This is a genomic window from Rhizobacter fulvus, assembly GCF_964020785.1.
The window spans coordinates 5,124,359-5,182,029 of the sequence record NZ_OZ224516.1 but is presented as its reverse complement, the minus strand read 5'-3'; the positions used below and the strand labels follow the sequence as shown (position 1 = coordinate 5,182,029).

At 68.7% G+C, this 57,671-nt stretch carries 45 protein-coding genes (2 of these 45 running past the window's edge); 35 read left to right on the top strand and 10 right to left on the bottom strand.

Annotation, left to right across the window (positions count from 1 at the left end; all coding sequences use genetic code 11):
• The 5 genes from ACWH49_RS24540 to ACWH49_RS24520 all read left to right on the top strand — a co-directional run.
• Window positions 1-611 carry the 3' portion of a gamma-glutamyl-gamma-aminobutyrate hydrolase family protein gene (locus ACWH49_RS24540; RefSeq protein ID WP_448173815.1) on the top strand. Its footprint begins 190 nt before the window's first position, so only the last 611 of its 801 coding nucleotides appear in the window; its start codon lies off the left edge, out of view; the stop codon is at window positions 609-611.
• 27 nt (window positions 612-638) lie between these two features.
• Window positions 639-2,009 (top strand): aldehyde dehydrogenase family protein, encoded by a 1,371-nt coding sequence (locus tag ACWH49_RS24535; protein ID WP_448173814.1) that lies wholly within the window; start codon window positions 639-641, stop codon window positions 2,007-2,009.
• On the top strand, window positions 2,010-2,675 hold the full coding sequence (locus ACWH49_RS24530) for an HAD family hydrolase (protein WP_448173813.1): 666 nt from the start codon (window positions 2,010-2,012) through the stop codon (window positions 2,673-2,675). It abuts the gene before it with no gap.
• A gap of 178 nt (window positions 2,676-2,853) precedes the next feature.
• Entirely contained in the window at window positions 2,854-3,672 is an 819-nt protein-coding gene (locus ACWH49_RS24525) for a TIGR00266 family protein (RefSeq protein WP_448173812.1), read from the top strand.
• Window positions 3,673-3,680: 8 nt separating this feature from the next.
• Window positions 3,681-4,604: a phosphotransferase gene (locus ACWH49_RS24520; RefSeq protein ID WP_448173811.1), complete on the top strand. Its 924-nt coding sequence runs from the start codon at window positions 3,681-3,683 to the stop codon at window positions 4,602-4,604.
• An 8-nt stretch (window positions 4,605-4,612) separates the two neighbouring features.
• Here the strand turns inward: ACWH49_RS24520 and ACWH49_RS24515 are convergent, their stop codons facing one another.
• Complete coding sequence (locus ACWH49_RS24515) at window positions 4,613-4,882, bottom strand: hypothetical protein (protein ID WP_448173810.1); 270 nt, start codon at window positions 4,880-4,882, stop codon at window positions 4,613-4,615.
• Window positions 4,883-5,022: 140 nt separating this feature from the next.
• Here ACWH49_RS24515 and ACWH49_RS24510 point away from each other — a divergent pair, with 140 nt between their 5' ends.
• From ACWH49_RS24510 to ntrC, 9 genes are all read left to right on the top strand, one after another.
• The gene (locus ACWH49_RS24510; RefSeq protein ID WP_448173809.1) at window positions 5,023-6,183 is read left to right on the top strand and encodes a glycosyltransferase; all 1,161 of its coding nucleotides are present in this window, start codon (window positions 5,023-5,025) and stop codon (window positions 6,181-6,183) included.
• Window positions 6,184-6,265: 82 nt separating this feature from the next.
• Window positions 6,266-7,084, top strand: a complete 819-nt coding sequence (locus tag ACWH49_RS24505; protein ID WP_448173808.1) for a creatininase family protein — start codon at window positions 6,266-6,268, stop codon at window positions 7,082-7,084.
• A 41-nt stretch (window positions 7,085-7,125) separates the two neighbouring features.
• Window positions 7,126-8,424 carry a YVTN family beta-propeller repeat protein gene (locus ACWH49_RS24500; protein WP_448173807.1) on the top strand — a complete coding sequence of 433 codons (1,299 nt, stop codon included), beginning with the start codon at window positions 7,126-7,128 and terminating at the stop codon, window positions 8,422-8,424.
• A 14-nt stretch (window positions 8,425-8,438) separates the two neighbouring features.
• A complete protein-coding gene (locus ACWH49_RS24495) occupies window positions 8,439-9,371 on the top strand; it encodes an EI24 domain-containing protein (RefSeq protein ID WP_448173806.1) in 933 nt (310 codons plus the stop codon).
• Entirely contained in the window at window positions 9,368-10,162 is a 795-nt protein-coding gene (locus ACWH49_RS24490; protein ID WP_448173805.1) for a competence/damage-inducible protein A, read from the top strand. The genes ACWH49_RS24495 and ACWH49_RS24490 overlap by 4 nt, the downstream gene beginning before the upstream one ends.
• A 242-nt stretch (window positions 10,163-10,404) precedes the next feature.
• Window positions 10,405-11,820: a type I glutamate--ammonia ligase gene (gene glnA / locus ACWH49_RS24485; protein WP_056470598.1), complete on the top strand. Its 1,416-nt coding sequence runs from the start codon at window positions 10,405-10,407 to the stop codon at window positions 11,818-11,820.
• A gap of 144 nt (window positions 11,821-11,964) precedes the next feature.
• The gene (locus ACWH49_RS24480) at window positions 11,965-12,465 is read left to right on the top strand and encodes a hypothetical protein (protein WP_448173804.1); all 501 of its coding nucleotides are present in this window, start codon (window positions 11,965-11,967) and stop codon (window positions 12,463-12,465) included.
• 112 nt (window positions 12,466-12,577) lie between these two features.
• Window positions 12,578-13,600 (top strand): nitrogen regulation protein NR(II), encoded by a 1,023-nt coding sequence (gene glnL, locus ACWH49_RS24475; protein WP_448174394.1) that lies wholly within the window; start codon window positions 12,578-12,580, stop codon window positions 13,598-13,600.
• Between the two features lie 58 nt (window positions 13,601-13,658).
• Window positions 13,659-15,176 (top strand): nitrogen regulation protein NR(I), encoded by a 1,518-nt coding sequence (gene ntrC, locus ACWH49_RS24470; protein ID WP_448173803.1) that lies wholly within the window; start codon window positions 13,659-13,661, stop codon window positions 15,174-15,176.
• A 6-nt stretch (window positions 15,177-15,182) separates the two neighbouring features.
• Here the strand turns inward: ntrC and ACWH49_RS24465 are convergent, their stop codons facing one another.
• Window positions 15,183-15,965 carry an exodeoxyribonuclease III gene (locus tag ACWH49_RS24465; RefSeq protein WP_448173802.1) on the bottom strand — a complete coding sequence of 261 codons (783 nt, stop codon included), beginning with the start codon at window positions 15,963-15,965 and terminating at the stop codon, window positions 15,183-15,185.
• Window positions 15,966-15,987: 22 nt separating this feature from the next.
• Entirely contained in the window at window positions 15,988-16,563 is a 576-nt protein-coding gene (locus ACWH49_RS24460; protein ID WP_448173801.1) for a DUF4337 domain-containing protein, read from the bottom strand.
• Window positions 16,564-16,762: 199 nt separating this feature from the next.
• On the opposite strand from ACWH49_RS24460, the gene ACWH49_RS24455 reads away from it, so the two are divergent.
• From ACWH49_RS24455 to ACWH49_RS24440, 4 genes are read left to right on the top strand one after another with little or no spacing between them, the layout of a single operon-like run.
• Complete coding sequence (locus ACWH49_RS24455) at window positions 16,763-20,086, top strand: DUF6603 domain-containing protein (protein WP_448173800.1); 3,324 nt, start codon at window positions 16,763-16,765, stop codon at window positions 20,084-20,086.
• Between the two features lie 25 nt (window positions 20,087-20,111).
• Window positions 20,112-23,771 carry a hypothetical protein gene (locus tag ACWH49_RS24450; RefSeq protein WP_448173799.1) on the top strand — a complete coding sequence of 1,220 codons (3,660 nt, stop codon included), beginning with the start codon at window positions 20,112-20,114 and terminating at the stop codon, window positions 23,769-23,771.
• Window positions 23,772-23,800: 29 nt separating this feature from the next.
• Window positions 23,801-28,768, top strand: coding sequence for a hypothetical protein (locus tag ACWH49_RS24445; protein ID WP_448173798.1), 4,968 nt, complete (start codon window positions 23,801-23,803; stop codon window positions 28,766-28,768).
• Window positions 28,769-28,799: 31 nt separating this feature from the next.
• Complete coding sequence (locus ACWH49_RS24440) at window positions 28,800-30,764, top strand: hypothetical protein (protein ID WP_448173797.1); 1,965 nt, start codon at window positions 28,800-28,802, stop codon at window positions 30,762-30,764.
• A gap of 3 nt (window positions 30,765-30,767) precedes the next feature.
• On the opposite strand, the gene ACWH49_RS24435 is transcribed toward ACWH49_RS24440, so the two are convergent.
• Both ACWH49_RS24435 and ACWH49_RS24430 read right to left on the bottom strand, forming a co-directional pair.
• Window positions 30,768-31,280 carry a dihydrofolate reductase gene (locus ACWH49_RS24435; RefSeq protein ID WP_448173796.1) on the bottom strand — a complete coding sequence of 171 codons (513 nt, stop codon included), beginning with the start codon at window positions 31,278-31,280 and terminating at the stop codon, window positions 30,768-30,770.
• 34 nt (window positions 31,281-31,314) lie between these two features.
• Window positions 31,315-31,986, bottom strand: coding sequence for a GntR family transcriptional regulator (locus tag ACWH49_RS24430; RefSeq protein WP_448173795.1), 672 nt, complete (start codon window positions 31,984-31,986; stop codon window positions 31,315-31,317).
• Between the two features lie 101 nt (window positions 31,987-32,087).
• On the opposite strand from ACWH49_RS24430, the gene scpA reads away from it, so the two are divergent.
• From scpA to ACWH49_RS24395, 7 genes are all read left to right on the top strand, one after another.
• Window positions 32,088-34,244 (top strand): methylmalonyl-CoA mutase, encoded by a 2,157-nt coding sequence (gene scpA, locus ACWH49_RS24425; RefSeq protein WP_448173794.1) that lies wholly within the window; start codon window positions 32,088-32,090, stop codon window positions 34,242-34,244.
• A 7-nt stretch (window positions 34,245-34,251) separates the two neighbouring features.
• Window positions 34,252-35,247: a methylmalonyl Co-A mutase-associated GTPase MeaB gene (gene meaB / locus ACWH49_RS24420; protein WP_448173793.1), complete on the top strand. Its 996-nt coding sequence runs from the start codon at window positions 34,252-34,254 to the stop codon at window positions 35,245-35,247.
• 8 nt (window positions 35,248-35,255) lie between these two features.
• Window positions 35,256-36,788 carry an acyl-CoA carboxylase subunit beta gene (locus ACWH49_RS24415; protein ID WP_448173792.1) on the top strand — a complete coding sequence of 511 codons (1,533 nt, stop codon included), beginning with the start codon at window positions 35,256-35,258 and terminating at the stop codon, window positions 36,786-36,788.
• 20 nt (window positions 36,789-36,808) lie between these two features.
• Entirely contained in the window at window positions 36,809-38,839 is a 2,031-nt protein-coding gene (locus ACWH49_RS24410) for an acetyl-CoA carboxylase biotin carboxylase subunit (protein ID WP_448173791.1), read from the top strand.
• Entirely contained in the window at window positions 38,836-39,312 is a 477-nt protein-coding gene (locus ACWH49_RS24405) for a VOC family protein (RefSeq protein WP_448173790.1), read from the top strand. Before ACWH49_RS24410 ends, ACWH49_RS24405 begins: the two co-directional genes overlap by 4 nt.
• A complete protein-coding gene (gene def / locus ACWH49_RS24400) occupies window positions 39,309-39,851 on the top strand; it encodes a peptide deformylase (RefSeq protein WP_448173789.1) in 543 nt (180 codons plus the stop codon). Before ACWH49_RS24405 ends, def begins: the two co-directional genes overlap by 4 nt.
• Window positions 39,852-39,967: 116 nt before the next feature.
• A complete protein-coding gene (locus ACWH49_RS24395; protein ID WP_448173788.1) occupies window positions 39,968-42,244 on the top strand; it encodes a DUF6600 domain-containing protein in 2,277 nt (758 codons plus the stop codon).
• A gap of 15 nt (window positions 42,245-42,259) precedes the next feature.
• Here the strand turns inward: ACWH49_RS24395 and ACWH49_RS24390 are convergent, their stop codons facing one another.
• Window positions 42,260-42,946: an arylesterase gene (locus tag ACWH49_RS24390; protein WP_448173787.1), complete on the bottom strand. Its 687-nt coding sequence runs from the start codon at window positions 42,944-42,946 to the stop codon at window positions 42,260-42,262.
• Between ACWH49_RS24390 and ACWH49_RS24385 the strand changes: the two genes are divergently transcribed.
• Window positions 42,945-43,628 carry an ABC transporter ATP-binding protein gene (locus ACWH49_RS24385; protein ID WP_448173786.1) on the top strand — a complete coding sequence of 228 codons (684 nt, stop codon included), beginning with the start codon at window positions 42,945-42,947 and terminating at the stop codon, window positions 43,626-43,628. The genes ACWH49_RS24390 and ACWH49_RS24385 overlap by 2 nt on opposite strands.
• 64 nt (window positions 43,629-43,692) lie before the next feature.
• Here ACWH49_RS24385 and ACWH49_RS24380 read toward each other — a convergent pair whose 3' ends face one another.
• The 4 genes from ACWH49_RS24380 to ACWH49_RS24365 all read right to left on the bottom strand — a co-directional run bounded on the left by ACWH49_RS24380 (window position 43,693) and on the right by ACWH49_RS24365 (window position 47,017).
• Window positions 43,693-44,499: a peptidylprolyl isomerase gene (locus tag ACWH49_RS24380; protein ID WP_448174393.1), complete on the bottom strand. Its 807-nt coding sequence runs from the start codon at window positions 44,497-44,499 to the stop codon at window positions 43,693-43,695.
• A 26-nt stretch (window positions 44,500-44,525) separates the two neighbouring features.
• Window positions 44,526-44,792 carry a BolA family protein gene (locus ACWH49_RS24375; RefSeq protein WP_448173785.1) on the bottom strand — a complete coding sequence of 89 codons (267 nt, stop codon included), beginning with the start codon at window positions 44,790-44,792 and terminating at the stop codon, window positions 44,526-44,528.
• Complete coding sequence (locus ACWH49_RS24370) at window positions 44,789-45,451, bottom strand: septation protein A (protein WP_056470541.1); 663 nt, start codon at window positions 45,449-45,451, stop codon at window positions 44,789-44,791. The genes ACWH49_RS24375 and ACWH49_RS24370 overlap by 4 nt, the downstream gene beginning before the upstream one ends.
• A gap of 66 nt (window positions 45,452-45,517) precedes the next feature.
• Complete coding sequence (locus ACWH49_RS24365; RefSeq protein ID WP_448173784.1) at window positions 45,518-47,017, bottom strand: protein adenylyltransferase SelO; 1,500 nt, start codon at window positions 47,015-47,017, stop codon at window positions 45,518-45,520.
• Between the two features lie 195 nt (window positions 47,018-47,212).
• Here ACWH49_RS24365 and ACWH49_RS24360 point away from each other — a divergent pair, with 195 nt between their 5' ends.
• The 9 genes from ACWH49_RS24360 to ACWH49_RS24320 form a co-directional block, all read left to right on the top strand.
• Complete coding sequence (locus tag ACWH49_RS24360; RefSeq protein ID WP_448173783.1) at window positions 47,213-48,490, top strand: branched-chain amino acid ABC transporter substrate-binding protein; 1,278 nt, start codon at window positions 47,213-47,215, stop codon at window positions 48,488-48,490.
• Between the two features lie 124 nt (window positions 48,491-48,614).
• Window positions 48,615-49,649: a branched-chain amino acid ABC transporter permease gene (locus ACWH49_RS24355; RefSeq protein ID WP_448173782.1), complete on the top strand. Its 1,035-nt coding sequence runs from the start codon at window positions 48,615-48,617 to the stop codon at window positions 49,647-49,649.
• 3 nt (window positions 49,650-49,652) lie between these two features.
• The gene (locus ACWH49_RS24350) at window positions 49,653-50,945 is read left to right on the top strand and encodes a branched-chain amino acid ABC transporter permease (protein WP_448173781.1); all 1,293 of its coding nucleotides are present in this window, start codon (window positions 49,653-49,655) and stop codon (window positions 50,943-50,945) included.
• Complete coding sequence (locus ACWH49_RS24345) at window positions 50,942-51,721, top strand: ABC transporter ATP-binding protein (RefSeq protein WP_448173780.1); 780 nt, start codon at window positions 50,942-50,944, stop codon at window positions 51,719-51,721. Before ACWH49_RS24350 ends, ACWH49_RS24345 begins: the two co-directional genes overlap by 4 nt.
• A 1-nt stretch (window position 51,722) precedes the next feature.
• The gene (locus tag ACWH49_RS24340; protein ID WP_448173779.1) at window positions 51,723-52,418 is read left to right on the top strand and encodes an ABC transporter ATP-binding protein; all 696 of its coding nucleotides are present in this window, start codon (window positions 51,723-51,725) and stop codon (window positions 52,416-52,418) included.
• A 124-nt stretch (window positions 52,419-52,542) separates the two neighbouring features.
• On the top strand, window positions 52,543-54,636 hold the full coding sequence (locus ACWH49_RS24335; protein WP_448173778.1) for a 3-hydroxyacyl-CoA dehydrogenase NAD-binding domain-containing protein: 2,094 nt from the start codon (window positions 52,543-52,545) through the stop codon (window positions 54,634-54,636).
• A 28-nt stretch (window positions 54,637-54,664) separates the two neighbouring features.
• Complete coding sequence (locus tag ACWH49_RS24330; protein WP_448173777.1) at window positions 54,665-56,140, top strand: M20 family peptidase; 1,476 nt, start codon at window positions 54,665-54,667, stop codon at window positions 56,138-56,140.
• A 15-nt stretch (window positions 56,141-56,155) separates the two neighbouring features.
• Window positions 56,156-56,746 carry an HD domain-containing protein gene (locus ACWH49_RS24325; RefSeq protein ID WP_448173776.1) on the top strand — a complete coding sequence of 197 codons (591 nt, stop codon included), beginning with the start codon at window positions 56,156-56,158 and terminating at the stop codon, window positions 56,744-56,746.
• A 16-nt stretch (window positions 56,747-56,762) separates the two neighbouring features.
• Window positions 56,763-57,671, top strand: partial view of an acetyl-CoA C-acyltransferase gene (locus tag ACWH49_RS24320; protein ID WP_448173775.1) — the 5' portion only. 267 nt of this gene lie beyond the right edge of the window; only the first 909 of its 1,176 coding nucleotides appear in the window; its start codon is at window positions 56,763-56,765; the stop codon falls past the right edge of the window.

Sequence of the window (57,671 nt, the reverse complement as noted above, 5' to 3'; positions counted from 1 at the left end):
GCGAGATGAGCCTGAGCTCGTATGCCGAGCACCTCGACGGCCTGGTGCTGCAGGGCGGCGCCGACGTGGCGCCCGAGAGCTACGGCGAGACCCCGCTGACGCCCGAATGGTCCGGCGACCGGGTGCGCGACCGCTACGAGATCGACCTGTTCAATGCGTTCGTCGCCGCCGGCAAGCCGGTGATCGGCATCTGCCGCGGCTGCCAGCTGATCAACGTGGCGCTCGGCGGCACGCTGTTCCAGGACATCCCGACGCAGGTCACCCAGGCGATCTCGCACCGCGACGCCGACCTGTACGAGCGCGCGCTGCACGACGTGAACCTGATCCAGGGCACCAGGCTCGCGCAGATGTACCCGGGCGTGAAGCAGGCCAAGATCAACTCGATCCACCACCAGGCGGTGAAGGACCTGGGCCGCGACCTGGTCGTCGAGGCGCTCGGCGTGCCCGACGGCATCGTCGAGGCGATCCGCTGGCGCGGGCCGAGCTACGTGTTCGGCATGCAATGGCACCCCGAGTTCCTGGCGCTCACGCCGCTGGACAAGACCCAGCTCGACGGCAGCCCGATCCTGCAGGATTTCCTCGCGACCGCGCGTGCGTGCCGCGAGGCCTGACCTCTCACCTTCTCGACGAGCCCACCCATGCTGAAGATCCACAACCCCGCGACCGGCGCGCCGCTGGCCGAAGTGCCCGAAGCCACGCCCGCCATCGTCTGCGAGCGGGCCGCGGCAGCGCGTGCCGCCCAACCGGCCTGGGCCGCACTCGGGCTGCGCGAGCGCATGGAGATCCTGCAGCGCTTCCGCGTCGCGGTGGCGTCCGAGGTGGAAGCCCTGGCCGCCACGTTGACCGCCGAGGTGGGCAAGCCGATCCGGCAGTCGCGCAACGAGGTCAACGGTCTGCTGCCGCGCATCGACTTCTTCCTCGCGCAGGCCGAGGCGTCGATCGGCGCGCAGCAGCTGCACGACGACGGCAGCACGCGCGAGGTGCTGGGCTTCGATCCGCTCGGCGTCGTCGTCAACATCTCGGCCTGGAACTACCCGTACTTCGTCGGCGGCAACGTCTTCGTGCCGGCGCTGCTGGCCGGCAACGCGGTGCTCTACAAGCCGTCCGAATTCTCGACGCTGACGGGCCTGCACATCGCTCGGCTGCTGCACGAATCGGGCGTGCCGCTCGACGTGTTCGTGCCGCTGGTCGGCGGCGGTGCGGTCGGTGCGGCCCTGCTCGAGCAGCGGATCGACGGCGTGTTCTTCACCGGCTCGCACGCGACCGGCCGGCGCATCGCCGCAGCGGTCGGGCCGCGCTTCATCAAGCTGCAGCTCGAGCTCGGCGGCAAGGACCCGACCTACGTGGCGGACGACGCGGACGTGAAGGCCGCCGCCGAATCGCTGGCCGACGGCGCGATGTACAACACGGGCCAGAGTTGCTGCTCGGTCGAGCGCATCTACGTGCACGAGCGCATCCACGACGCGTTCGTGGCGGCTTTCGTCGACACGGTCAATGGCTTCGTGATCGGCGATCCGGCCAGCGAGGACACCTACATCGGCGCGATCGCGCGTGCGCCGCAGATCGCGGTGCTCGAGGCGCAGGTGGCCGACGCCCGCGCGAAGGGCGCCGAACTGCTGACCGGCGGCCGCCGCCTGACCGACCGCCCCGGCAACTGGTTCGAGCCCACGGTACTGAGCCGCGTCGACCACACGATGGACGTGATGCGCGAGGAGAGCTTTGGCCCGATCATCGGCATCCAGAAGGTCAGCGGCGACGCCGAGGCGCTCGCGCTGATGAACGACACGCGCTACGGTTTGACGGCCGGGGTGTTCACGAAGGACGAAGCGCGCGCCACCGCGATCCTGTCCAAGGTCAACGCCGGCACGGTCTACTGGAACTGCTGCGATCGGGTGAGCCCGCGCCTGCCGTGGTCCGGTCACGGCGATTCGGGCGTGGGCCTCACGCTGTCGACGCTCGGTCTGCAGACCTTCACGCGACCCCGCGCCTGGCACCTGCGGCGCCCCTGAATGCGGCTGGCGCTGTTCGACCTGGACCATACGCTGCTGTCCGGCGACAGCGACGTGCTCTGGTGCGAGTTCCTGATGGACCAGGGCGTGCTCGACCGCGCCGAGTTTGCGCCGCGCAATGCCGAGATGGCGCGGTGCTACGCCGAGGCCAACGTCAGCGCGCAGGACTTCTGCGAGTTCTACGTGTCCACGCTGGCGGGCCGCTCGCCGGCCGAGTGGCGTCCGTGGTGCGACCGGTTTCTCGTCGAGGTGATCGCCCCGCGCATTCCGCCCGCGGCCCATGCGCTGGTGGCGGCGCATCGCGCGCGCGGCGACCGGCTGGTGCTGACGACCGCCACCAACCGCGTGCTGACCGGCATGACTGCGCATCATCTGCGGATCGATGATCTGCTGGCGACCGAGGTCGAACTGGTCGACGGTCGGTGTTCCGGCCGCACCGCCGGCGTGCTGAACATGCGGGAGGGCAAGGTCGAACGCCTGCTTGCGTGGCTCGCGGAACAGGCGCTGCCGGACTCGCTGATGCGCGAGGCGGTCTTCTACAGCGACTCGGCGAACGACCTGCCGCTGCTGAGCGCGGTCGCCGAACCGATCGTCGTCGATCCGGACGCCGCACTGCACCGCCACGCCGCCGCGGCCGGCTGGCCCGTACTGCGTCTGGCCCGCTGAAAGCGGCGCGCCTGGCCTCTGACAACCTCCGTTACCTCGCCTCGCGGCGTTGCGCTACCGTGCCCACGGGACACGGATGGTGCGGTCTTTGCATGCCTTCGGCGCGACAGCCGTTATGCTGCGCCCCGGTCTGGCGAGTGCCAGGGACAAGAATAGCGAGCGACAGGAGGAGGAAGAGATGGCAATGGACGTGGTCGACTACGAGATCCGTGGCGCCGAGATGCAGTTCGTCGAGGTCGAGCTCGACCCGGGCGAAGCGGCCGTCGGCGAAGCCGGCAGCATGATGTTCATGGACGCCGGCATCGGCATGGACACGGTGTTCGGCGATGGCTCGGGCGGCGGCGGTGGGGGCCTGTTCGGCAAGCTGCTCGGGGCCGGCAAGCGCCTGGTCACCGGCGAGTCGCTGTTCACCACGGTCTACACCAACCAGAGCCAGGGCAAGCTGCGGGTGGCATTCGCTGCACCGTACCCGGGCAAGATCCTGCCGATGGACCTGACCGCGCTCGGCGGCACGCTGATCTGCCAGAAGGACGCCTTCCTGTGCGCGGCCCGCGGCGTGTCGCTCGGCATCTACTTCCAGCAGAAGCTGTCGGTCGGCTTCTTCGGCGGCGAGGGCTTCATCATGCAGAAGCTCGAGGGCAACGGCCTGGCCTTCGTGCACGCCGGCGGCACGGTGGTGAAGCGCGAACTGCGGGCGGGCCAGACCCTGCTCGTCGACACCGGCTGCCTGGTCGCGATGACACCGAACGTGAATTTCGAGATCCAGTACGTCGGCAAGATCAAGACCGCGCTGTTCGGCGGCGAGGGCCTGTTCTTCGCCAAGGTGACCGGCCCCGGCACCGTGTGGCTGCAGAGCCTGCCGTTCTCGCGGCTCGCGTCGCGCGTGTTCGCCGCTGCGCCGCAGCGCGGGGGGTCGCGTGAAGAGGGCTCCGTGTTGGGCGGCCTGGCGGTCGGCGGGCTGCTCGGCAGCGTGCTGGGCGGCGGCGACGACGACTAGGTCCGCGCGTGCCCGAGGTCAGTCTCTCCCCACAACTTCCTGCCGACGTTCTGGCGACCCTCGATCAGCTGCTGCGCGACCGCGGCGGCCTGGGTCAGGTGAGCGCGGTCGCGTTGCGCCGCCTGGTCGAGGACCATTGCGACAAGTTCATCGTGTTCAGCCGCGGCGGGCAGCCGATCGCGTTCGTCGTGCTGTCGCCGCCGGAATTTCCGCGCGCGGCCGCGCAGGCCGCGGCCTGCGCGTTCGAGGCCAGCCGACGCCTCGGCGGCGAGCTGGGCGCGACCGTGTTGACGCCGTTGCATGTCGGCGAGTCGGACGGCGCGAGCTACACCGTCACGGCGTTCTGCCGGCCGCTCAGCACGAACCGCTGGGTCTCGCGCTGGCAGCGCTGGCGGCTGGCGGCACCGGTGTTCGATTGGCTGCACGCCGTGACCCGGCGCACCGCCTCACCCGTCGACGACGCACAGTCGGACGCATTGTTCGCACAGCCGCTCGAGGCGCTGGCCGCGAACCAGACGGTCGACGCCAGCGTGCGTGACGCCGCCGCGGCGGCCCGCGAGGCGCTGGCGACGGGCCGTTGGCGCCCGCGCACCGTGCTGGCCCACAACGACCTCTGGGCGGGCAACCTGTTGCGTCGCCCGCATCCGGGAAGCGGGACGCCCTTCTACGTGATCGACTGGGCCGGCGCACGCACCGAAGGCCATGGCATGTACGACCTGGTGCGGGTCGCGATGTCGCTGGGCGTGTCGCCGGCGGGGGCCAGGCGCACGGTCGCGGCACACTGCGATGCCCTGGGATGCGATCCCTCGATGGCCAATCACCACCTTGCGAGCGCGCTCGGGCACCTCAGCCTGAACCTGGGAGAGTGGCCGGCCGCGCAGTTCGCGCAGACCGCCGCGGTGTGCCACCGGTTTCTCATCGCGGCGCGGTGAGGGCGCCGTCAGACCGCGCTGTGAGCCCGGCCGGTACCGCGCAACGGCAGCGTCGTGCGCGGGTTCGCGCCGCTGGTCGGCGGCGAGAGGCGCTGGATGCGGTGTGCGACCATCGCCTGGTCGATCGCCAGATTCTCGAACTCGTGCTGCAGACGCTGCGCGGCGAAATCGCCACCGACGCGGCAAGCCGTCGTGTACCGGGCCTGCAGTCGATCCAGCGCCGCTTCAACGCGGCGAAGGCGGCTATGCAGGGCGAAAAGCTGGAGTTGGCGAAGCACGATGATCTCCGAAGGAGTAACTTTCTGATACACGGTCGTAGCGTAGCCGATCTTGCGTGTTTGTCACCGGTTGTATCTGCGTCATACGACACGGTGATGAAAATTCTTCCGGCGAATCCACCGGTTCGAGGGGTGGCGCCATGAGCTATCGCCTTGCGTTGCTCACATCGATCCCCGTCGTGCGCCGCGGCGCCGAGTCGATGACGCTGGACTTGTGGGCGCGGGATCTGCAAGCCCAGGTCGAGGCGGTGACCGAGCTCGTGCTGCTGGCGCCGGTGATGGGCACGTGGCCACAGCCCGAGGTGTCGCTTCAACCCTTGCCCGAAGGCATCCGCGTGGTCGACCCGGCGCAGTTGTCGGACCGTGATCTTCAGGCGTTGCTGGATCGCTGCGATGTCGTCCAGGTCCCCGGGAACTTCGGCTGGCGCGCCTCCGCGCCGGCACGACGCCTGATGCGGGCAGCGCGCCAGGCGGGCAAGGCGGCGATCGTCGGCATCTCGAGCGACCGTGCCCGCACCGAGCTGATGAATGCGGCGCGTGCCGGTCTGCTGCGCCGCTGGCGCGCCTGGGCGCGCAGCGTGAGCATCCGCGTCAGCCAACGCTACCTGGCGGACCGGGCCAGCGGCGTGTTCCTCGTCGGCGAGGGCCTGCGCCGGCTGATCGGCTCGGGCCAGGGTCGGGTCCTGGTCGGTACGGCCAGCTGGATCCGCCAGTCCGACATCGCGCCCGCGCGGCCCGAACCACCGTCGGACCACCTCTGGCGACTGTGCGTGGCGGCCCGGCTGGAGCGGATGAAGGGCATCCACCAGGCAATCGAGGTGCTCGCGCCGCTGGCTGCGCGCCTGCCGGGCGTGCCGCTCGAACTCGACATCGCCGGCGTCGGACCGGAAGAGGCGGCGTTGCGCGCACAAGCGGCAGCGACGCCGATCGACGTGCCCATCCGCTTCGTCGGTGCGCTGCCGTATCCCGACGAATTCTTCGCGTTCCTGCGGCAGGTCGACGTGGTGCTGCTGACCAACCTGAATGACGAGCAGCCGCGCTTGATCTTCGACGCGATCAGCCAGGGTTGCCTGCCGGTCTGCCCCGATTCCTTGCCCTACCGCAGCCTCGGCCTGCCGCCCGAACTGCTGTACCGGCGCGGCGACGTCGACGCGCTGGCGCACTGCCTGACCGCGTTGTTGAATTCGGCGGATCGGCCCGCACTGCGCCGGCGCCTGGTCGCGGTCGCTCAGGGGGCGACGATCGAGGCCATGCACCGGGTCCGACGCGACTGGGTGCGCGACCAGGTCCTCGAGCCTTAGGCGCGCCTCTTACACTTCCGGGTTGCCCACCCGATACGCCGCGATGTTGCCTGTCCCGACCCGTCTCCTGCCCCGCCGAGGGATGCCTTTCGGCCGGGCGGTGCTCGCCTGCCTGGTCGTGCTGGCGGTCGCGAGCCACGGCGCGTCGGCCGCACCGCCCCCCACCAGCCCGTACCTCGAGGAACTGACCTGGACCGAACTGCGCGATCGCGTGCATGCCGGTGCGACGACCGTGCTCGTCCCGATCGGCGGCACCGAACAGAGCGGCCCGCAGCTGGCGCTCGGCAAACACAACCAGCGGGCGAAGGTCATCGCCGGGCGGATCGCGCAGCGCCTGGGCAATGCCGTGGTCGCGCCGACGCTCGCCTACGTGCCCGAGGGCGCCATCACGCCGCCCGCCGCACACATGCGCTTCACCGGCACGATCTCGATCCCCGAGCCGGTGTTCGAGGCGGTGCTCGAAGCGACGGCGCGCAGCTTCCGCCAGCACGGCTTTCGCGATGTCGTGCTGCTGGGTGACCACGGCGGCTACCAGAAGAGCCTGGAGCGCGTGGCGGCCAAGCTGAACCGCGAATGGGCGGGGCAGCCGGGGTGTCGGGTGCTGGCGCTGGTCGACTACTATCGCGTGACCCAGACCGATTTCGTCGATGCGCTGAAGACCAAAGGCCTTCGCAGCGACGAGATCGGCAGCCATGCGGGCCTGGCGGACACCGCGCTGATGCTGGCGATCGACCCCACGATGGTCCGGACCGACGCTTTCGACCAGGCCGCGACGGCGGGGCCCCGCGACGGCGTTCACGGTGACCCGCGGCGCGCGACGGCCGAGCTCGGTCGCCTCGGGGTCGAGCGCCAGATCGACCGCTCGGTGCAGGTCATCCGCGACGCCACCCGGGCGCGTTGAATCCTCTCGACACTTCACAATTCTCGACACGGAATGCCCAGATGAAATTTGCATTGAAGGAAGCTGCGGCCTGGACCGTCGGCCTGTTCGCGGTGATGGGTGTGCTGGTGGCAAGCCAGGTGCAGGGCGCAGGCCCCGAGGCTGCGGCCGTGAAGCCTGCCGCAGCCGCGGCGCTCGTGCCGTTGCCCGGCATGCCGGCGGTCGTCGATGCGCGCAACCTCTACAGCGAGACGGCCGCCGGCAAGGTCGGCGCCGCGCTGGCCGACGATCCGGATCGGATCTACGTGCCCAACCTGCGCTCGAACGATGTCTACGTGGTCGACCCGAAGGCGATGAAGGTCGTCGATCGCTTCAAGGTCGGCATCGGGCCGCAGCACATCGTGCCGTCCTACGACCTGCGCACGCTGTGGGTCACCAACAATGCCGAGGGCCGCACCGACGGCAGCCTGACCCCGATCGACCCGCGCACCGGCAAGCCGGGCAAGCCGGTCAATGTCGACGACCCGTACAACATGTACTTCACGCCGGACGGCAAGTCGGCCATCGTCGTCGCCGAGGCGCGCAAGCGGCTCGACTTCCGCGACCCGAAGACGATGGCGATGCAGTTCTCGATCGACACCCCCGGATGCCCCGGGATCAACCATGCCGACTTCGCGATCGACGGGCGCACGGTCATCTTCACCTGCGAGTTCTCCGGCACGCTGGTGAAGGTCGACCTGGTCGAGCGCAAGGTGCTCGGCTACCTGCGTCTGGACATGCCGGCCACGCGCTTCAAGGAGACCAAGGGCGCGCCGCGCGTCGAGGCGGGCAAGCCCTGGGAGCCGGGCGAGACCGAGATCTGCACCGTTTCGAAGGGCATGCCGCAGGACATCCGCAGTTCACCGGACGGCAAGCGCGTCTACATCGCCGACATGCATGCCGACGGCGTGCACATCGTCGACGTCGAATCGTTCAAGAAGGTCGGCTTCATCGCCACCGGCATCGGCGCGCACGGCCTGTACCCGAGCCGCGACGGCAAGAGCCTGTACGTGGCGAACCGCGGCTCGCACGCGATCCGCGGGCCCAAGCTCGGCGACGGCGGCGTCACAGTGATCGACTTCGCGACCGAGAAGGTGGTCGCGCGCTGGGGCGTGCCCGGCGGCGGCAGCCCGGACATGGGCAACGTCAGCGCCGACGGCAAGTACCTCTGGCTCGCCGCCCGTTACGACGACGTGATCTACCGCTTCGACACCGCGACCGGGGCGGTCCAGCAGATCAAGGTCGGCGCCGAGCCGCACGGGCTGACCGTGTGGCCGCAACCGGGCCGCTATTCGCTGGGCCACACCGGCAACATGCGCTGACGCCTGAACCGCCCGTGAAGCTTCTGTTCGATTCGTTCTGGCGCGCGGCGGCGTATTGCCTGCACCCGCGGGTCATCGTCCTGTCGCTGCTGCCGCTGGTGCTGATGGCCGGCCTGGCGCTCGGCCTCGGCTACTTCTTCTGGGAATCGGCGATCGACGCGGTGCGCGCGACCTTCGAGTCCTGGGCCCTCCTGAAGACGATGATCGGGTGGCTCGAGGGCTGGGGCCTGGCCGGACTGAAGGCCGTGCTCGCGCCGATGGTCGTGGTGTTCCTGACCACGCCGGTGATCGTTGTCCTGTCGCTGCTGCTGGTGGCCGCGTTCATGACGCCGGCGATGCTGACGCTGGTCGCGAACCGGCGCTTCCCGCTGCTGGAGCGCAAGCACGGCGGCTCGTTCGTCGGCAGCACGTTCGGCGCGTTGTGGGCCACCGTGGCGGCGCTGATCGCGCTGGTGGTGTCGATCCCGCTGTGGTTCGTGCCGCCGCTGGTGCTGATCCTGCCCCCGCTGATCTGGGGCTGGCTCACCTACCGCGTGATGACCTACGACGTGCTGGCCGAACACGCCAGCGCCGACGAACGCCGCGAGCTTGTGCGTCGCCACCGCAGCACGCTGCTGGGCATGGGCGTGATGACCGGCTACCTTGGCGCGGCGCCGTCGGTGGTGTGGGCCTCGGGCGCGATCGCGATCGTGTTCGCGCCGGTGCTGGTGCCGGTGGCGATCTGGATCTACACGCTGGTGTTCGCGTTCTCCGCGCTGTGGTTCGCCCACTTCACGCTGGCCGCGTTGCAGGCGCTGCGCCGGGAACGCGAGCCGGTCGAGGTGCTGCCGCCGGTGCGCGGCGGTGGGCCGCGGGACCTCGAAGTCATCGAAGATGCGCGCTTGATCCCGCAGGCCCCAACCGACAGCGCCGGCGCGCCCCCGAACCCACCCTGGAACCGCACATGAACTTCGGCGTGATCATCATCGGTGACGAAATCCTCTCGGGCAAACGCGCCGACAAGCACCTGCCCAAGGTGATCGAGCTGCTCGGTGCGCGCGGCCTGGCGCTGAGCTGGGCGCGCTACGTCGGCGACGATCCGGCCCGGATCACCGCCGACCTGCGCCACGCGTTCGCGAGTGGCGACGTGGTGTTCTCGTGCGGCGGCATCGGCGCCACGCCCGACGACCATACCCGCCAGTGCGCGGCCGCGGCGCTGGGTCGACCGCTCGCGCTGCATCCGCAGGCACGCGACCTGATCCTCGAACGCATGCGCGATACCGCGAGGGAGCAGGGCATCCCGTTCGAGCCGGACCGGCACGACAACGTGCACCGGCTCAACATGGGCGTGTTCCCGGAAGGCGCGCAGCTCATCCCGAACCCGTACAACAAGATCGCCGGCTTCAGCGTCGGCCACGTGCACTTCGTGCCGGGCTTTCCGGTGATGGCCTGGCCGATGATCGAGTGGGTGCTCGATCACCAGTACGCGGGGCTGCAGGGGCAGGGGAGTCAGCGCGAGAAATCGGTGATCGTGTTCGGCGCGATGGAGGCCACGCTCACCCCGCTGATGGAGCGCATCGAGGCCGCCTTCGATGGCGTGAAGGTGTTCAGCCTGCCGAGCGTCGATCACCCCGAATACGGTCGCCACATCGAACTCGGCGTGAAGGGCCAGGCCGATCGGCTCGACGCGGCATACCGCGTGCTGCTTGCCGGACTGGCCGAGCACGGCGCGACGCTGGGCCCAGAGTTGGTGCGGTAGCCGCTCCTATTTTGGTGCGTTCGCACGCACCAAAGTTGCGCGACTCCGCGTGCATCGTTCTGCGGCCTCCGCCCCTCGTGGTCCGGGGCGTTGAGAGGCTCGTGGGGGCCTGTCGCGGGCATGCTTTCTGCTACATTCCTGTGCGCGTTTTTTGGGCCTGTGACCGGGCCTTTTGAAGGCCGAGTACGCAGTCCCGATCGCCCCGATCACCTACCGAAAACAATTCCACCCAGGAGTTCCAGATGGCCAGCAAGACCGTTGCCGACGTGATGAAGATGGTGAAAGAGAACGAGGTCAAGTTCGTTGACTTCCGTTTCACCGACACCCGCGGCAAAGAGCAACACGTCAGCGTGCCGGTGTCGCACTTCGACGAAGACAAGTTCACGTCGGGCCACGCCTTCGACGGCTCCTCGATCGCCGGCTGGAAGGGCATCGAAGCGTCGGACATGCAGCTGATGCCCGACCCGAACACCGCCAACATCGACCCGTTCTTCGAAGAGCCGACGCTGATCCTGACCTGCGACGTGGTCGAACCGGGCGATGGCAAGCCCTACGAGCGCGACCCCCGTTCGCTGGCGAAGCGCGCCGAGGCGTACATGAAGGCGTCGGGCCTGGGCGACACCGCCTTCTTCGGCCCCGAGCCCGAATTCTTCGTGTTCGACAGCGTGCGCTGGGGCAACGACATGTCGGGCTGCTTCGCCGAGATCGACTCCGAAGAAGCCTCGTGGAACACGAAGAAGGTCTACGAGCACGGCAACTCCGGCTACCGGCCGGCGGTCAAGGGCGGCTACTTCCCGACCCCGCCGATCGACAGCATGCAGGACATGCGCTCGGAGATGTGCCTGGTGCTCGAATCGCTGGGCATCCCCTGCGAAGTGCACCACCACGAAGTCGCGCAGGCGCAGATGGAGATCGGCACCAAGTTCAGCACGCTGCTGCAGCGCGCCGACTGGGTCCAGCTGCAGAAGTACGTGATCCAGAACGTCGCCCACAGCTACGGCAAGACCGCGACCTTCATGCCCAAGCCGATCGTCGGCGACAACGGCTCGGGCATGCACGTGCACCAGTCGGTCTGGAAGGACGGCAAGAACCTGTTCGCCGGTGACGGCTATGCCGGCCTGAGCGAATTCGCGCTGTTCTACATCGGCGGCATCATCAAGCACGCGCGCGCGCTGAACGCCATCACCAACCCGGGCACCAACTCGTACAAGCGGCTGGTCCCGGGCTTCGAAGCGCCGGTCAAGCTCGCATACTCGTCGAAGAACCGCTCGGCCTCGATCCGCATCCCGCACGTCGCGAACCCGAAGGGCCGCCGCGTCGAAGCACGCTTCCCGGATCCGCTGATGAATCCGTACCTGGGATTCGCGGCGCTGCTGATGGCCGGCCTCGACGGCGTCGAGAACAAGATCCACCCGGGCGAAGCCGCGACGAAGGACCTCTACCACCTGCCGCCGGAAGAGGACAAGATGATCCCGACGGTGTGCCACAGCCTCGACCAGGCACTCGAGTATTTGGACAAGGACCGCGCGTTCCTGACCAAGGGCGGTGTCTTCACCGACGCCTACCTCGACGCCTACATCGACCTGAAGATGCAGGAAGTGACGCGCTTCCGCATGGCCACGCACCCGGTCGAGTTCGACATGTACTACACGCTGTAAGGCGCGGGCCGACTCGGCCGATGACAAAGGGACGGCACGGGCCGTCCCTTTTGCTTGGGAGCGGAACAAGCTGCGCGACAATCGACTCTGGTCCTGTCGGCGCCGCCTCGCTGCGCCGCGTTGCCAGCCCAGGAGACCGCACGCATGAAGTTCACCGCCCCGTTGTTCACCGCCGCACTGATGGTCATGCTGACCGCCGCGCGACCGGCTCTCGCCGCCGATGCGAACGTGACCTACAAGTGCCCGGGCAACAACTACAGCAACACCATCAGCGCCAAGGAGGCCAAGGACAAGGGCTGCAAGGTGCTCGAGAACGCGCCGGTCACGGTGATCCAGAGCGTCAAGCCGCGCGCGCCGACGGCGCCCGCGGCGACGTCGGGTCCGGCCGGCACGCGCGTCGACCCCGCCGACCAGCGGGCCCGCGACAACGATGCCCGCCGCATCCTCGAGGCAGAGCTCAAGCGCGAGGAAGACCGGCTGGCGACGATGAAGGCCGAGTACAACAACGGCGAGCCGGAGCGCCAGGGCAACGAGAAGAACTACCAGAAGTACCTCGATCGCGTCGCCGACATGAAGTCGGCCATCGGCCGCAAGGAAAGCGACATCGCCGCGCTGAAGCGCGAGATCGCCAAGCAGCCGCAGTGAGCGCCGCCACCACCCTGCTGCGGGCCCGCCTGTGAGACGCCTGTTCGCGCCGGCGGCGGCCGCACCGGCGCCGCCTGCCACGGCCTTCGCGGCATTCGATCACCTCGCGACGATGGTCGCGATCGTCGGCGTCGACGGCCAGTGCGTGTTCGCGAACGCGTCGTTCGAGAGCGTGCTGGGCCTGTCGCGCCGCAGCGTGCAGCGCGGCCTGGTGTTCGACTGGTTCGTCGACTCGCAGCGCCTGCAGGACACGGTGGTCGCGGTCAGCCGCAACGAGTACGCGACCAGCCGGCTCGAGGCGCACCTGCGCCGCCCGGGCGCGTTGCATGGCGATCCGTTGCCGGTGCACGTGATCGTGAACCAGATGGACGGCTCGCCAAACGTCGTCGTCGAGCTGGTCGAAATCGAGCAGCAGACGCGGCAGGACCGCGAGGAGCGTGCGCTCGGCCAGGCGCAGGTCACCAAGGAGCTGATCCGCAACCTCGCGCACGAGATCAAGAACCCGCTCGGCGGCATCCGCGGGGCGGCGCAGTTGCTGGAGATGGAAGTCGAGTCGCGGGCGCTGCACGAATACACGCAAGTCATCATCAGCGAGGCCGATCGGCTGCAGGCGCTGGTCGACCGGTTGCTGGCGCCGCACCGCAAGCCGCATGTGGTCAGCGATGTGAACATCCACGAGGTCTGCGAGCGCGTGCGCGCGCTGATCCAGGCCGAGTTCCCGCGCGGCCTGGCGATCGAGCGCGACTACGACATTTCGATCCCCGATTTCCGCGGCGACCGCGAACAGTTGATCCAGGCGGTGCTGAACATCGCGCACAACGCGGCGCAGGCGCTGGTCGAGCGCATCGCCGATGGCGACGGCCGCATCCTGCTGCGCACGCGGATCGCGCGCCAGGTGACGCTGGGGAAGCAGCGCTATCGTCTGGCACTGGACTTGCATATCGAGGACAACGGCCCGGGCGTGCCCGAGTCCATCCGCGATCGCATCTTCTACCCGCTGGTGTCGGGTCGGGATGGCGGTTCCGGACTTGGGCTCACGCTCGCGCAGACCTTCGTGCAGCAACACCTCGGCACGATCGAATGCGAAAGCGAACCGGGCAAGACGATATTCAAGATTGTCATTCCGCTACCTTGAGCGGCCAGGCGCCACGAGCGCAGCCGCCGATGAGCAGACGGAAAACGCAGGGCAGGGCATGAAACCCATCTGGATCGTTGACGACGACCAATCCATTCGCTTCGTGCTGGAGAAGGCGCTGGCGCGCGAGGAATTCGCAGTACGCAGCTTCACCAACGCGCGCGATGTGCTGAACGCACTCGACGACGACGAGCCACAGGTGCTCGTTTCGGACATCCGCATGCCGGGCGGCTCGGGGATCGAACTGCTGGCCAAGGTGCGCGAGCGCATGCCGGCGCTGCCGGTCATCATCATGACCGCGTACTCGGACCTGGACAGCGCCGTCAGTGCGTTCCAGGGCGGCGCGTTCGAGTACCTGCCCAAGCCGTTCGACGTGCCCAAGGCCGTCGAGCTGATCCGTCGCGCGGTCGACGAGAGCCTGCGCGAGGAAGTGCGCGACGAGAAGGCCGCGCAGATGCCCGAGATGCTCGGCCAGGCGCCGGCCATGCAGGACGTGTTCCGCGCGATCGGCCGGCTCAGCCAGAGCATCGTCACCGTGCTGATCACCGGCGAATCGGGCTCGGGCAAGGAACTGGTCGCGAACGCGCTGCACAAGCACAGCCCGCGCGCCAGCGGCCCGTTCGTCGCGATCAACACCGCGGCGATTCCGAAGGATCTGCTCGAGTCCGAACTGTTCGGTCATGAGCGTGGCGCCTTCACCGGCGCGCAGACCACGCGCCGCGGCCGCTTCGAGCAGGCCGACGGCGGCACGCTGTTCCTCGACGAGATCGGCGACATGCCGTTCGACCTGCAGACGCGCCTGCTGCGGGTGTTGAGCGACGGCCAGTACTACCGCGTCGGCGGCCACAACCCGATGCGCAGCAACGTGCGGGTGATCGCCGCGACCCACCAGAACCTCGAGGACCGCGTCAAGGCCGGCGCGTTTCGCGAAGACCTGTTCCACCGCCTCAACGTGATCCGGCTGCGCTTGCCGGCACTGCGCGAGCGTGCCGAGGACGTGCCCTCGCTGACCCGGTTCTTCCTGCAGAAGAGCGCGAAGGAACTCGGCGTCGAGGCCAAGCGCATCACCGATTCGGCGCTCGCGCGGCTGATGCGATTCGACTTTCCGGGCAACGTGCGGCAGCTCGAGAACATCTGCCACTGGCTCACCGTGATGGCGCCGGCGCAGATGATCGAGGCCAAGGACCTGCCGCCCGAACTGGCCGCGGAGAACGTCGTCGCCGAGGCGGCGGCGACTGCACCGGCGCGCGCCGCCGTTCGGGAAGCCACACCGGTCGAGGCGCCGCCTGCACCGCTGGCCGGCACGCCGACGCAGATCGCACCCGCTCAGGCCCCGAATCCCGCGCTGCTGCCGCTCGGCCCGCAATGGCTGGGCGGGCTCGAGCAGGAGGCGCGCGGGCTGCTGCAGGCCGGCGACCCGCAGGTCTGGGACACGCTGACCCACAAGTTCGAGGCGCAGCTGATCCGCACCGCGCTCGAGATCACGCGCGGCCGCCGCATCGAGGCGGCGCAGAAGCTCGGCATCGGCCGCAACACCATCACCCGCAAGATCCAGGAGCTCGGCCTGGACGATTGACAGCGCTCAGTCGAAGGACAGTTCGGCGATCACCGGCGCGTGGTCGCTGGGCCGTTCGTTCTTGCGCGTCGGCCGATCGATCACGACGCTGCGGACCCGCGGCTTCAGCGCCTCGCTGACCAGGATGTGGTCGATCCGCAGGCCCTTGTTCTTCTGGAACCCGAGCATGCGGTAGTCCCACCAGCTGTACTGCTTCGGCGGCTGATCGAACAGCCGGAACGAATCGTGCAGCCCAAGCGCGAGCAGGGACTTGAAATGCGCACGCTCCTCCGGCGTGCACAGCACCTGGCCCGCCCACATCACCGGGTCGTGCACGTCGCGGTCCTCGGGGGCGATGTTGTAGTCGCCGAGCAGCGCGAGCTGCGGGTGCGCCGCGAGTTCGGTCGCGACCCAGTCGCGCAGCGCCTCCAGCCACTTGAGCTTGTACGGGAACTTCTCGCTCTCGACCGACTGGCCGTTCGGCACGTAGGCGCAGATCAGGCGCACCTGCCCGATCGGGCTGTCGACCGTCGCGGCGATCACGCGTGCCTGCGCGTCGTCGTGGCCGGGGATGTTGCGCACCACGTCGGTCGCGACCGACTTGCTCAGCAGCGCGACACCGTTGTACGTCTTCTGCCCGAACCAGTGGACCTGGTAGCCGGCCGCCGCGATCTCGGCGTGCGGGAACTTGTCGTCGGCCAGCTTGGTTTCCTGCAGGCACAGCGCGTCGGGCTGGTGCAGCGCGAGCCAGTCGATCAGCTGCGGCAGCCGCACCGCGAGGGAGTTGACGTTCCAGGTGGCGATCTTCATGGCGCCCATTATCGGCACGCGGTCAGATGTGCAGCCATGCCAGCGCGCCGAGCGCGACGCCGACCGCGCTCAGGCCGAACACCCCGTACTCGAGCCACTTGCGCCGCGTCAACAGCGCGATCGCCGCCATCGCGATCGCGATCTGCAGCGCCGTGGTCGCCTGGGCCCAGCGGTGATGCTGGTGAAGTTGCTCGTCGCTCTTCTTCTCCCACGCCTTCGATTCGTCCTCGAGCTTCTTGGCCGCGACCATGATCTCGTCTTTCTCGCCCTTGTAGCGCTTGGCCTCCCCCAGGTAGAACGCCTTGCGCGGCTCGGGCGCCAGATCGAGCGCGATCTCGGCCAGGTTCTGCTTGCTGCTCTTGGCCTGGTAGAAGGCCCACTGGTTCGCGGCCTCGGTTTTCTTGATCGCGGCGTCGTTCTTGAACAGCCCGGCGTTCGCCTGGGTGGCGCCGCCCATGTAGGCGAACAGTGCGCCGACCGTCGCGATCACCGCGGTCGCGACGGCGAGCTGACCCGCCAGGCCGCCGGGGTCCGAGTGCGCGGCGTGTTCGAGTTCGTGGTCGTGCGGGCCGTGCACATGAAATCCGCCTCCTGACATATCGATCTCCTCGTGATTCTTGTCGATGGCGCTGTCGCCGGTGCGGGAGTTTAGTGGCGAGCAACGCCACGCTTCACGCTGGCGCGTTCCGACATCGGCGCGCGATTCTGTTGTAACCACTCGTTGGAATCCACGGGTGCTAGGGGGTGACGCTCCGAAACCCCGTCACTACATTGCGGTGACTCCAGCGGAGGACACCATGGCGGGCACGGCTGACACGGTATTTTTGAGAGCGTTCAAGTGGTTCCAGGTGTCGGTCGAGCATCTGCACGGTCAGATCCCGGCGGCGGCACTGGCCGATCCGTTGCGCGACGCGCTGAAGACCCGCCTCGGCCTCGAACTCGACAAGACGGCCGCGCAGATCGACCCGAGCGCTTTCGCGGTCGCGCACGCGGCGGCCGAGTCGCTCGCGGTGGCCACGCTCGTCACCGGGGAAACGTTCGCCGCGCTGCGAACGCTCGGCGCGGTGCTCGACAATCTCGGCAGCGGCAACGTCGACCTGAACGATCTCGTCGCCGTGGTGCGGCAGATCGACCGCATCATCGGCGCCGATCCCGGCAAGCCGCCGTCGGCCTATTCGATCGCGAAGCTGCTGTTGATCGTCTCGGGCGATGCCGACGAGGCCGATGGCCCGCTGCCCGCGCGCCGGCTCGTCTACATCATGAAGGGCGACGACCCGGCCGGCCATGCGTCCGACGCGAGCGTGGCCGAGCCGCAGGCCATCATCGGCCTGGCGATCATGGCGATCGGCACGATCATCGACCGCGCGTTCGGCAACGACCCGGCGGCGCCGCGCGGCCTGCCGGCGAGCCGCGCGCCGATCACGCTGCCCGCGGGCAGCAAGACCAAGACCTTCGAGCTCGTGCGCTCGGCCGGCAAGAAGCTCGAGCTGACCTTCGGGTACGACGGCCCGGCGGCCCCGAATCCCGCGGTGCTCTACGCCAAGCTGAACAGTTCGCTCGAAGCGAACCAGGGCGTCGGCGACGACTTCAAGCTCGCGTTCACCGCCGGCAGCGCGCTGACGATGGCCTTCGACCTGCCCGCGCTGAACCCGCTGCCGGCCAGCATCCCCGCGCCGCGCTTCGATGGCGAGATCGACCTGGGCATCCGCTTCGGCCGCAAGAGCACGGCGAATCCGCTGATCCTGGGGAAGGCCGACGGCACCCACTTCTCGATCGGCGAGCTCAGCGGCGCCATCGTGCTGAAGAACCTCGCGCCGCAGGTCGAGTTCGATCTGAAGGACAGCAAGCTGGTGCTGAAGGTCGGGGACGATCCGTTCCTCGGCGCCGTCATCGGTGACGAGATCGAGGTGGCACTGACCTTCGGCCTGATCGCCGACATCGCCGGCGGTCTGCGCCTGAAGGACGGCACGGGCCTGAAGGCCACGATCCCGCTCGAGAAGATCCCGAACTCGCCGGTCCAGATCCCGTTCCTCACCTTCGAGCTCAAGAAGGCCGAGGGGCTGAACAAGATCGAGGTCGAGCTCTCCGGGTCGTTCCAGGTGCAGATCGGCCCGTTCGGCGGCTCGATCGACCGGCTCGGCACCAAGCTCAACCTGAAGAACCTGACGCAGGGCATCGCCGACGCCGCCTGGGGGCTGAAGCCGCCATCGGGTGCGGGCATGTCGATCGACGCCGGTGTCGTGAAGGGCGGCGGCTTCCTGCTGTTCGACCCCGACCGAGGCGAGTATGGCGGCATCATCGACGTCAAGATCATGCAGATCGGCGTCAAGGCGATCGGCCTGCTGTCGACCAAGAACCCGGGCGGGTGGTCGCTGCTGCTGATCATCGTCGCGCAGCTGCCGCCGATCCAGCTCGGCTTCGGCTTCACGCTCACCGGCCTGGGCGGTCTGCTCGGCATCCAGCACACGGTGAACCGCGAGGCGCTGACGGCGGGCCTGGCGACTGGCTCGCTCGACAACTTCCTGTTCCCGCAGAACCCGATCGCCAACGCGCCGCAAATCATCAGCCAGCTGCGCGTGCTGTTCCCGTTCAAGGCCGGCGGCTTCGTGATCGGGCCGATGCTGGAGCTCGGCTGGGGCACGCCGAGCCTGGTGACCGCGCGCGTCGGCGTGCTGATCGAGCCCTCGCAGCTGATCTTGGTCGGCCAGGTGATCGTGCAATTGCCGCCGCTGGTCGACAAGGACCTGGCGCTCTTGTACCTGCAGATCGACTTCGCCGGCTACGTGGTCTTCGACCCGTTCCAGATCGGCCTGGACGGCGTGCTGCGCGATTCGCGCGTGCTGATGATCTCGCTCAGCGGGCAGTTCGCGTTCCGCGCCGTGTTCGGCGACCGGCCGAGCTTCCTGATCAGCGCCGGTGGCTTCCATCCGAAGTTCACCGACATCCCGCCCGACGTGCCGAGCCCGTTCCAGCGGGTCGGCGCCGACCTGTCGATCGGCATCGTCGGCATGCAGTTCCGCGGTTACTTCGCGGTGACCTCGGCGACGGTGCAGGGCGGCTCGTCGATGCGGGTGTGGGGCGACGTCGGCATCGCGAGCTTCGAAGGCGGCTTCGAGTTCAACGCGATCATCTACCTGGTGCCGACGTTCCGCTTCGAGACCGACATCCACGTCTTTGCCGGCATCGAGGTCTTCGACATCGACTTCGCGAGCGTCGACATCTACGGCATGCTCAGCGGCCCGGGCCGCTGGCACATCGTCAGCCGCGCCAAGGTGCACACGCCGTGGCCGCTGCCCGACTTCAGCTTCCATGTCGACGAGACCTGGGGCGAGGACAAGGAAACCATCGTCCGCCGGATCGCACTGCTCGGCGAGCTGAAGCAGGAGATCGCGACGATCGGCAACTGGTCGGCGCAGCTCGCGCAGGCCGGCGATTCCTTCGCCAGTTTTGCCAAGCTGCGGGCCCCGCCCGAAGGCCAGCCTGCGCCGCTGCTCGCGCACCCGAACGCGGTGCTGCAGTTCGTGCAGAAGCGCATGCCGCTCGACAAACAGCTCGACAAGCTCGGCTCCGACAAGATCGACGGCGAGCGCACCATCGGCATCGCCTCGCTCGTGTTCGGCGCGAGCGAGAAGGCCGCCGACAAGGTGCTGCAGGACAGCTTCCCGGCCGCGCAGTTCCTCGACATGAAAGAGGACGACCTGCTCGGCAAGCCCTCGTTCGACCGCTTCAACAGCGGTCTGCAGGTCGGCCAGCGCGACTACCTGTTCGGCCATGCCGAGGGCGAGCTGTTCGACTACGAGGAAGTCAATCTCTCGATCGAGAAAAGCGGCAGCGTGCTCGCCGGTGCCGGCCTGACGCTCGCGCAGCACCGCCACTGGGCGCTCGACAACGGCGCCGCCGCGCGCACGCCGCTGCGCCGCAAGGACCAGCTGCGTCCCGAAGACGACGTGCGCATCGTCATCAACCCGGTGCCGATGCAGGTGCTGGACACTTCGACCGGCACGATGGCCGCCACCGCGCTCGCCGGCGCGGCCGGCCATTCCTACTGGCACGCCGCCGATGCGGCCGCTGCCATGGGCGGTGCGGCGCAGGTGGTCGAAGCGTTCGAGTCGGTGTTCTAAGCCGTTCAGATCAGGAGCCTGCCAGATGCCCACCTCGTACCAGTTCCTGCCGTGGGTGCGGCGCGGCCTGACCGTCGCGCTCGGCAATGTCGACACCATGGGCGCGCTGCCCGCGCACGCGACCGCGCAGGTCGGTGTCAAGCTTGCCGGCGCGTTCGCAGGCGAGGCGATCCCGCCAATCGCCATGCAGCTCTACGGCCCGGGTGACGTGGTCGCGATCGACACCGCGCTGGTCGTGCGCACCGACCCGCGCCGCAACGCGACCAACTTCGAGCCCAACTACTTGGCGATCGTCGATTTCGACCCGCCCGACTTCCCCTGGATGCTGACGCCGGCCAGCGCGACCGCCACCGACCGGCTGCGGCCGTGGCTGGTGCTGGTGGTGCTCGAGGTCGCGAAGTGCGGCGTGCCGAAGATGAAGGGGCAGGCGCCGCTGCCGCAGATCCGCGTGCCGGCGGCGCTGGTCGAGACCGAACTGCCGCCGCTCGGCGAATCGTGGTCGTGGGCGCATGCGCAGGTCGTCAGCGATTCGGCGTCCGACAACGTCGCCGGCATCCAGGCCGAATTGCAGAGCGACCCGCGCAGCAATGTCTCGCGCCTGGTGTGTCCGCGCCGGCTCTCGCCGCGCACCGACTACGTCGCCTGTGTGGTGCCGGCCTTCGAACCCGGCCGGCTGCGTGGACTTGGCCTGGCCGGCGACGGCAGCGGCGCGGCGATGCAGACGCTCGCGCCGGCCTGGAACACCGCCGTCGTGGCCGACGTGACGCTGCCGGTGTACTACCACTGGGAGTTCTCGACCAGCGATGCCGGTGATTTCGAGTCGCTCGCGCGCCGCCTGCGCACGCCGAAGAAGTGGAAGAACGACGCGGCGATGCAGAGCCTGCTCGCCAACATCGGCACCGCGCCGATGGCGGTCGATCCGCTGGTCAACCCGGCCGGCGTCTCCACCAAGATGGAAGGCGCGCTGGTGCCGCTGAGCTACACGCCCGGCGCGCCCGCGTTCGGCACGCACGCCGACAGCCTGATGGCGATCGTCAACACGCCGGCGAGCCAGGTCGACAACCCGGTCGTCGACGAACCCGACGGCACGGTGCGGCGCATCGAGGTCAAACCGCCGCTGTGGGGCAACTGGCACGCCAAGAAGCACAGCGTGACCCGCGCCGACGAGCCCGGCCTGTGGCTCGCCGGGCTGAACCTGAACCCGCGCTACCGCGGCGCGGCCGGGCACGGTGCCGAGGTCGTGCGCAAGAACCAGGAGGCCTATGTCGACGCGTGCTGGGACCAGATCGGCACGATCCGCGACGCCGAGCTCAAGTTCAACCTGACCCGCCTGGCGATCGAGGCGCAGCGCGCACTGAAGGCCAAGCACTTCGACCCGTTGCCGCCCGAGCGGCTGCTGCAGGTGATGGGGCCGGCGCTGCCGCGCATCGAGGCGCTGGACGCGGCCGGACAGCCGGCCTTCAAGGTGAACGGCGTGATCGCCTCGCTCGGCGGCCAGGTCGATCGCTCCAGCATGCCCGCGGCGATGGTCGACGGCGCACTGCGCCGCGGTGCCAGCCCGCTGCGCCGTGGCCTGCGCGCGGCGGCGCTGCGCCTGGGCACCGTCACTCGGCTGCAGGACGTGGGTCGCGGCTACATGACGCAGATGGCAGCCGCCACGACGAAGGTCGCGGCGTTCAGCGTCAACGCGTACGTGCCCGACGGCATCCTCGGCACCACCTTCTTCGACGGCCTCCAGCTCGATGGCCAGACCGAGGTCGATCTCAGCGGCCGCGGCATGCGCGGCAAGGTCGGCGTGGCGCAGGTGAAGGCCGTGATGGCGGCGGCGAGCGCCGCGCAGGTGAGCGTCGCGCGGCACGGCATGCCGCAGATGCGCATCCGGCCGGCGCAGCACGGCGGCGTGTTCACCGACCTGCACGTCGGCCGCTTCGCGGCGCTCGCGGCGCAGACGACGACGCTGAAGGCGGCCGACTTCGGCGCCGTCGCCCTGCAGGTCGAGGCGGCCAGCCGGCGCGGCGTCGAAGGCTTCCTGGTCGAGGCGCAATTGACCGGCGGCCAACTGCAGATCAGCGCGATGCAGCTGGACAAGCGCAGCGGCGCGCTGCGCCTGGACAGGCCGCTCGCGCGCCTGACGCCGCGCGGCGTCGTCGAGCGGCCGCGCGCGGGCGAGATCGCGCGCATCGCCGGCATCCCGCTGGCCCAGGTCAATCTCGTCGACGTGCGCCAGTTCGGCAACGTCGGGTTGTTCTCGAGCCTGCCAGCCAATGCGTTCGACCTGCAAGCCGGCAACGTCGTCTCCGGCTTCAAGCTGACCGAAGGGCTGGAGTTCACACGGGTCGGCGATGCGCCGGCGCAGCGCAACGTCACCAGCATCACGCTGCCGCCAGCATTGCGCACGCGCGACGTGCTGAATCGCTTCTCGAAGGCGACGCAACAGTTGCAGAAGCAGTGGCTCGATCCGTTCGACACGATGCGCGTCGCGGTGCACACGGTCGACTTCCCGCTCGCCGCTGCCGCGCAGATCGTGCGCGCGCGCACCCGGCCCGACCTGACGCTCGCCGCGCGCCTGGTCTCGCAGGTGCAGCTCGCCGGCACCACGCCGGGCACGGTCAGCGCGTTCGTCGGCCGCTACCTGATGAACGGCCCGGGCTCGAACAAGCTGCGCTTCATGGTGCCCGCGCTGTTCGACCGCGTGATGGCCTGGCCGCACCTGCGTGCGCCGCTGTACAAGGACCTCGCCGAGATGAACCAGGAGGCCTTCATGCCCGGCATCGGCAACCTGCCGCCCGACCTGATCATGGCCGTGCAGGTGAACCAGTTCTTCATCGACAGCTTCATGGTCGGTGCGAATGCCGAAATGAACCGCGAGCTGCTGTGGCGCGGGTTCCCGACCGACCTGCGCGGCACGCCGTTCCAGCGCTTCTGGGGCCGAGTGCGTTCGCGCGCCGACGGTACGCAGGAGCCGCTCGACGACATGGAGCCGATCCACGAGTGGGGCCAGCAGCCGCTCGGCCAGCGCGTCGACGAGAACCTCAAGGACCCGAACCGCATCGCGCTGCTGGTCAAGGGCCAGTTGCTGCGGCGCTACCCGAACACCGCGGTCTACGCCTGGAAGCGGCTGAAGAACGTGCCGCCCGATGCCAGCAAGCTCGTGAAGAACGCGCAAGGCCTGCCGCCGAACGCCGCGGCGATCCAGACGCCGGTGTTCACCGGCACGATCGCGCCGGACATCACCTTCTTCGGATTCGACATCGACAAGGAGGCGATCGACGACTGGTGCTTCGTGATCGAGGAGCACATGACCGAGCCGCGCTTCGGCTTCGATGTCGACGAGCCGCCTGCCGCACCGGCGGGCGGCGGTGGTGTCGGCAGCGCGGCGATCGGCATGCAGCGGCGTCCGGCGATGCGTGTGGCGCTGCAGCAGTACGCGCTGGGCAATGCCGCCACGCCGGAGTTCAAGGCGATCAAGGCGCGCGGCTACAACCCGTACAAGGCGCTGTCTTGGAGCCACGTCGGCGTGGCCGCCGGCCAGTTCACGACAGTGGCGGCACTCGCCGGCGTGCCGAACGCGCCCTTCGCATCGTTCCCGACGCTGACCGCCACGCCGACCGCCGCCGAGATCGCGAAGGCATTGCTGCAGGAGCCGTTCCGCGCGTACTGGGAGGGCCCGGACCTCAAGACCTGAGGACGTCCGCGCATCCCCGAGGAGACACCATGCCCCTGCTCGACCTGAACCGACAAGCCATCACCAAGGCCCGTGCGCAATTCGCCGCCGCGCGCGACACGCAACGCGCCGCGCGCGCCGCGCTGAAGCAGGCCGAGCGCGAACTCGCGCTGCTGCAGCGCGACGGCGCGAGCGAGCGGACGCAGCAGCGGGCGAAGCAGCGCGTCGCATCCCTGGCCGCCAAGTCGCGTGAACAGATCGACGGCACGAAGGCGCAACTGCGCGGCATCGTCGAGATCTCCGAAGGCTTGCGTGCGGCGCGCGACCCGGCGCTGATGGTCGAGGCGCTCGACACCCAGCACCCGGTGCTGCTGATGCCGGTCGCGATCCAAACCCGCTACGACGACGCGACCACGCAGCTGATGATCCGCATCTACCCCGATCCGCTGCATGCGTTCCAGCACGAGCCGGGCTTGACGCCGGCCGAGGTCGAAGCCGCCCAGCGCTACTGGACGCAACGCTTCGCGAGCCCGCAGGACAGCAGCTCGGCCTGGCAGGAGATCGCGATCCCGTACGGCCCGATGCGTGCCGCCTACCTCGTGCGCATGCTGACACCCGCCAACGCCGGGGAGATCGGCAACGCCGCCGCGCCCGAGTTCGATCTGGCGGCCGTGCCGATGGCCTCGCCCGATGCGCGCGAAGTGGTGGCCGCGGTGCTGCCGGAGCGCTTCGTCGCGGTCGGTTTTCGCGGCGGCGTCGAGGTGCTGCGCAAGTGGGGCGCGCCGGTCGCCGACCTGCTGCCGATGTCCCCGCTGTTCGATCCGCTGCTGGTCGACGACCCTGCCCAGTGGAACCCGTTCGCCGACGACCGCGCCTGGCTCGTCGACTACCCGGCGGCCGTGGCGGCCGGCATGGCCATCACGGTGACGGCCCGCGACCTGCGCCGTGGCACCGCGCTCGCGCAGGGGCTGGACCGGCTCGTCGTCCTCGGCGTCGACTGGACGCAGACACCCGAGTCGGGCGCGGCGCTGGTCGCCGACCTGCTGAACAACCACCAGCACGCCGAGGGCCTGAAGTTCGTCGCGCAGGGCACGCCGACCAACAACACCGGCAGCGTGCGCGCCGGCTTCGCCGCGAACGGCGGCGACGTGGCGGCCGCACTCGACCCGACCGTCGCCGACGCGCAGGCCGAGGCGATTGGTGGTGTCGCCGCTGCCGCCGGCGCAGGCCCGGTCGTCGCCGACGAACTCGCCGGCGCCGGCGCGCGCCTGCAGCTTCTGCTCGGCCTGCCGCCCGCCCAAGGTCCCGGCACGTTCGACGCGACGCTGATTCCCGGCGCGGATCTGCAGGAGGGCGCCACGGCCGGCCACATGATCAACGCGCTGTGGAACGCGACGCTCGGCTACACGCTGCGCTACTTCTGGAACCCGCTTCACCCGGGCCAGACGCTGCTGACCGACAGCGCGATCGACACCCTGCGCGCACACGCGGTGCGCTACCTGCGCCCGAACGGCCCGCTTGCGGCGCTGCGCGTGGGCAACCAGCCCTACGGCATCCTGCCGATCACCGCGCGCGGCTTCAAGGCCGAGCCGCGTTCGGCGCTCGAGACCGAGCTGCTCGAGGCGATCGGCTGGTTCCGCGGCTACTGGGAGAACGCCGCCCAACTCGTGCCGACGATGAGCGTGCCGGCCGCGCACCAGCTGCACCAGGTGCTCGCGATGCAGCCGTGGTCGGTCGCCAAGCAGTTCTGGCAGGTCGTCGGCCCGGCGGCGATCGAGAACTACCCGGACATCAAGGACCTCGCGTTCGGTCAGCGCATGCTGATCCAGTTCATGGTCGCCGACCTGCTCGAGCGCCAGCCCTGGGGCATGAAATCGCCGTTCATCAGCGGCTGCGCGGTGCGGCCCAAACCGTCGCCGCTGAACGCGGTGCCGTGGGTCCAGCGCGACCCGGCCCACCCGAAGCAGGAGCTGCCGGCCGATGCCGCCCTGGCGCGCAACTTCGTCGCGAGCCTGCTCACGCTGTTGCGCACGCCGAGCCCCACACTGCGCCAGCCGCTGAAGGCGATGCAGAACGGCGAGTCGCTGCTCGAGGCGATGCTCGGCTTCGCGGCCGACGAGGAAGTGCTGCACAGCGGCCGCCAGCTGTTCTACGGCCACCTCGACAAGTCGCCGCTGGTCAGCGCCACCGCCAAGCTCGCCGCACGCCGGATGGGCTACTCGGAGCTGATCTCGGTCGACAGGACCACGCTGGTCGGCGACCAGATCGAGATCGGCCATGCCGGTGCGCTGCTCGGCCTGCAACTGATCGGCACCACCGGCAACCAGAGCGTCGAGGCCTACATCGGCACGCGGCTGGTCGAGGCGGTGCGCAACGGGCCGGAGCACCTGCGCAACATCGCGACCTTCAACGAGAGCCTCGAGTTCCTGCAGACGCGCAAGGCGGGCGAACTCGACCACGCGCTGCGCGGCACGCTCGACGTGGCCGCCTATCGGCTCGATGCCTGGATCACCTCGCTCGCGACCAAGCGCCTCGACCAGATGCGCGAGGCCACGCCGCGCGGCCTGCACATCGGCGCCTGGGGCGTCGTCGAGAACCTGAAGCCCGATTCGCGCCTGCCCGACCAGCGCAGCGCCGACAGCCTGGGCTACGTGCATGCGCCGTCGATCCAGCAGGCGACGACCGCGGCCATCCTGCGCAGCGGCCACCTCGCAAACCGCGAAGCCGCCGGCGGCGCGTTCGACCTCGACCTGAGCTCGGCCCGCGTCAAGCGCGCGAAGCGGCTGCTCGAGGGCATCTCGAATGGCCAGTCGATGGCGGCGCTGCTCGGCTACCGCTTCGAGCGTTCGCTGCGCGACCACGGGCTGTCGCAGCACATCCTCGACTACCGGCTGCGCTACCAGCTCAAGCCCACCGGCCCGGACGACGCGCAAGGCGAGAAGATCTCGGCGCGCGACGTGATCGACGGCGTGCGCCTGGTCGGCGAATACCAGGGCAGCGGCCGCAGCGTCGACGCGGTCTCGCCGGCGCTCGTGCCGGCCGCCGACCGCGCGAAGGTCAAGCCGTGGATCGACGACCTGATCGACCTGATGGATTCGGTCTCCGACCTGCTGGTGGCCGAGAGCGTTCACCAGATCGTCGGCGGCAACCTCGAAGCCGCGGGCGCGGCAATGGCCACGCTCGACAAGCAGACCCGCCCGCCCCAGATGCACGTGATCGACACGCCGCATTCGACGCGCGGCTACACGCAGCGCGTGGTCGTCGCGATGCAGGGCGGCGACGCCGGCCCGTGGGCGGCGATGAACGACCTCGCCGCGCAGCTCGAACCGCGGCTCAACGCCTGGCTCGCGCGGCTGCTCGGCGCGCCGGTGCGCTACCGCTTCCATGCGCGTGTGCTGCGCCGGGTCGACACCGGCGTGGTCTACGACGGCCGCGCGCAGTCCCGCTGGGACGATACCGGGAGCCCGCTCGAGGCCTCGCTCACCGAGCTCGGCCTGTCGCCGCTCGCGCTGGTGCTCGGCAGCGAGGCGCAGCGTGCCGGCGGGCAGAGCGCCGTGCAGGAGCGGCTCGCGACCCTGTTGAACGCCAAGGCGCGCGCGGCCTTCGGCGCCGACGCCGACCAGATGGCGATCGTGATGCAGCCCGACGCGCCGGCGGGAGCGCCGGCCGGCAGCGTCGGCCTGGTCGAGTTCGAGTCGTTCGCTTGGCTGCTGAAGCGCCTGCTCGACAAGACCCGGCCGCTGCGCCGCATGGACATGGTGCAGGCGCGCGACGGCGTCGAGACCGACGCGACCCTGAACCACGGCGAGTTCGCCGGCGTGCAGGTCGCCGAACTGATCGCGCGCATGACCACGGCCGACGCGCGCGCCGACGCGGTCGAGCAGGCGCTGCAGGACGCCGTGGCGGCGGCTGCCGCAGTGATCCCGCCCGAGCCCGATCCACCGGAGGCCCCCGTGGTGCCCGACCCGGCTGCGCCCGCCAACCGAGCCTTGCTGGCGCAATTGCAAGCCGCGCTCGCGCAGGCCGACGCGCTCGGCTGGCGCAGCGCGCTGGCCAGCCAGCCGGTCGCGGACGGCGGCGCGCAGGTGGCGGGTGGCGACACGTTGATCGCGGCGCACGACCGCGCCGCCGCGCTGCTTGCCGAAGTGCGGGGCCGCCGTGCAGCCGCACCCGCACCCGAGGCAACGCAGCGTTTCGGCGAGCAGGTGCGCAAGGCGATCGCACGCATCAAGGCCGTGATGGGCGAATCGTTTCCGGTGCTGCCGACCTTCGACCTCGGCGGCTTCGCAGCCGAGTCGGCGACCTCGCTCGCGGCGCGCGCCACGCTCCTGCGCGGCGACGATCTGGCGATCGCCGGCTGGCTGCCCAAGCTCGGCTGCGTGCACGAGACCACCGGCCTGCTCAGCGACGCGCTGACCGCTGCCGAGGCGATGGGCCTGCCGCAGCAGGGCGGCGACTTCAAGCTGCTGCAGACCTCGGCACAGCCCGGCGTCCAGGTCAAGCACTGGGGCGCGTTGCCGCCCGACCCGCAGGACGACTTGCGCGGCGTCGTTGCGGTCGTCGCGCATGCGCCGGACGCGCTCACCACGCTCGGCGCTGCGGACACCTTCGCCGGTCTCTACGTCGACGAGTGGATGGAGGCCATCCCGGCGCCGAAGGAGACCACCGGCCTGGGCTTCCACTTCGACGCACCCGGCGCGCGCGCGCCACAGAGCATGCTGCTCGCGGTGCCGCACGACAAGGACCTGCAGAACTGGACCCTCGACGCGCTGCTCGGCGTCGTCGACGAGGCGCTCGCGCTTTCGCGGGTGCGTGCCGTGCGGCCGGCCGACCTGAAAGGGCTCGGCCTGTTGCTGCCGGGCCTGTTCCTGTCGAACAACTTCAAGCAGGACGTGCCCTCGGTCGACTTCGGCGTGCTGGTCTCGAAGAACCTCGCGGCGCTGCGCGCGGCCTACGACCAGAACACCGCGAAGAGCTTCATGACGATGGCGGCCGGCACCAACGTCGTCAGCGAATGAACCAGCCCCGCGAACCAGGAGCAACACGACCATGAGCGCACCGTTCCGTGTCTCGATGAAGGCCGCCAACGTGGCGGCGCTGAACGTGGCGATCCTCCAGCCCGACCCGTCGGCGACCACCTGGTCGCGCCTCGACCCGATGCCCACCAGCGACGACACCACGCTCGGTCTGCAGGCGCCGCTCGCCGACCCGCTGTGGATGCTGGCGCGCCAGTGGCAGTTCAACGAGTTCCAGGGCGAAGACGCCGGCAGCCCGATCGGCGCGGCGATGCGCGTACGGGGCGCGCCGATCTCGCGCCTCGTGCACGCCGGCGGCGCAATGCCCGACCGCGCATTCGGTGGCGCCACGCCACCGCTGGAGGCCATCGTCGAGGCCGAGCGCGTGCTGCCTGTCCACGCCAAGCTCAATGCCCAAGCCGGCCAGCACCTGATGCGCATGTTGCGCGCGGCCGGGCAGGGCGGCGCCGTCGATCCGCTGCGCGCGGCGTTCACCGCGGCCATCGCCGACCCGGCCGATCCGGTCGCCGACAACGCCGGCTTCGTCTGGCACCGCCTGCTCGGCGGCCGCGCGATCGATGCCGACGGCCTGGCGCGCACGCTGCGCCCGCTCGCCGGCAACGACGCCGCCATCGAGGCGGTCGTGGCGGGACTGGGCATCGCCGCGCCGGCCGCGGTGCGCGCCGTGCTGAGCGCATGGCTGGCCTGGCTCGACGACCTGGTCGTCGACAGCGACACCGCGGGCGCGAGCGCCTACTGGAACCCGCAGCGGCTCGAATACGCGTTCGGCCTGCGCTCCGACGGGGTGGTGCCGGAGGTGCGTCTCGACGCCGACGAATACACCGACGGTCTGCTCGACTGGCACACCTTCACGGCACGCGCCCCGGCTGCGGGCATCCCGCCGATGGCCCAGGGCGCCACAGAGTGGAAGCCGGAGCGCCCGCCGATGCCGACAATCGCGCGGTACCCCGGCATGCCGGCCGATCGCTACTGGGAGTTCGAGGACGGGCAGGTCAACTTCGGCCGCCTCGGCGCCGCCAAGAGCGACCTGGCGCGGCTTGCGGTGATGGAGTACGCGCTCGTGTTCGGCAACGACTGGTTCGTGCTGCCGATGACCTTGCCGACCAATGCGGTCTACCGCGTCGCCGAGTTCAGCGTCACCGACAACTTCGGCATCACGGTGCCGATTCCGCCTGCGCGCAACTCGGACGGCACGCCGTGGACACTGTTCGGCATGAGCAGTGCTCCGGCCGCCAATGGCACGCGCACGCGGCTCGACGGTTCGCTCTACCTGTGCCCCGCGCTCGAGACGCAGGAGGGCCCGGCGCTCGAACACGTGCTGATGATGCGCGACGAGATGGCCAACATCGCCTGGGCGATCGAGAAGCGCGTGCAGGGCACCTCGGGCGACGCACTGGACCGCGGCTTCGAGAGCGGTCGCCTGTCGACCACGCAGCGCCTCGCGCTGCCGAGCGGCGCGGTCGTCGCCGAGGGCGGCGCGCCGCTGAGCTACACGCTGCAGACGCCGGTGGCGGCGCACTGGATCCCGTTCCTGCCGGTCAAGCGCGAGCATGCGAGCGCGCTGAACTGGTCGATCCAGCTGCAGCGCGGCGTCGTCACGCAGTTCTATCAGGTCACGCCGGGGCCGATGGACGAGCCGCGCAACGTCGACTACAAGGCCTTCATCGAGCGGCTGCGCAACCTGCCGTTCGTCGAGCCCAAGCCCGTGAGCGGGCCGGACGAGAACAAGCTGCAGGGCTTCATGTTCCATCCGCGGGGCGAGATCCTGCGCCTGACGCCGGGCGATCCCGCTTCGCTGACAACGACCGACTTCCTGCGCCTCGAAGAGGAAGAAGTTCCGCGCGAGGGGATCGAGCTCAAGCGCGCGTTCAACTACGCGCGCGACGCGTCCGGCCGCGCACTGCTGTGGATCGGCCGCAGCAAGACGACCGGCCGCGGCGAAGGCGCGAGCGGGCTGAAGTTCGACGTCGTCAAGTGACCCTCAGCGAACCGCCGGGGTCGTGCCGCCAGACACGCGGCGGTAGGTGACGAAGCTGTAGCCGGCGCGCGGATCTCGGGCGGCGCAGGCGAATTGCGCGCGGTCCCACGGCGGGAAGAACACGTCGCCATCGAGTTCCGCGTCGATCTCCGTCAGCACGAGCTCTTCGGCCCGCGGCAAGGCGAGTGCGTAGAGCTGGGCGCCGCCGATGACGAAGGCCTTCGCGGTCCCGGCGAGCAATGCCAGCGCCGCGTCGATCGACCCGACCGCTTCGGCGCCTTCGGCATGCCAGGTCGGATTGCGCGTGACCACGAGATTGCGCCGCCCCGGCAGCGGTCGAAAACGCTCCGGCAGCGAGTCCCAGGTCCTGCGGCCCATAATCACCGGCGAGCCCATCGTGACGCGGCGGAAGTTCTTCAGGTCTTCGGGCTCGCGCCAGATCAGCGCATTGTCCTTGCCGATCGCCCCATTGCGGGGGACGGCGGCGATCAGGCTGAGGGCAGGGCGGTCGGGCATGGCGCCATTGTGTCGCAGCGAGGCGGAGGCGGGCTCAGGTCAGCGACGCCGCTTCCTTGCCGTTCGCGAAGTGCTGCTGCATCAGCGCCTGGGCCCTTTCGCCGTTGCGCGCCTTCAGCGCCGCCATCAGCTGGCGGTGCTCCTTCAACGAGGCCTCGAGCCGGCCCTGCTTGAACAGCGAGTGGTGGCGGTTCAGCTTCATCACCTTGCGCAGGTCCGCGACGAGCTGGTTGCGCCAGCGGTTGTCGGCGATCTCCAGCAGCTTCATGTGGAAGCGTTCGTTGGCGGCGAAGAACGCGTCGCGGTCGGCCACCGCATCCTCGAGCTGCTGGTGCAACGCGAGCAGCTCGGCGAGCTGGGCTGCGCTGCTGCTGCGCGCGACGACCATCGCGGCGTCGCTCTCGAGCAGTGCGAGCAGGTGGTAGACCTCGGCGAGGTCTCGCTCCGACACCTCGGTGACATACGCACCGCGACGCAGCTTCATCGTCACCAGACCTTCGGCGGCCAGCACTTTCAGCGCCTCGCGCAGCGGCGTGCGGCTGATGCCGTACTCGGCTGCCAGCGCCTGCTCGTCGATCCAGCTGCCCGGGTGCAGCGTGTGGGCGAGGATGCGGCCGCGCAGCCGCTCGGCCACCTGCTCGTAGAGAGCGCGCTCGCGCAGCGGCGGGGGGGGCTGGTCGGCGAGAACGGTCGAGGGGGTAGCCATGGGCACAACTCTGGCGTTAGAATTCAATTTTGAATTATGACGGCGTTTGCGCAGATCGTCCAGCCCACATACTGGGCGCTGTACGCCGAGGGATGCACACCATGTCGGACGACAAGATTCTGAATTCGGACGCGCTGCCCGCGTGGGAAAGGGCCGCCGCCAAATCGGCCCCGGGCGGCGATGCGCAGGCGCTGACCTGGGTCACGCCCGAGGGCATCCCGGTCAAGCCGCTCTACACCGCGGCCGACCTGAAAGGCCTGCCATACACCGACACCTTGCCCGGGTTCGCGCCGTTCGTGCGCGGTCCGCAGGCCACGATGTACGCGGTGCGCCCGTGGACGATCCGCCAGTACGCCGGCTTCTCCACCGCCGAGGCGTCGAACGATTTCTACCGCAAGGCCCTGGCCGCCGGCGCGCAGGGCGTCAGCGTCGCGTTCGACCTGGCCACGCACCGCGGCTACGACAGCGACCACCCGCGCGTCACCGGCGACGTCGGCAAGGCGGGCGTGGCGATCGATTCGGTCGAGGACATGAAGATCCTGTTCGACGGCATCCCGCTCGACAAGGTCTCGGTCAGCATGACGATGAACGGCGCGGTGCTGCCGGTGCTGGCGGGCTATGTGGTCGCGGCCGAAGAGCAGGGCGTGTCGCAAGAGAAGCTGAGTGGAACGATCCAGAACGACATCCTGAAGGAGTTCATGGTTCGCAACACCTACATCTTCCCGCCCGAGCCCAGCATGCGCGCGATCGGCGACATCATCGAGTACACGGCGAAGAACATGCCGAAGTTCAACTCGATCTCGATCTCGGGTTACCACATGCAGGAGGCCGGCGCGAACCAGGCGCTGGAACTCGCGTTCACGCTCGCCGACGGCCGCGAGTACGTGAAGGCCGCGCTCGCGAAGGGTCTCGATGTCGACGAGTTCGCCGGACGCCTGAGCTTCTTCTGGGCGATCGGAATGAACTTCTACCTCGAGGTCGCCAAGATGCGCGCCGCTCGGCTGCTGTGGTGGAAGATCATGACCGCATTCGGCGCCAAGAACCCGAAGAGCCTGATGCTGCGCACCCATTGCCAGACCTCGGGCTGGAGCCTGACCGAGCAGGACCCGTACAACAACGTCGTGCGCACCACGATCGAGGCGATGGCGGCGGTGTTCGGCGGCACGCAGTCGCTGCACACCAACGCGCTCGACGAGGCGATCGCGCTGCCCTCCGAGTTCAGCGCGCGCATCGCACGCAACACCCAGCTGATCATTCAGGAGGAGACGCACATCACCAGCGTCGTCGATCCGTGGGCCGGCAGCTACATGATGGAGAAGCTGACGCAGGACATGGCCGACGCCGCCTGGAGGATCATCGAGGAGGTCGATGCGATGGGCGGCATGGTCAAGGCCGTCGACAGCGGCTGGGCCAAGCTCAAGATCGAGGCGAGCGCGGCCGAGAAGCAGGCCCGCATCGATGCCGGCAAGGACGTGATCGTCGGCGTCAACAAGTACAAGCTGAAGACCGAGGACGCGATCCAGACGCTGGACGTCGACGGCGCGATGGTGCGCGACGGCCAGATCGCGCGGCTGAAGCAGGTGCGCGCGACGCGCGACACCGCGCAGGTACAAGCCGCGCTCGATGCGTTGTCGACCTGCGCCGAGACCGGCGAAGGCAACCTGCTCGACCTGTCGATCAAGGCGGTGCGCCTGCGTGCCACCGTGGGCGAGGTGTCCGACGCGCTCGAAAAGGTCTGGGGGCGCCACCGCGCCGACACGCAAAAGGTGACCGGTGTGTATGCAGCCGCTTATGACAGTGCCGAGGGTTGGGACAAGCTGAAAGGCGAGATCGCCCAGTTCGCCGAGGAGCAGGGCCGGCGTCCGCGCGTGATGATCGCCAAGCTCGGGCAGGATGGCCACGACCGCGGCGCCAAGGTCGTCGCGACCGCGTTCGCCGACCTCGGCTTCGACGTCGACATGGGCCCGCTGTTCCAGACCGCAGAGGAGTGCGCGCGGCAGGCAATCGAGAACGACGTGCATGCGGTGGGCGTCAGCACGCTGGCCGCCGGGCACAAGACGCTGGTGCCGGCGATCATCGAATCGCTGAAGCAGCAGGGTGCCGACGACATCATCGTGTTCGTCGGCGGCGTGATCCCGCGCCAGGACTACGAGATGCTGTACGCCGCGGGCGTCAAGGGCATCTACGGGCCCGGCACGCCGATCCCGGCGAGCGCGAAGGACGTGCTCGAGCAGATCCGCGCGAACCTGACCGCCTGATCGTTTCGTGACACTCGACCGCGTCGATCAGGTGCTGGTGGCCGGCGTGTGCAGCGGCGACCGCCGCGCGCTCGCCAAGTCGATCACGCTGCTCGAATCGACCCGCGCCGACCACCGCGCCCGCGCCGACGAATTGCTGAACACGTTGTTGCCCGAGACAGGAAAAGGGATGCGTCTGGGCATCTCGGGCGTGCCGGGGGTGGGAAAATCGACCTTCATCGAGGCCCTCGGCCTCGCGCTGATCGGCAAGGGGCACCGTGTCGCGGTGCTCGCGATCGACCCGTCGTCGAGCATCTCAGGCGGCTCGATCCTCGGCGACAAGACGCGGATGGAAAAGCTCTCGGCCGACACCGCCGCTTACATCCGCCCGAGCCCGGCCAGCGGCACGCTCGGCGGCGTGGCCGAGAAGACCCGCGAAGCGATGCTGGTCTGCGAGGCCGCCGGCTACGACGTGGTGATCGTCGAAACCGTCGGCGTCGGCCAGAGCGAGACGGCGGTCGCGAGCATGACCGACATGTTCGTGCTGCTTCAGCTGCCGAACGCCGGCGACGACCTGCAGGCGATCAAGAAGGGCGTGATGGAGCTCGCTGACCTGGTGGTGATCAACAAGGCGGATCTCGACCCGGACGCCGCCACGCGCGCGCAGGCCCAGATCAGCAGCTCGCTGCGCATGTTCGGTGCGCACGCCGCGCCGCAGCAGTGGGTCACGCGCGTGATGCAGCTCAGTGCGTTGAAGGGCCAGGGGCTCGACGCATTCTGGGCCGCCGTCGAGGAGTTCCACGCCAAGCGCCGTGCCAGCGGCGAATTCCATGCGCGCCGTCAATCTCAGGCCCTGGCCTGGATGTGGGACATCGTGCATGCGCGCCTGCATGCCGATTTCCGGCACCATGCCGCGGTGCGCCGCGCGCTGCCGGCGACCCTGCGCGAGGTCACCGAGGCGCGCGTCGCACCGTCATCGGCGGCGCGCAGTTTGCTGAACCTGTTTGAACAAGAACCGAGGTAGACGACACCATGCACGACATCATTCAGCAGCTCGAAGCCAAGCGCGCCCGCGCCCGCCTGGGCGGCGGCGAGAAGCGCATCGCCGCCCAGCACGGCAAGGGCAAGTTGACGGCGCGCGAGCGCATCGAGCTGCTGCTCGATGCCGACACGTTCGAAGAATGGGACATGTTCGTCGAGCACCGCAACCACGACTTCGGCATGGCCGACAACCGCCCGCCGGGCGACGGCGTGGTCACCGGTTACGGCATGATCAACGGCCGCCTCGTGTTCGTGTTCAGCCAGGACTTCACGGTGTTCGGCGGCGCGCTCAGCGAGGCCCATGCCGAGAAGATCTGCAAGGTGATGGACCAGGCGATGAAGGTCGGCGCGCCGGTGATCGGCCTGAACGATTCCGGCGGAGCGCGCATCCAGGAAGGCGTGGCCTCGCTCGGCGGCTATGCCGAGGTGTTCCAGCGCAACGTGATGGCCTCGGGCGTCGTACCGCAGATCAGCATGATCATGGGGCCGTGCGCCGGCGGCGCTGTGTACTCGCCGGCCATGACCGACTTCATCTTCATGGTGAAGGACAGCTCGTACATGTTCGTCACCGGCCCCGAGGTCGTGAAGACCGTGACCCACGAGGAAGTGTCGACCGAGGACCTCGGCGGCGCATCGGTCCACACCACCAAGAGCGGCGTGGCCGACCTGGCGTTCGACAACGACGTCGACGCGCTCGCGATGCTGCGCCGCTTCTTCAACTACCTGCCGCTGAACAACCGCGAGAAGGCGCCGGTGCGCCCGAGCAGCGATCCGGCCGATCGCACCGACCTGTCGCTCGACACGCTGGTGCCGGACAACCCGAACAAGCCCTACGACATGAAGGAGCTGATCGTGAAGACCGTCGACGACGGCGACTTCTTCGAGCTGCAGCCCGACTACGCGAAGAACATCGTGATCGGCTTCGGCCGGATGGACGGGCAGGCGGTCGGCATTGTCGCGAACCAGCCGCTGGTCCTGGCCGGCTGCCTGGACATCAAGTCGAGCATCAAGGCCGCGCGCTTCGTGCGCTTCTGCGACGCGTTCAACATCCCGGTGCTGACCTTCGTCGACGTGCCCGGCTTCATGCCCGGCACGGCGCAGGAGTACGGCGGCATCATCAAGCACGGCGCGAAGCTGCTCTACGCGTATGCCGAATGCATGGTGCCGAAGATCACCGTGATCACGCGCAAGGCCTACGGCGGCGCCTACGACGTGATGAGCTCCAAGCACCTGCGCGGCGACGTCAACTTCGCGTGGCCGAATGCCGAGATCGCGGTGATGGGCGCGAAGGGCGCGGTCGAGATCATCTTCCGCGAGGAGAAGGGCGACCCGGCCAAGCTCGCGGCGCGCGAGGCCGAGTACAAGGCCAAGTTCGCGAACCCGTTCGTCGCCGGCGCCCGCGGCTACATCGACGATGTGATCCAGCCGCACGAGACCCGCAAGCGCATCTGCCGCTCGCTGGTGATGCTGCGCGACAAGAAGGTCGACGACCCGTGGCGCAAGCACGGCAACATTCCGCTGTGAGCGCTCAGGAGAACACGAGCATGTTTACGAAGATCCTGATTGCCAACCGCGGCGAAATCGCCTGCCGCGTCATCAAGACCGCGAAGAAGATGGGCATCGCGACCGTCGCGGTGTACTCCGAGGCCGACCGCGACGCGTTGCATGTCGAGCTGGCGGACGAGGCGGTATTCATCGGCCCGGCGCCGAGCCGCGAGTCCTACCTGGTGATGGACAAGATCATCGCCGCCTGCAAGCAGACCGGCGCGCAGGCGGTGCATCCGGGCTACGGCTTCCTCAGCGAGAACGAGGTGTTCGCGCGCAAGGTCGAGGAAGAAGGCATCGTCTTCATCGGCCCCAAGCACGCGTCGATCGCCGCGATGGGCGACAAGATCGCGTCGAAGAAGCTGGCCGGCGAGGCGAAGGTCAACACCATCCCCGGCTACAACGCGGCGATCGACACGTCCGAGCAGGCGGTCGAGATCGCCAAGGGCATCGGCTACCCGGTGATGATCAAGGCCTCGGCCGGCGGCGGTGGCAAGGGCCTGCGCGTGGCGTTCAACGACAGGGAGGCCTTCGAAGGCTTCAGCTCGTGCCGCAACGAGGCACGCAACAGTTTCGGCGACGACCGCGTGTTCATCGAGAAGTTCGTCGAAGAGCCGCGCCACATCGAGATCCAGGTGCTGGGCGACGCGCACGGCCACTGCGTCTACCTGTGGGAGCGCGAGTGCTCGATCCAGCGCCGCCACCAGAAGGTGATCGAGGAGGCGCCATCGCCGTTCATCAGCGAGGCGACGCGCAAGTCGATGGGCGAGCAGGCGGTGCAGCTCGCGAAAGCGGTGAACTACCAGAGCGCCGGCACGGTCGAGTTCGTGGTCGGCAAGGACCAGAGCTTCTACTTCCTCGAGATGAACACGCGGCTGCAGGTGGAGCACCCCGTGACCGAGTGCATCACCGGCCTCGACCTGGTGGAGCAGATGATCCGCGTCGCGGCCGGCGAGCCGCTGGCGTTCACGCAGGAGCAGATCCAGCGCAAGGGCTGGGCGATCGAGTGCCGCATCAACGCGGAAGACCCGTTGCGCAGCTTCCTGCCGAGCACCGGGCGCCTGGTCGCGTTCGAGCCGCCGGCGCAGACGATGACCGCGTCGCTGCCCGTGCCGCCGGACGGCGGCATCCGGGTCGACACCGGCGTCTACGAAGGCGGCGAAATCCCGATGTTCTACGACTCGATGATCTGCAAGCTGATCGCCTGCGGCACCGACCGCAACGACGCGATCGCGAAGATGCGCGACGCGCTCGATGCGTTCGTGATCCAGGGCATCTCGAGCAACATCCCGTTCCAGGCGGCGCTGCTGGCGCACCCGAAGTTCGTCGCCGGCGACTTCAACACCGGCTTCATCGCCGAGAACTACCCGAAGGGTTTCACGCGCGCGTCGGTGAAGCACGAGGATCCGAACTTCCTGCTCGCGCTCGCGGTCGCGACCAACCGGCGCGTGCTCGCGCGCTCGGCGGGCATCAGCGGCCAGCTGCGCGGGCACGAGTTGCAGGTTGGCGACCAATTCGTGGTCGTCCAGACCGATGCCTACGGCACGCGTCATGAGACGCCGGCCAGCGTGTCGATGGCGGGCGACGTGTTCGACGTCGAGATCGCGGGCCGCCGCTACCCGATCCGTTTCACGCGGCCGCTGCGCGACACCGCGATGCACGGCGACCTGGCCGGAAAGCCGTTCTGCGCGCAGGTCGAGCGCCTGATGCTGGCCTACCGTGTGACCCACCACGGCGCGCAGGTCGAGGTGCGGGTGCTGTCGCCGCGCGCGGCCGAGCTGAACGCGCTGATGCCGTTCAAGGCACCGCCCGACCTGTCCAAGTTCCTGCTCTCGCCGATGCCGGGGCTGCTGGTCGACGTGGCCGTCACGGCGGGCCAGGCGGTGCGGGCCGGCGAGAAGCTCGCGGTGATCGAGGCGATGAAGATGGAGAACATCCTGATCGCCGCGCACGACGGCGTCGTCTCCGCGGTGAAGGCCGCGAAGGGCGAGAGCCTGTCGGTCGACCAGGTCATCATGGAGTTCCAATGACGACACGACCCTTCAAGGTGCTGGGCATCCAGCAGATCGCGATCGGCGGTCCCAGCAAGGCGGCGCTGCGCATGCTCTGGGTCGAGAAGTTCGGGCTGGAGGTGACCGGCACCTTCCGCTCCGAGCGCGAGAACGTGGACGAAGACATCTGCGCAATCGGCAGCGGGCCGTTCAAGGTCGAGGTGGACCTGATGGAGCCGATCGATCCCCACGGCAAGCCGGCCGTCCACACCACGCCGCTGAACCACATCGGCCTGTGGATCGACGACTTGCCGACGGCGGTCGAGTGGCTCACCGCGAACGGCGTGCGCTTCGCGCCGGGAGGCATCCGCAAGGGGGCGGCCGGCTTCGACATCTGTTTCGTGCATCCGAAGAGCAATGCCGAGTTCCCGGTCGGCGGCGAAGGCGTCTTGATCGAGCTGGTTCAGGCCCCAGCTGAGGTGATCGACGCTTTCTCGAAGATGACGCCATGACGATCCGCGAGATCCTGAAGATGGGCGACCCGCGCCTTCTGCGCGTCGCGCCGCCGGTGCCGGCCGACGCGATCGGCACGCCGGCGCTGCGGGCGCTGGTCGACGACCTGTTCGAGACCATGCACGCGGTCCAGGGCGCCGGCCTGGCGGCACCGCAGATCGGCGTCGATCTGCAACTGGTGATCTTCGGCTTCGGCCAGAACCAGCGCTATCCCGACGCCCAGCCGGTGCCCGAGACCGTGCTGATCAATCCGGTGATCACTCCGCTCGGCGATGCCGAAGAGGAGGGGTGGGAGGGCTGCCTGTCGGTGCCCGGGCTGCGCGGCGTGGTGCCGCGGTTCGCCCGCATCCGCTACACCGGCCTCGACGCCGAAGGCCGGGCGATCGATCGCGAAGCCGAGGGTTTCCACGCCCGCGTGGTCCAGCACGAATGCGACCACCTGATCGGCAAGCTGTACCCGATGCGGGTGCGGGACTTCTCGCGCTTCGGCTTCACCAGCGTGCTGTTCCCCGGTCTGGATGCGGCGGCCGACGACTGACGCCGGCTGTAAACGGGCGTTTCTCCTACGCCCGCGCGGTCGGCGGGCGCACCGTCCGGCGCGTTGACCGAGGGCAGCATCAGCACACGTGCGCCTGCCGCACTGGAGGTTCAACGATGAGCTCGACCCCATCCCGAAGACTCGCCCTCCTGGCCCGTGGCGCAGCCGCCGGCTGGGCCTTGGCGCTCGGCGCGTTCGCGCTCTCCGCGGCGGCGCAGGAGCCGGACGTCGACCCGCCCGGCCGCGTCGCCCGCGTCTCGGAAGCCGCCGGTCAGGTGTGGATTTACACGCCCGACGCTGGCGAATGGGTCAGCGCCGTGCGCAACCAGCCGCTCACCAGTGGCGACCGCATCGCGACCGACACCGGTGCGCGCGCCGAATTGCAGATCGGCTCGACCAGCCTGCGGCTGGATTCGTCGACCGAGCTCGAGGTCGTGCAGCTCGACGACGCGCAGGCGTCGCTGCAGTTGCTCGAGGGCAGCGCGATCGCGCGGGTGCGAGACGCAGAAGGCGCCGGTGAACTCGAGATCACCACCGACGAAGGCCGCTTCCTGGTCCAGCGCAGCGGCACCTACCGGGTCGACCGCATCAACGGCAAGAGCGATCTGACCGTCTACGCCGGCGAGGCCCGTTATGAAGGCCCGAACAGCGGCCTGGCGGTCGGCGCCGGGCAGCGCGCCGAGTTCTGGATCGACTCCGGCGGCGTCGCGCAGTACACGATGTTCGCGCCGGTCAACGATGCCTTCGCCGGCTGGAGCAGCGAACGCGACCGCCGCTACATCGGCAGCGTGGCCGAGCGCTATGTGTCGCCCGAGATGAGCGGCGCCGCCGAACTGGACGCCTACGGCCGCTGGGAGCAGACGACCGACTATGGTGCCGTCTGGTACCCGACCGCCGTGGCGGTCGACTGGGCGCCCTACAGCCACGGCCACTGGACCTGGGTGCGGCCGTGGGGCTGGACCTGGGTCGACGACGCGCCGTGGGGCTTCGCGCCGTTCCACTACGGCCGCTGGGTCTACCTGCGCAACCGCTGGTGCTGGACGCCGGGCCAGCGCGTCCACCGCCCGGTGTACGCGCCGGCGCTGGTCGCGTGGGTCGGCGGTTCGCGGGGCAACGTGTCGGTCACGATCGGTGGCGGGCCGGCGGTCGGCTGGTTCCCGCTCGCGCCGCGCGAGGTCTACGTGCCGGGCTACCGGGTCAGCCCGCGCTATGCGCGCAACGTCAACATCACGAACGTGACCAACGTCGCCCTGATCAACAGCGCGTTCGCGAACCCGCAGGCGCCGCGCGAGTACGAGAACCGTCGCCATCCGCGCGCGGTGACGGTCGTGCCCACCGGCGTGATGACGGAGCGCCGCCCGGTGGCGCCGGCCGCCGCGCAGTTCCGGCAGGCGCCGGCGGTGCGGGAACTGATCTCGCAGCCCGCACGGGCGGTCGCCCAGGTCACCGCGCCGGTCGCGGCGCCCTCGTTGCCCGCGCGTGGCAGCCCGACGCGCGATGTGCGCCCGCCGCCCGGGTTCGCGGGCCGGCCTGACGGCACCGCCCGCCCCGGGCTCGAACGCCGCGATCGCGACGACCGCGACCGTCGCGCCGTGCCGCGAGACAGCGAGCGCCCGGCCCGACCGGATGTCGCCGCGCCAGCGCGTCCGGCCGTGACGGCGCAGCCCGGCGCCGTGCAGGCGCCACAGGCCACGCCGACACCGTCGGCAATACAGCCCCCGGCCGCGACAGCGGCACCGCCGCGGCCGATCCCGAGCCCGCCCGGGCGCCCCGGCTTCGGCGACGACGAGCGTCGGCGCCCGGATCGAGGCGACCCGTCGATGCGCGGCCGCGGCGAGCGCGCGGCGGGCGCAACGCCGCCCGTCCCCAACCCGACGCAGCCGGTCACGCCGCAGGTCACCGCACCCGCAGCCGTGACGCCGCCCACACCGACCGTCCAGCCGCCGCGGCCCGCTGCATCGCCGCAGCCCGTGCAGGAGGCGCCCATGATGCGTCCGCTGCCGGTGCAGCGCGGCGAAGAGCGGCGCCGCGAAGACCGCGGTGCCGACGAGCGCCGCGCCCCGCCGCCGCGGCCGGTCGAGATTCAGCGGCCGCCGCAGGCGCAGCAACCGCAGCAGGCGGCGCCCCCGCCCGTACAGCGCCCGGTCGAGATCCAGCGCCCGACTCCGCCGGTGCAAGCGCCGGCGGTCCAGCGGCCGGTCGAGGTTCAGCGCGCACCGCAGCCGGTGCAAGCGCCACCGGTCCAGCGGCCGGTGGACGTGCCGCGCCCGGCCGTCGCGCCGCCGCCAGTGCAGCGGATCGATCCGCCGCGCGCGCCCGAAGCCCGTGGCCCGCGGGCAGACAACCCGCGCGCCGACGACAACCGGCGCGGCGAGCCGCGCGACCAGCGCTGAGGCGGACGCGACCGGTCAGCGCTTCGGCAGCAGCGGCCGCAGCACCGGCCAGACGTTGTCGAGGATCGTCGGGTGCGCCTGCGCGGTCGGATGGATGCGGTCGCGCTGGAACAGCGATTCGGCCTGCGGCACATCGGCCACGCCCTTGAGCAGGAAGGGCACGAGCGCCGCGCCTTCGGCCCTGGCGATCGTCGCGAACAGCCCGGCGAACTCCTCGCCGTACTGCTTGCCGTAGTTCGGCGGCAGCTGCATGCCGGCGATCACCACCTTGGCACCGGCGGCCTTCGCGGCCTTGGTCATCGTGTCGAGGTTGTCGCGGGTCATCGCCAGCGGCAGGCCGCGCAACGCGTCGTTGCCGCCGAGCTCGAGCACGACGATCGCCGGGCGATGCTGCTTCAACAGCGCCGGCAAGCGGGTGCGGCCGCCCGAAGTGGTGTCGCCGCTGATGCTGGCGTTGACGACCGTCGCCGCGATGCCCTGCTGAGCGAGGCGCGCCTCGAGCAGCGCGACCCAGCCGCTGCCGCGCACCAGGCCGTACTCGGCCGACAGGCTGTCGCCGACCACGAGCACGACCGGTCGGTCCGGCCCCTGAGCGGACGCGGTCGTGCCCAACGGCAGCACGAGCGCCGCAGCCAACGCGGTACAGTGCGCCAGCCATCGGCGCCGAGACGCTCGAACACCAGGAAACCCACCGTCATTCATGTCTGAACCCATCATTGCCGTCGAGCGTGTCACCAAGCAGGTCAAGGACTCCACCGGGACGCTGACCATTCTCCACGAGATCGATTTTTCGCTGGCGGCGCGCCAGTCGGCGGCGTTCGTCGGCGCGTCGGGCTCGGGCAAGAGCACGCTGCTGTCGATCATCGCGGGGCTGGACACGCCGACCACCGGCACCGTGAAGCTCGGCGGCGTCGACCTGTTCGCGATCGACGAGGACGCGCGCGCCGCGGTGCGTGCCGAGAAGGTGGGGTTCGTGTTCCAGAGTTTCCAGCTGCTCGGAAACCTCAATGCGCTGGAGAACGTGATGCTGCCGCTCGAACTGCAGCGCCGCAGCGATGCGCGCGCGCTGGCCACCGAGATGCTGCGCCGCGTCGGCCTCGGCGAGCGGCTGCGCCATTACCCGAAGGTGCTCTCCGGGGGCGAGCAGCAGCGCGTCGCGCTGGCGCGCGCGTTCGTCATGCGGCCGGCGGTTTTGCTCGCCGACGAACCGACCGGCAGTCTCGACTTCGCGACCGGCGAGACCGTGATGGCGCTGATGTTCGACCTGAACCGCGAAGCCGGCACCACGCTGGTGCTCGTCACCCACGACCGCTCGATCGCCGCGCGCTGCGACCGGCAGCTGCACATCGAGGCGGGAAGGGTCGCCACCGAAATCGAGGCGTAGCCGAAGGCCAGCCCAGAAACCGAACAAGGGCGCCGAGGCGCCCTTGTCACGGCAGCGAAGCGTACTAGTTGCTGAACTTGTAGTCCGTCTTCGCCTTGGTCTTCAGCTCGTCGACGAACGCCCCGAGCTTCTGCTGCTCCATGCGCTGCTTCAGCTGGCCCTTGACGTCGTCGTACGGCGGGAACTGCGCCTCGCGCGTGTCGTCGAGCTTGATGATGTGGTAACCGAACTGCGTCTTGACCGGCTCCTGCGTCATCTCGCCCTTCTTGAGCTTGACCATCGCCTGCGAGAACTCGGGCACGTAGGAGCCCGGCGCCGCGAAATCGAGGTCGCCGCCGTTGGCGCCCGATCCCGGGTCCTTCGAGTTCTTTTTGGCCAGCTCCTCGAAGTTGGCGCCTCCCTTGATCTGGGCGATCAGCGCCTTGGCCTCGTCTTCCTTCTCGACCAGGATGTGGCGGGCGCGGTATTCCGTACCGGCCGACTGGGCCTTGAACTTGTCGTACTCGGCCTTGACGTCGGCGTCCGCGACCGCGCTCTTCTGCGTGAAGTCCTCGGTCAGCATCTTGGTCAACACGGCCTGGCGGGCCTGTTCCATCTGCTGCTTGTAGTCGGCGCTGGCCGCCAGGCCGCGGCGCTCGGCCTCCTGCGTCAGGATCTCGTCCATCACGAGCTTGTCGCGCACCCGCTGGTCGAGGTCGGGCGGGAGCTGCTGGTTCTGTGCGGCGGCCTGCTTCTGCACCTGCTTGATCAGCGCATCGGCGCGCGCCTTCGGCACCGGCTTGCCATTGACGATGGCGATGTTCTGGGCCTGCACGGTCAGCGAGGCCGACAGCAGCAATGCGGCGCACGCAGCGAAATAGGTCTTCTTCATGAGCATCAGGGGAGTTGGGGGGTGACTCAGGATTCACCGGGCGCGCGCGCCTCGATGGCCAAGGCGTGGATGCCGCGCGGGATCAAAAGTTGCAGCGCATCATATATGAGGCGGTGCCGGGCCATACGTGACAAACCGTTGAAGCGCGCGGCGGTCACGCGCACCGTGAAATGGCGGCCCTCGCGCGCGCCGGCATGGCCGGCATGCAGGTGGCTGTCGTCCTCCACGGCCAGTTCGAGCGGGGCCAGCGCTTCGCGAAGCACGGCGTCGATGTCCTGCGCGGCGACACTCATGGCAGGCGCTCCGGTGCAGGCGCCGGCGCCGGCTCGTCGCTGGGTTCCGGCGGCATGTGCTTGCTGATGTAGAGCCCCTGCGCGACCATGAACACCAGCATCAGCCCGGTCACGCCGAAGGCCTTGAAGGTGAACCAGGTCGAGGTGCTGTAGCTGTAGGCCACGTAAAGATTCAACAAGCCGAGCAGCGCGAAGAACGCGATCCACGCGAAGTTCAGGCGCTGCCACACTGCTGCCGGCAGCTGCAGCTGCTCGCCGATCAGCGTCTGCAGCAGGTTCTTGCGGAAGAAGGTCTGGCTGACCCAGAACGCCAGGCCCATCGCCCAGTACAGCGCGCTCGGCTTCCACTTGATGAAGGTGGCGTTGTGGAACCAGATCGTCGCGCCGCCGAGCACGACGACGAGCACGAAGGTCACCCACAGCATCATGTCGACCTTCTTCCCGCGCGACAGCAGCCAGCCGATCTGCACGCCCGTGGCGAGGATCACGACGATGGTCGCGAGCAGCGCCGAGGCCTCCTCGGTGCCGACCACGCCGCCGGACACCATGAAGCCGAAGTGTTCGGTCGCGAAGCGCGCGGCCCAGTCGGCGTTGTGGTCGGCGTACTTGCCGACCCCGAAGAACAGCAGCAGCGGCAGGAAGTCGAGGAAGATCTTCATCGGCAAGCCCGCGCGGGGCGAAACAGCGTCATTGGGGCGCGAAGTCTAGCGCGGCGACGCGAGGCGTCACGACGAGCACGAGACCTCGATCGATTGCGCCCATTCGGGCGGAAAGCCGGCATAGGCGGTGGTGGGGGCGTCGTCCTGCTCGTCGTAGGGGCGCTGCAAGACTTGCAGCAGGCGCTCGGTCGCGCTGAAGTCGCCGCCTTGCGCCGCCTGGATTGCGACCTCGGCGAGGTGGTTGCGCAGCACGAACTTGGGGTTCACGCGGTCCATCCGCACCGTGCGCTCGGCGTCGGTGCCGGGCTCGCGCGCCAGCCGCTGCGCATAGCGCGTCGCCCACCCGTCGAACGCGGCGCGATCGATGAACAGGTCGCGGATCACGGCGTGGTCGGCGCCGGCCGCGGTCGCGAACCGGCCGAGGCGCCGGAAGGTGATCGTGAAGTCGCAGCGGTCGGCGGCCATCAGGCGCAGCAGGTCGTCGACCAGCTCGCGGTCGCCGTCCACGCGCGTCTGCAGCCCGAGCTTGGCGCGCCAGCGTGCGAGCAGCGCATCGGCGAACCCGGTCTTGTAAGGCTCGAGCGCGGCCAGCGCCAGATCGGAATCGCCGATCAGCGGCAGCAGCGCCTGCGCCAGTGCATGCAGGTTCCAGAAGCCGACGTTCGGCTGCCGCGCCCAGGCGTAGCGACCCTGGCTGTCGGAGTGGTTGCAGATGTGGCCGGGATCGAACGCGTCGAGGAAGCCGAACGGCCCGTAGTCGATCGTCAGGCCGAGGATCGACATGTTGTCGGTGTTCATCACGCCGTGGCAGAAGCCCACGGCCTGCCAGTCGGCCATCAGCTCGGCGGTACGCAGCGCGACCTGCTCCAGCAGCGCGGCGTACGGGTTGGCGGCTTCGCGACAGGCCGGGAAGTGGTGCGCGATCACGAAGTCCGCCAGCTGGCGCAGCTCGGCGTGCAGGTCGTGGTGCGCGAAGTGCTCGAAATGGCCGAAGCGGATGAAGCTCGGCGCGACCCGGGTCACCACCGCCGCGGTCTCGATCGTCTCGCGCCGCACCGGCAGCGCCGAGCCGGTGACGCACAGCGCGCGCGTCGTCGGCACGCCGAGTCCGTGCATCGCCTCCGAGCCTAGGAACTCGCGGATCGACGAACGCAGCACCGCGCGGCCGTCGCCCATGCGCGAGTACGGCGTGCGACCGGCACCCTTGAGCTGGATCTCCAGCGGTCCGGCCGGCGTGTCCATCTCGCCGAGCCACAGGGCGCGGCCGTCGCCGAGCTGGCCTGCCCACACGCCGAACTGGTGACCGCTGTAGACGGTCGCGAGCGGCGTCATCCCGGGCCAGCGGCCCTGGCCACTGAGCACGTGCAATGCATCGAGGTCGGCGCGCCTCGTCCAGTCCGATGGCAGGCCCAGCAGCGCAGCGCAGGACGCGCTGGTCGCGACCCAATGCGGGTCGGGCAGCGGTTCGGCGGGCAACGCGGTGAAGAACGCGTCACCGAGGCCGCGGAAACGGTTCGGCCACGTGGCGGCAGCGCGCGGAGCGGCCGCGGTTTCATCCATGATCATCGGTCGCAGTTTAGCCAGCGGTGCGAGGCCGAAGCGCCGAAGGGAGAATGCCCGGTTCACCACCCGTTCACCATGCCGGTGCGTCGGAAATTCGCTGCTGTCCCCGCGGTGACAGGGCTTTGGGGTAGTCCCTGTAACCCCACGCAACGCACTTCCGTTACCTTTGCGGGCGTTTCACATACCCGGAGCTCCATCATGAAGTCTGCTCGTCGCTCGTTGTCCCGCAACGTGTTCTCACTGACCGTCGGAGCCGCTCTCGCCGTCTCGGCCGGCGTCGCCATGGCCCAGGCCAAGCCCCTGGCGGGCCAGACCGTCAAGCTGATGTGGATCGATCCGCTGACGGGCCTGATGGGCCCGGTCGGCACCAACCAGGTCAAGACCCAGCAGTACCTGGCCGAACGCTTCAGCGCCAGCAACCCGGCCGGCGTCAAGTTCGAGATCGTGCCGGTCGACAACAAGCTGAGCCCGACCGAAAGCCTGAACGCGCTGAAGTCGGCGATCGACCAGGGCATCCGCTACGTGATCCAGGGCAATGGCTCCTCGGTCGCCGTGCCGCTGATCGATGCGATCAACAAGCACAACGAACGCAATCCCGGCAAGGAAATCGTCTTCCTGAACGAGGCCGCGGTCGACCCTGACCTGACCAACAGCAAGTGCAGCTTCTGGCACTTCCGCTTCGACGCCGACACGACGATGAAGATGGAAGCGATCACGAGCTACATGAAGGACCAGAAGGACATCAAGAAGGTCTTCATCCTGGGCCAGAACTATTCGCACGGCCAGCAGGTCTCCAAGTACGCGAAGGAATACCTGAAGCGCAAGCGTCCGGACATCGAGATCGTCGGCGACGACCTGCACCCGCTCGCGCAGGTTCGCGACTTCGCCCCGTACATCGCCAAGATCAAGGCCTCGGGCGCGGACACGGTGATCACCGGCAACTGGGGCTCCGACCTGGCGCTGCTCGTCAAGGCGGCCAACGAAGGCGGCTACACCGGCAAGTTCTTCACGTACTACACCGGCGTGACCGGCACGCCGTCGGCCCTGGGCCAGACCGGCGCCGGCAAGGTCTACCAGATCGCCTATGCCCACTACAACATGGGCGGCGAGATGAACACGATCATGAAGGGCTTCAAGGACAAGTTCAACGACGACCTCTACACCGGCTCGGTGATCCGCCAGTTCGAGTACCTCGGCGCGGCGATGGCCAAGGCCAAGTCGACCGACCCGGTGAAGGTGGCCTTCGCGATGGAGGGCATGAAGATCAAGAGTGCCTTCGGCGGCGAGACCGAGATGCGCAAGACCGACCACCAGCTGCAGCAGACGCTCTACATGACCGTTTGGCAGAAGGCGGACGCCAAGAACCCGTACTCGCCCGAGAACACCGGCATGACGCTGGCGCCGGTCGCGACGTTCGAGCCTTACGTGTCGAGCACGCCGACGAGCTGCCAGATGCAGCGCCCGGCGGGCGGCTGACCTTCCTCACGGTCCGCAGGGCCCGCCGGGGATGACCCGTCGGGCCCTGTTCGTCACTGTCGTGCGTCCTCGACCGCTGTTGACCTGATCCCTTTCATACTGCACCCGCGGGAAGCGCCACACGATGGAGTTCTTCACGATTTCGATGCTCAACGGCCTGAGCTACGGGCTGTTGCTGTTCATGCTGAGTTCGGGCCTGACCCTGATCTTCAGCATGATGGGCGTGCTGAACTTCGCGCACGCCAGCTTCTACATGGTGGGCGCGTACGTCGCCTACACGATCACCCGGATCGTCGGCTTCTGGCCGGGGCTGTTCCTGGCGCCGCTGGTGGTCGCCGCGTTGGGCGCCGCCTTCGAGAAGTACTGCCTGCGCCGCGTCCACAAGTTCGGCCACGTGCCCGAGCTGCTGATCACCTTCGGCCTGTCGTACGTGATCCTCGAACTGGTGCAGTTGATCTGGGGCCGCACCGCGGTTGAGTTCCCCCCGCCCGAGGTGCTGCGCGGCCCGATGTTCACGCTGATCAATTCGTCGGTCGACGGCATGCACCTGGTCTGGGGCGCTGCGCCCGCGGCCATGTGCACGGCGGCCGACGCGGCCGTGCGCATCGTCTGCTCGCCGTTCCCGGCCACCCGTGGCTTCATGATGATGATCGCGCTGATCATGCTGGTCGCGCTGTGGTTGATGCTCACGCGCACCCGCGTCGGCCTGGTGATCCAGAGCGCGCTCACCCACCCGGAGATGGTCGAGTCGCTGGGCCACAACGTGCCGCGCGTCTTCATGATGGTGTTCGGTGCCGGTGCCGGCCTGGCCGGCCTGGCCGGCGTGATCGGCGGCAGCACCTTCGTGACCGAGCCGTCGATGGCGGCGACGGTCGGCTCGGTGATCTTCGTCGTCGTGGTCGTCGGCGGCATGGGCTCGCTGGCCGGTGCGTTCGTCGCCTCGCTGTTGATCGGCGTGCTGCAGACCTTCGCGGTGGCGCTCGACTACTCGATCTTCAGCGCGCTGAAGAACATCGGCGTGACCCTCTCGCCGGCCGCGGCCGACCACTCCCTGTTGAAACTCACGGTGTCCCAGGTGGCACCGATCCTGCCGTACCTTCTGCTGGTGCTGATCCTGATCTTCAGGCCCAAGGGCTTGATGGGCACGAGAGAGGGCTGACCCATGACTGCATCCGCCATCAAATACGGGGCCATGGGCCCGCGCGACCTGATCATCTGGGGGCTCGCGATCGTCGTGATGCTCGTGGCGCCGCTGATCTTCAGCAGCAGTCTCGCGATCACGATGCTCTCGCAGATGGGCATCGCGATCGTCGCCTGCCTGTCCTTCAACATGCTGCTGGGGCAGGGCGGGATGCTGAGCTTCGGTCACGCCGTCTACTCGGGCCTGGGCTCGTTCGTCGCGATCCACGCGCTGAAGGCGATCGGCGACGGCTCGTTCCCGATCCCGGTCAGCCTGCTGCCGCTGGTCGGCGGCCTTGCGGGGCTGTTCTTCGCGGTGCTGTTCGGCTTCGTGACGACCAAGAAGTCGGGCACGACCTTCGCGATGATCACGCTGGGCATCAGTGAACTGGTGTTCGCGGCTTCGCTGATGATGGCCGAGTTCTTCGGCGGCGAGGCCGGCGTCAGTGCCAACCGGGTCATCGGCAAACCGGTGATGGGCATCACCTACGGGCCGCAAATCCAGGTGTACTACCTGCTCGCGATCTACACCATCGTCTGCACTGCCGGCATGTACGCGTTCACGCGGACGCCGCTCGGGCGCATGCTGAACGCCGTGCGCGACAACCCGGAGCGGGTCGAGTTCATCGGCTACAACACGCAGCGGGTGCGCTACATCTCCTTCATCATCGCCGGCTTCTTCGCCGGTGTGGCGGGCGGCATGTACGCGCTGAACTTTGAGATCGCCACCGCCGAGGTCGTTGGCGCGGCGCGCTCGGGTGCCTACCTGCTGTTCACGTTCCTCGGTGGCGCCACCTTCTTCTTCGGGCCGATCATCGGCGCGGCGCTGATGGTGCTGGCACTGGTGCTGCTCTCCGAAATCACGAAGGCCTGGCTGCTCTACCTCGGGCTGGTCTTCCTGCTGATGGTGATGTTCGCGCCAGGCGGCATCGCCAGCCTGATCATGATGAACCTGCGGGTCTGGAAGTTCGGCAAGCTCGGCCGCCTGCTTGGCTGGTACGCCTTGCTCGCCGTCACCGGGGCGGTGATGTTCTTCGGCATCGCCGCGATGATCGAGATGACCTATCACATCCAACTGAACGAGGCACTCGGTCCGATGATGCGATTCCTCGGAATCGAGCTGAACGTGAAGTCCGCGGCGAGCTGGATCGGGGCCGTGGTCGTGGCGCTGATCGGCATCGGCCTGTTCGAGTTCACCCGTCGCCGCTTCGCGCTCCACTGGGGCGAGGTGCAGGGTGAGATCGAAGCGGCGATCCGCGCACGGGAGGCGGCATGAGCCAGTACGCGATCGAACTCAAGGACCTGCGCAAGTCCTTCGGCAAGACCGAGATCATCCGCGGCGCCAACCTGGCCGTCGTGCCGGGCGAGCGGGTCGCGATCATCGGGCCGAACGGCGCCGGCAAGTCGACGCTGTTCAACCTGATCAGCGGGCGCTTCGGTCCCACCAGCGGCGAGATCGTGCTGAACGGCCAGCGCATCGACGGCATGGCGCCGTACGAGGTCAGCCGGCTCGGGCTGGCGCGCAGCTTCCAGGTCAGCAACCTGTTCAACAAGCTCTCGGTGTTCGAGAACCTTCGCTGCGGCGTGCTCTGGTCGATGGGCTACAAGTACGCGTTCTGGAAGTTCCTTGCCGGCCTGGACGATGCGAACGGGCGCGCCGAGAAGCTGCTGCGCGACCTGCACCTCGACAAGAAGCGCGACACGCTCGCGATGAACCTGACCTACGCCGAGCAGCGGGCGCTCGAGATCGGCATCACGATCGCCGGCGGCGCCAACGTGATCCTGCTCGACGAGCCGACCGCCGGCATGAGCAAAAGCGAGACCGCGCGCTTCATCGAGCTGATCCGCGAGGTCACGGTCGGCAAGACGCTGCTGACCGTGGAACACGACATGGGCGTGGTGTTCGGCCTGGCCGACAAGATCGCCGTGCTGGTCTACGGCGAGGTGATCGCGTTCGACGTGCCCGAGGCGGTGCGCGCGAACGCCAAGGTGCAGGAGGCGTACCTCGGCTCCGTGCTCGCCGATGCCCAGGCCGCCGAGGCGGGACACTGACATGCTGCAACTGAATCAACTGCACGCCTATTACGGCAAGAGCCACATCCTGCACGGCGTCGACATGAAGGTCGGTGAGGGCGAGATCGTTGCGCTGCTGGGCCGCAACGGCTCGGGCCGCTCGACCACGGTCAAGACGATCATGGGGCTGGTCTCCGGCGAGGGCTCGGTCAAGTTCCGGAACCAGGAAATCCTCGGCCAGCACACCTTCGACATCGCGCACCGCGGCATCGGCTACGTGCCCGAGAACCGCGACATCTTCCCGAAGCTGACGGTCGAGCAGAACCTGATGCTCGGCGAGAAGCGCGGCAAGAAGAAGCCCCGCTGGTCCTTCGACGACATGTACCGGATGTTCCCGCGCCTGAAGGAGCGCCAGCACACCGAGGCCGGCGTGCTCTCCGGCGGCGAGCAGCAGATGCTGACGCTGTGCCGCACGCTGATGGGCGATCCGGACCTGATCATGATCGACGAGCCGACCGAAGGCCTCGCGCCGAAGATCGTCGAACTGGTCGCCGAGTACCTCAAGACCCTGAAGGAACGGGGGGTGTCGGTGCTGCTGGTCGAACAAAAGCTCACCATCGCGCTGAGCATTTCCGAGCGCTGCTACGTGATGGGTCACGGGAGCATCGTCTTCGAAGGCACCCCGGCGGCCTTGCGTGCCGACGCCTATATTCGCAAGGAGTGGCTGGAGGTCTGACGCACCGGGCGAACGACTTTTACATGCCGGAGGCGCTGTCACAGCAGAGACAGCGCCTTCTTTTCTTGCCGACCTAGAATCGAACGATCGTTCTTTTTCTGTTGAACACCCTGGGGACACGAGCATGAGCGCCAACTACGAACTTCGCGGCAATGTCGCGGTCATCACGATGGACAACCCGCCCGTCAACGGCCTCGGCCACGCGACGCGGCTCGGGATCGTCAACGGGCTGGAGCGCGCCCAGGCCGACGACGCCGTCAAGGCGATCGTGATCACCGGCGCCGGCAAGGCGTTCTCCGGCGGGGCGGACATCAAGGAGTTCGGCTCGCCCAAGGCGCTGGCCGAGCCGAACCTGCTGAGCGTGATCCTCGCGCTCGAAGCGAGCAGCAAGCCGATCGTCGCCGCGATCCATTCCGTGTGCATGGGCGGCGGGCTGGAACTGGCGCTCGGCTGCCACTACCGCGTCGCGGCCAAGGGCACGCAGGTCGCGCTGCCCGAAGTCAAGATCGGCCTGATCCCGGGCGCCGGCGGCACGCAGCGCCTGCCGCGCGTGATCGGCGTCGAGAACGCGATGAACATGATCGTCAGCGGCGAGCCGGTCAAGAGCGAGATGCTCGCGATGGCGCCGGGCCAGAAGCTGTTCGACAAGCTCGCCGAAGGCGACCTGATGACCGAGGCGCTGGCGTTCGCCGCCGAGGTCGCGGACAAGCGTCCGCTGCCGCTGGTGCGCAACCTGAAGGTCACGCACCCGAGCGCCGACGCCTACGTGCAGTTCGTCAAGAACATGGTCGGCGGCATGAGCAAGAACTTCCCGGCGCCGCTGAAGTGCGTCGAGGCCGTCGCCGGCTCGCTGAAGCTGCCGTTCGACGCCGGCATGAAGCTCGAGCGCGAACTGTTCACCGCGCTGATGTTCACGCCCGAGAGCAAGGCGCTGCGCCACGCGTTCATGGCCGAGCGCGCCACCACCAAGATTCCCGATGTGCCGGCCGACACGCCGGTGCGCGAGATCAAGAAGGTTGCCGTGATCGGCGCTGGCACGATGGGCGGTGGCATCGCGATGAATTTCCTGAACGCCGGCATCCCGGTCGTGATGCTGGAGATGAAGCAGGAGGCGCTCGACAAGGGCGTCGGCATCATCAAGAAGAATTACGACGCGCAGGTCAAGAAGGGCAAGCTCAAGCAGGACAAGCTCGACGCCCGCATGGCGATGCTCGGCACCACGCTGAACTACGCCGACCTGAAGGACGCCGACCTCGTGATCGAGGCGGTGTTCGAGGACCTGGGCGTCAAGGAGACGGTGTTCAAGACCCTCGACGAGGTGATGAAGCCCGGCGCGATCCTGGCCTCGAACACCTCGACGCTCGACGTCAACAAGATCGCCGCCTTCACGAAGCGCCCGCAGGACGTGATCGGCATGCACTTCTTCAGCCCGGCCAACGTGATGAAGCTGCTGGAAGTCATCCGCGGCGAGAAGACCGCGAAGGACGTGCTGGCCACCGTGATGCAGATCGGCAAGAAGATCCGCAAGACCACGGTCGTCTCGGGCGTGTGCGACGGCTTCATCGGCAACCGCATGATCGAGCAGTACTCGCGCCAGGCCGGCTTCCTGCTGGAAGAGGGCGCCACGCCGGCGCAGGTCGACAAGGCGATGGAGAAGTTCGGCATGGCGATGGGCCCGTTCCGCATGGGCGACCTGGCCGGCAATGACGTGGGCTGGTACATCCGCAAGCGTCGCTACCTCGAGAAGCCGAACCTGCGCTACTCCAAGACCGCCGACCTGCTGTGCGAGATGGGCCGCTTCGGCCAGAAGACCGGCGCCGGCTGGTACGACTACGTGCCCGGCAAGCGCGACGCGATCCCGAGCCAGGTCGTCGTCGAGATGATCGAGAAGCACCGCAAGGAGTTGGGCATCACGCCGCGCAAGATCAGCGACGACGAGATCGTGCACCGCCTCGTCTACGCGCTCGTGAACGAAGGCGCGAAGATCGTCGAGGAGGGCATTGCGATGCGCGCGTCCGACATCGACATGGTCTACCTCACCGGCTATGGCTTCCCTCTGCACCGCGGCGGCCCGATGAACTACGCCGACCAGGTCGGCCTGTTCAACGTCGTCGGCGCGATGAAGCGCTTCGCCGTCAACCCGCACGACGACGCCGAGTTCTGGAAGCCGGCACCACTGCTCGCGAAGCTGGCCGCCGAAGGCCGCTCGTTCAGCTGATCTCGCGCTGACCGTCCGACCGACTGACATGCGCAAGCTGTTCGCGCTGCTGGGCATCGTCGTTCTCGCGCTAGCCGTTGCGGTCGGCGCGAAAACGCTGCTGATGCCGTCGCGCCAGCTCGCGGTCGCGCCGGCCACGCCGGTGAAGGTCGACGTGGCGGCGGTCGCCGAGCGGCTCGGCGCGGCGGTGCGCCTGAAGACGATCGCCGCGCGCGACGATGTCGACGCGAAGGCGGCCGAGTTCACCGCGCTGCATGCGCTGCTGCAGGCCAGCTTCCCGAAGGCGCACGCGGTGCTGCAGCGCGAAGTCGTCGGCCAGTACGGCCTCGTCTACACCTGGCCGGGCACCGATCCGAAAGCCGCCGCGATCGGCCTGATGGCGCACCAGGACGTCGTGCCGGTCGCGCCTGGCACCGAGGGAGACTGGCAGCAGCCGCCGTTCTCCGGTGCGGTGAAGGACGGCTTCGTCTGGGGCCGCGGCTCGTGGGACGACAAGGGCAACCTGATGTCGATGATGGAGGCGGTCGAATTGCTCGCCGCTGCGGGCTTCAAGCCGCGCCAGACCGTCTACCTGATCTTCGGCCACGACGAGGAGCAGGGCGGCCAGCGCGGCGCGCTGCAGATCGCCAAGCTGTTCAAGCAGCGTGGCATCCACCTGCAGTTCATCGTCGACGAGGGCCTGTTGATCACCGAGGGCGTGCTCGCCGGCCTGAGCCGGCCGGCCGCGCTGGTCGGCGTTGCCGAGAAGGGTTACCTGTCGGTGAACCTGACCGCCAGCGCCACGCCGGGTCATTCGTCGATGCCGCCGCCCGAGGCCGGCCAGTCGGCCATCGGCATGATGAGCGTCGCGCTCGCGAAGCTCGAAGACCAGCAGATGCCGCTCGCGGTGCGCGGTCTCTCGCGCGAGATGTTCGAGACGATCGCGCCCGAGATGAACGGCATGAATCGCGTGTTCCTGTCCAACCTGTGGCTGTTCAGACCGGTGATCGAGCAGCAGTTGAAGAAGGGCGCCTCGACCTCCGCGATGATGCGCACCACCACTGCGTTGACCATCGCCAGCGCCGGCAACGCCGACAACGTGCTGCCCGGCCGCGCCCACGCCACGGTCAACTTCCGCCTCGCGCCGGGCGACAGCAGCGACGCGATCGTCGAGCACGTCAACACGGTCGTGAAGAACCCGGCGATCAAGGTCGAGAAGGCGGAAGGGTTCTCGGAAGCGTCGAAGGTCGCCGCGACCGACGCCCCCGGCTTCCAGCTGATCAGCAGGACGCTGCGCCAACTGCACCCGGACGTGGTCGTGGCGCCCGGGCTGATGCTGGGCGCGACCGACTCGCGCCACTTCGACGGCATCGCCGACAACATCTACAAGTTTTCGCCGGTTCGCGCCAAGCCCGAAGACCTGAAGCGCTTCCACGGCACCAACGAGCGCATCTCGACCGCCAACTATGTCGATTTGATCCAGTTCTGGCACCAACTGATCGGCAATTCGGCGCCCGCGCCCTGAACAGGAGACACGACGATGAACGACCGCGCCACATTCACGAAGATGGAAGCGAGCACTGCGCAGGACTGGCAGAAGATCGGTGCCGAGTTCATGCCGTTCGCGCGCCAGCTGCCAGATCGCCTGATGGCGCACCTGAAGGTGCTCGAGGGCGACTACGGTGGCTTCCCCATCGACCGCTACACCCATTCGCTGCAGACCGCGACCAACGCGCTGCGCGACGGCCGCGACGAGGAATACATCGTCTGCGCGCTGTTCCACGACATCGGCGACACGCTCGGCACCTTCAACCACTTCGACATCGCCGCGGCGATCCTCAAGCCCTTCGTCAGCGACGAGAACCTGTGGATGGTGCAGAACCACGGCATCTTCCAGGGCTACTACTTCTTCCACCACATTGGCCTCGACCGGAACTTGCGCGACCAGTTCAAGGGCCACGCCCACTACGACCGCACCGCCGAGTTCTGCGACCTCTACGACAACCCGGCGTTCGACGCCAAGGCCGAGACGCTGCCGATGAGCGAGTTCGAGCCGATGGTGCGGCGCGTGTTCGCGCAGCCCAGGAACAGCATCTACAAGGCGTCGACCGCGGTCGCCGCCACCGTTTAATCCAAGGAGTCAAGCCATGACCAGCGCCGTGATCGTTTCCACCGCCCGTACACCGCTCGCCAAGAGCTGGAAGGGTGCCTTCAACATGACGCACGGCGCCACGCTCGGCGGCTTCGCGGTCAAGGCCGCGGTCGAGCGCGCCGGCATCGACGGCGCCGAGGTCGACGACGTGATCATGGGCTGCGCCACGCCCGAGGGCGCGACCGGCTCCAACATCGCACGCCAGATCGCGCTGCGCGCCGGCCTGCCGATCACCACCAGCGGCATGACGGTCAACCGCTTCTGCTCCAGCGGCCTGCAGACGATCGCGATGGCCGCCCAGCGCATCATCGCCGGCGAATCCGACGTGCTCGTGGCCGGCGGCGTCGAGAGCATCTCGTGCGTGCAGAACGAGGCCAACCGCCACATGGGCACCGACCCGTGGCTGATGGAGCACAAGCCCGAGATCTACTGGAACATGCTGCAGACCGCCGAGCAGGTCGCCAAGCGCTACAAGATCGACCGCGAGCGCATGGACCGCTACGGCGCCGCGAGCCAGCAGAAGGCCACCGCCGCGCTCGAGGCCGGCAAGTTCACCGACGAGATCGTCGCCTGCACCGTGATGGCCGGCGTGGCCGACGCGCAGCTCGGCCTGCGCACCAAGGAAGTGACGATCAAGAACGACGAAGGCATCCGCCCGGGCACCACCTACGAAGGCATCATGGGCATCAAGCCGGCGATCCCCGGCGGCGTGATCTCGGCCGGCAACGCCAGCCAGTTCAGCGACGGTGGCGGTGCCTGCGTGCTGATGAGCGAAGAGCTCGCCAGCAAGCGCAACCTGAAGCCGCTCGGCCGCTTCCTCGGCTTCGCGGTGGCCGGCTGCGAGCCCGATGAAATGGGCATCGGTCCGGTCTTCGCGGTGCCCAAGGTATTGAAGAAGCTCGGC

Excerpts from the sequence above, each read along its gene's own strand:
- ACWH49_RS24445 (WP_448173798.1), top strand. The coding sequence starts at position 23,801 with ATGCCCCTGCTCGACCTGAACCGACAAGCCATCACCAAGGCCCGTGCG.
- ntrC (WP_448173803.1), top strand. The coding sequence starts at position 13,659 with ATGAAACCCATCTGGATCGTTGACGACGACCAATCCATTCGCTTCGTG.
- ACWH49_RS24525 (WP_448173812.1), top strand. The coding sequence starts at position 2,854 with ATGGCAATGGACGTGGTCGACTACGAGATCCGTGGCGCCGAGATGCAG.
- ACWH49_RS24390 (WP_448173787.1), bottom strand. The coding sequence starts at position 42,946 with ATGAATGACGGTGGGTTTCCTGGTGTTCGAGCGTCTCGGCGCCGATGG.
- ACWH49_RS24455 (WP_448173800.1), top strand. The coding sequence starts at position 16,763 with ATGGCGGGCACGGCTGACACGGTATTTTTGAGAGCGTTCAAGTGGTTC.
- ACWH49_RS24435 (WP_448173796.1), bottom strand. The coding sequence starts at position 31,280 with ATGCCCGACCGCCCTGCCCTCAGCCTGATCGCCGCCGTCCCCCGCAAT.
- ACWH49_RS24450 (WP_448173799.1), top strand. The coding sequence starts at position 20,112 with ATGCCCACCTCGTACCAGTTCCTGCCGTGGGTGCGGCGCGGCCTGACC.
- ACWH49_RS24380 (WP_448174393.1), bottom strand. The coding sequence starts at position 44,499 with ATGAAGAAGACCTATTTCGCTGCGTGCGCCGCATTGCTGCTGTCGGCC.
- ACWH49_RS24480 (WP_448173804.1), top strand. The coding sequence starts at position 11,965 with ATGAAGTTCACCGCCCCGTTGTTCACCGCCGCACTGATGGTCATGCTG.
- def (WP_448173789.1), top strand. The coding sequence starts at position 39,309 with ATGACGATCCGCGAGATCCTGAAGATGGGCGACCCGCGCCTTCTGCGC.
- ACWH49_RS24350 (WP_448173781.1), top strand. The coding sequence starts at position 49,653 with ATGACTGCATCCGCCATCAAATACGGGGCCATGGGCCCGCGCGACCTG.
- ACWH49_RS24370 (WP_056470541.1), bottom strand. The coding sequence starts at position 45,451 with ATGAAGATCTTCCTCGACTTCCTGCCGCTGCTGCTGTTCTTCGGGGTC.
- ACWH49_RS24460 (WP_448173801.1), bottom strand. The coding sequence starts at position 16,563 with ATGTCAGGAGGCGGATTTCATGTGCACGGCCCGCACGACCACGAACTC.
- ACWH49_RS24375 (WP_448173785.1), bottom strand. The coding sequence starts at position 44,792 with ATGAGTGTCGCCGCGCAGGACATCGACGCCGTGCTTCGCGAAGCGCTG.
- ACWH49_RS24510 (WP_448173809.1), top strand. The coding sequence starts at position 5,023 with ATGAGCTATCGCCTTGCGTTGCTCACATCGATCCCCGTCGTGCGCCGC.
- ACWH49_RS24505 (WP_448173808.1), top strand. The coding sequence starts at position 6,266 with ATGCCTTTCGGCCGGGCGGTGCTCGCCTGCCTGGTCGTGCTGGCGGTC.
- ACWH49_RS24535 (WP_448173814.1), top strand. The coding sequence starts at position 639 with ATGCTGAAGATCCACAACCCCGCGACCGGCGCGCCGCTGGCCGAAGTG.
- ACWH49_RS24345 (WP_448173780.1), top strand. The coding sequence starts at position 50,942 with ATGAGCCAGTACGCGATCGAACTCAAGGACCTGCGCAAGTCCTTCGGC.
- ACWH49_RS24415 (WP_448173792.1), top strand. The coding sequence starts at position 35,256 with ATGCACGACATCATTCAGCAGCTCGAAGCCAAGCGCGCCCGCGCCCGC.
- ACWH49_RS24325 (WP_448173776.1), top strand. The coding sequence starts at position 56,156 with ATGAACGACCGCGCCACATTCACGAAGATGGAAGCGAGCACTGCGCAG.
- ACWH49_RS24335 (WP_448173778.1), top strand. The coding sequence starts at position 52,543 with ATGAGCGCCAACTACGAACTTCGCGGCAATGTCGCGGTCATCACGATG.
- ACWH49_RS24385 (WP_448173786.1), top strand. The coding sequence starts at position 42,945 with ATGTCTGAACCCATCATTGCCGTCGAGCGTGTCACCAAGCAGGTCAAG.
- ACWH49_RS24330 (WP_448173777.1), top strand. The coding sequence starts at position 54,665 with ATGCGCAAGCTGTTCGCGCTGCTGGGCATCGTCGTTCTCGCGCTAGCC.
- ACWH49_RS24465 (WP_448173802.1), bottom strand. The coding sequence starts at position 15,965 with ATGAAGATCGCCACCTGGAACGTCAACTCCCTCGCGGTGCGGCTGCCG.
- ACWH49_RS24490 (WP_448173805.1), top strand. The coding sequence starts at position 9,368 with ATGAACTTCGGCGTGATCATCATCGGTGACGAAATCCTCTCGGGCAAA.
- glnL (WP_448174394.1), top strand. The coding sequence starts at position 12,578 with ATGGTCGCGATCGTCGGCGTCGACGGCCAGTGCGTGTTCGCGAACGCG.
- ACWH49_RS24430 (WP_448173795.1), bottom strand. The coding sequence starts at position 31,986 with ATGGCTACCCCCTCGACCGTTCTCGCCGACCAGCCCCCCCCGCCGCTG.
- scpA (WP_448173794.1), top strand. The coding sequence starts at position 32,088 with ATGTCGGACGACAAGATTCTGAATTCGGACGCGCTGCCCGCGTGGGAA.
- ACWH49_RS24360 (WP_448173783.1), top strand. The coding sequence starts at position 47,213 with ATGAAGTCTGCTCGTCGCTCGTTGTCCCGCAACGTGTTCTCACTGACC.
- glnA (WP_056470598.1), top strand. The coding sequence starts at position 10,405 with ATGGCCAGCAAGACCGTTGCCGACGTGATGAAGATGGTGAAAGAGAAC.
- ACWH49_RS24440 (WP_448173797.1), top strand. The coding sequence starts at position 28,800 with ATGAGCGCACCGTTCCGTGTCTCGATGAAGGCCGCCAACGTGGCGGCG.
- ACWH49_RS24355 (WP_448173782.1), top strand. The coding sequence starts at position 48,615 with ATGGAGTTCTTCACGATTTCGATGCTCAACGGCCTGAGCTACGGGCTG.
- ACWH49_RS24410 (WP_448173791.1), top strand. The coding sequence starts at position 36,809 with ATGTTTACGAAGATCCTGATTGCCAACCGCGGCGAAATCGCCTGCCGC.
- ACWH49_RS24365 (WP_448173784.1), bottom strand. The coding sequence starts at position 47,017 with ATGATCATGGATGAAACCGCGGCCGCTCCGCGCGCTGCCGCCACGTGG.
- ACWH49_RS24340 (WP_448173779.1), top strand. The coding sequence starts at position 51,723 with ATGCTGCAACTGAATCAACTGCACGCCTATTACGGCAAGAGCCACATC.
- ACWH49_RS24405 (WP_448173790.1), top strand. The coding sequence starts at position 38,836 with ATGACGACACGACCCTTCAAGGTGCTGGGCATCCAGCAGATCGCGATC.
- ACWH49_RS24530 (WP_448173813.1), top strand. The coding sequence starts at position 2,010 with ATGCGGCTGGCGCTGTTCGACCTGGACCATACGCTGCTGTCCGGCGAC.
- ACWH49_RS24500 (WP_448173807.1), top strand. The coding sequence starts at position 7,126 with ATGAAATTTGCATTGAAGGAAGCTGCGGCCTGGACCGTCGGCCTGTTC.
- ACWH49_RS24395 (WP_448173788.1), top strand. The coding sequence starts at position 39,968 with ATGAGCTCGACCCCATCCCGAAGACTCGCCCTCCTGGCCCGTGGCGCA.